General features: G+C 45.7%; 64 protein-coding genes (2 of these 64 cut by a window edge). 16 read left to right on the top strand and 48 right to left on the bottom strand.

The genetic code is table 11. The annotated features are described in order from the left end of the window. The 10 genes from arsB to cysK all read right to left on the bottom strand — a co-directional run. A protein-coding gene (arsB, locus tag SRRS_RS04415) for an ACR3 family arsenite efflux transporter (RefSeq protein WP_371369709.1) crosses the window boundary here: on the bottom strand, positions 1–511 show its 5' portion. It extends 551 nt beyond the left edge of the window; the window shows 511 of its 1,062 coding nt (coding positions 1–511); it begins with the start codon at positions 509–511; its stop codon lies off the left edge, out of view. A 383-nt stretch (positions 512–894) separates the two neighbouring features. Then, on the bottom strand, positions 895–1,551 hold the full coding sequence (locus SRRS_RS04410) for a corrinoid protein (protein ID WP_371366588.1): 657 nt from the start codon (positions 1,549–1,551) through the stop codon (positions 895–897). A gap of 1 nt (position 1,552) precedes the next feature. After that, entirely contained in the window at positions 1,553–2,239 is a 687-nt protein-coding gene (locus SRRS_RS04405; protein WP_371366586.1) for a DUF1638 domain-containing protein, read from the bottom strand. Between the two features lie 17 nt (positions 2,240–2,256). Then, the gene (locus SRRS_RS04400) at positions 2,257–3,303 is read right to left on the bottom strand and encodes a uroporphyrinogen decarboxylase family protein (RefSeq protein ID WP_371366584.1); all 1,047 of its coding nucleotides are present in this window, start codon (positions 3,301–3,303) and stop codon (positions 2,257–2,259) included. Between the two features lie 5 nt (positions 3,304–3,308). After that, positions 3,309–4,661: a nitrogenase component 1 gene (locus SRRS_RS04395; RefSeq protein ID WP_371366582.1), complete on the bottom strand. Its 1,353-nt coding sequence runs from the start codon at positions 4,659–4,661 to the stop codon at positions 3,309–3,311. Continuing rightward, positions 4,658–6,148, bottom strand: a complete 1,491-nt coding sequence (locus tag SRRS_RS04390; RefSeq protein WP_371366580.1) for a nitrogenase component 1 — start codon at positions 6,146–6,148, stop codon at positions 4,658–4,660. Before SRRS_RS04390 ends, SRRS_RS04395 begins: the two co-directional genes overlap by 4 nt. 12 nt (positions 6,149–6,160) lie before the next feature. Beyond that, positions 6,161–7,039, bottom strand: coding sequence for a nitrogenase iron protein (gene nifH, locus SRRS_RS04385; RefSeq protein WP_371366578.1), 879 nt, complete (start codon positions 7,037–7,039; stop codon positions 6,161–6,163). Positions 7,040–7,077: 38 nt separating this feature from the next. Next, positions 7,078–7,950 carry a radical SAM protein gene (locus tag SRRS_RS04380; RefSeq protein ID WP_371366577.1) on the bottom strand — a complete coding sequence of 291 codons (873 nt, stop codon included), beginning with the start codon at positions 7,948–7,950 and terminating at the stop codon, positions 7,078–7,080. A gap of 18 nt (positions 7,951–7,968) precedes the next feature. Further along, a complete protein-coding gene (locus SRRS_RS04375; RefSeq protein ID WP_371366575.1) occupies positions 7,969–8,259 on the bottom strand; it encodes a DUF2325 domain-containing protein in 291 nt (96 codons plus the stop codon). Positions 8,260–8,358: 99 nt separating this feature from the next. Continuing rightward, positions 8,359–9,294, bottom strand: coding sequence for a cysteine synthase A (gene cysK, locus SRRS_RS04370; protein ID WP_371366573.1), 936 nt, complete (start codon positions 9,292–9,294; stop codon positions 8,359–8,361). Positions 9,295–9,690: 396 nt separating this feature from the next. On the opposite strand from cysK, the gene SRRS_RS04365 reads away from it, so the two are divergent. Genes SRRS_RS04365 through SRRS_RS04335 form a run of 7 tightly spaced genes read left to right on the top strand, consistent with a single transcriptional unit; the run spans position 9,691 to position 16,872 of the window. Then, positions 9,691–10,773, top strand: a complete 1,083-nt coding sequence (locus SRRS_RS04365; protein WP_371366571.1) for a uroporphyrinogen decarboxylase family protein — start codon at positions 9,691–9,693, stop codon at positions 10,771–10,773. Next, entirely contained in the window at positions 10,770–11,819 is a 1,050-nt protein-coding gene (locus tag SRRS_RS04360; RefSeq protein WP_371366570.1) for a uroporphyrinogen decarboxylase family protein, read from the top strand. The genes SRRS_RS04365 and SRRS_RS04360 overlap by 4 nt, the downstream gene beginning before the upstream one ends. Before the next feature lie 2 nt (positions 11,820–11,821). Continuing rightward, complete coding sequence (locus tag SRRS_RS04355; RefSeq protein WP_371369707.1) at positions 11,822–13,528, top strand: ASKHA domain-containing protein; 1,707 nt, start codon at positions 11,822–11,824, stop codon at positions 13,526–13,528. A gap of 14 nt (positions 13,529–13,542) precedes the next feature. Further along, the gene (locus tag SRRS_RS04350) at positions 13,543–14,220 is read left to right on the top strand and encodes a DUF1847 domain-containing protein (protein WP_371366568.1); all 678 of its coding nucleotides are present in this window, start codon (positions 13,543–13,545) and stop codon (positions 14,218–14,220) included. Between the two features lie 5 nt (positions 14,221–14,225). Then, complete coding sequence (locus SRRS_RS04345; protein WP_371366566.1) at positions 14,226–15,311, top strand: ABC transporter substrate-binding protein; 1,086 nt, start codon at positions 14,226–14,228, stop codon at positions 15,309–15,311. Between the two features lie 17 nt (positions 15,312–15,328). Then, positions 15,329–16,132, top strand: a complete 804-nt coding sequence (locus SRRS_RS04340; protein ID WP_371366564.1) for an ABC transporter ATP-binding protein — start codon at positions 15,329–15,331, stop codon at positions 16,130–16,132. After that, complete coding sequence (locus SRRS_RS04335) at positions 16,129–16,872, top strand: ABC transporter permease (RefSeq protein WP_371366562.1); 744 nt, start codon at positions 16,129–16,131, stop codon at positions 16,870–16,872. Before SRRS_RS04340 ends, SRRS_RS04335 begins: the two co-directional genes overlap by 4 nt. A 6-nt stretch (positions 16,873–16,878) precedes the next feature. Here the strand turns inward: SRRS_RS04335 and SRRS_RS04330 are convergent, their stop codons facing one another. From SRRS_RS04330 to SRRS_RS04315, 4 genes are all read right to left on the bottom strand, one after another. Further along, complete coding sequence (locus tag SRRS_RS04330; RefSeq protein ID WP_371366560.1) at positions 16,879–17,415, bottom strand: CBO0543 family protein; 537 nt, start codon at positions 17,413–17,415, stop codon at positions 16,879–16,881. Between the two features lie 227 nt (positions 17,416–17,642). Then, entirely contained in the window at positions 17,643–18,014 is a 372-nt protein-coding gene (locus SRRS_RS04325) for an ATP-binding cassette domain-containing protein (protein ID WP_371366558.1), read from the bottom strand. Positions 18,015–18,042: 28 nt separating this feature from the next. Beyond that, on the bottom strand, positions 18,043–18,423 hold the full coding sequence (locus tag SRRS_RS04320; protein WP_371366556.1) for a pyridoxamine 5'-phosphate oxidase family protein: 381 nt from the start codon (positions 18,421–18,423) through the stop codon (positions 18,043–18,045). Between the two features lie 699 nt (positions 18,424–19,122). Beyond that, positions 19,123–19,284 (bottom strand): hypothetical protein, encoded by a 162-nt coding sequence (locus tag SRRS_RS04315; RefSeq protein ID WP_371366554.1) that lies wholly within the window; start codon positions 19,282–19,284, stop codon positions 19,123–19,125. 420 nt (positions 19,285–19,704) lie between these two features. Between SRRS_RS04315 and SRRS_RS04310 the strand changes: the two genes are divergently transcribed. From SRRS_RS04310 to SRRS_RS04300, 3 genes are all read left to right on the top strand, one after another. Then, positions 19,705–20,040: a hypothetical protein gene (locus SRRS_RS04310; RefSeq protein ID WP_371366552.1), complete on the top strand. Its 336-nt coding sequence runs from the start codon at positions 19,705–19,707 to the stop codon at positions 20,038–20,040. Positions 20,041–20,318: 278 nt separating this feature from the next. After that, positions 20,319–21,686 (top strand): hydroxylamine reductase, encoded by a 1,368-nt coding sequence (gene hcp, locus SRRS_RS04305; protein ID WP_371366550.1) that lies wholly within the window; start codon positions 20,319–20,321, stop codon positions 21,684–21,686. A gap of 165 nt (positions 21,687–21,851) precedes the next feature. Beyond that, positions 21,852–22,610, top strand: coding sequence for a SagB/ThcOx family dehydrogenase (locus SRRS_RS04300; RefSeq protein ID WP_371366548.1), 759 nt, complete (start codon positions 21,852–21,854; stop codon positions 22,608–22,610). 98 nt (positions 22,611–22,708) lie between these two features. Here the strand turns inward: SRRS_RS04300 and SRRS_RS04295 are convergent, their stop codons facing one another. The 12 genes from SRRS_RS04295 to SRRS_RS04240 form a co-directional block, all read right to left on the bottom strand. Beyond that, positions 22,709–23,998, bottom strand: a complete 1,290-nt coding sequence (locus tag SRRS_RS04295; protein WP_371366546.1) for an ammonia-forming cytochrome c nitrite reductase subunit c552 — start codon at positions 23,996–23,998, stop codon at positions 22,709–22,711. Next, positions 23,991–24,464, bottom strand: coding sequence for a cytochrome c3 family protein (locus tag SRRS_RS04290; RefSeq protein WP_371366544.1), 474 nt, complete (start codon positions 24,462–24,464; stop codon positions 23,991–23,993). The genes SRRS_RS04295 and SRRS_RS04290 overlap by 8 nt, the downstream gene beginning before the upstream one ends. A gap of 83 nt (positions 24,465–24,547) precedes the next feature. After that, positions 24,548–25,012, bottom strand: coding sequence for an AsnC family transcriptional regulator (locus SRRS_RS04285; RefSeq protein ID WP_371366542.1), 465 nt, complete (start codon positions 25,010–25,012; stop codon positions 24,548–24,550). Positions 25,013–25,017: 5 nt separating this feature from the next. Next, entirely contained in the window at positions 25,018–25,497 is a 480-nt protein-coding gene (locus tag SRRS_RS04280) for an AsnC family transcriptional regulator (RefSeq protein ID WP_371366541.1), read from the bottom strand. Next, entirely contained in the window at positions 25,487–26,470 is a 984-nt protein-coding gene (gene nirJ2 / locus SRRS_RS04275; protein ID WP_371366540.1) for a putative heme d1 biosynthesis radical SAM protein NirJ2, read from the bottom strand. The genes SRRS_RS04280 and nirJ2 overlap by 11 nt, the downstream gene beginning before the upstream one ends. Further along, complete coding sequence (locus tag SRRS_RS04270; RefSeq protein WP_371366538.1) at positions 26,467–27,648, bottom strand: radical SAM protein; 1,182 nt, start codon at positions 27,646–27,648, stop codon at positions 26,467–26,469. The genes nirJ2 and SRRS_RS04270 overlap by 4 nt, the downstream gene beginning before the upstream one ends. Continuing rightward, entirely contained in the window at positions 27,645–29,864 is a 2,220-nt protein-coding gene (ccsA, locus tag SRRS_RS04265) for a cytochrome c biogenesis protein CcsA (protein ID WP_371366536.1), read from the bottom strand. Before ccsA ends, SRRS_RS04270 begins: the two co-directional genes overlap by 4 nt. Next, a complete protein-coding gene (locus tag SRRS_RS04260) occupies positions 29,861–30,235 on the bottom strand; it encodes a cytochrome c maturation protein CcmE (protein ID WP_371366534.1) in 375 nt (124 codons plus the stop codon). The genes ccsA and SRRS_RS04260 overlap by 4 nt, the downstream gene beginning before the upstream one ends. Beyond that, on the bottom strand, positions 30,232–30,912 hold the full coding sequence (locus SRRS_RS04255; RefSeq protein WP_371366532.1) for a cytochrome c biogenesis protein: 681 nt from the start codon (positions 30,910–30,912) through the stop codon (positions 30,232–30,234). Before SRRS_RS04255 ends, SRRS_RS04260 begins: the two co-directional genes overlap by 4 nt. A gap of 16 nt (positions 30,913–30,928) precedes the next feature. Beyond that, positions 30,929–31,606 carry a heme exporter protein CcmB gene (locus SRRS_RS04250; RefSeq protein ID WP_371366530.1) on the bottom strand — a complete coding sequence of 226 codons (678 nt, stop codon included), beginning with the start codon at positions 31,604–31,606 and terminating at the stop codon, positions 30,929–30,931. After that, positions 31,578–32,201 carry an ATP-binding cassette domain-containing protein gene (locus SRRS_RS04245; RefSeq protein ID WP_371366528.1) on the bottom strand — a complete coding sequence of 208 codons (624 nt, stop codon included), beginning with the start codon at positions 32,199–32,201 and terminating at the stop codon, positions 31,578–31,580. Before SRRS_RS04245 ends, SRRS_RS04250 begins: the two co-directional genes overlap by 29 nt. 36 nt (positions 32,202–32,237) lie before the next feature. Beyond that, complete coding sequence (locus SRRS_RS04240) at positions 32,238–32,387, bottom strand: hypothetical protein (RefSeq protein ID WP_371366526.1); 150 nt, start codon at positions 32,385–32,387, stop codon at positions 32,238–32,240. 474 nt (positions 32,388–32,861) lie between these two features. Between SRRS_RS04240 and SRRS_RS04235 the strand changes: the two genes are divergently transcribed. Continuing rightward, positions 32,862–33,113 (top strand): chaperone NapD, encoded by a 252-nt coding sequence (locus SRRS_RS04235; RefSeq protein WP_371366524.1) that lies wholly within the window; start codon positions 32,862–32,864, stop codon positions 33,111–33,113. Here the strand turns inward: SRRS_RS04235 and SRRS_RS04230 are convergent. The 11 genes from SRRS_RS04230 to SRRS_RS04180 all read right to left on the bottom strand — a co-directional run bounded on the left by SRRS_RS04230 (position 33,110) and on the right by SRRS_RS04180 (position 43,671). After that, positions 33,110–35,371 (bottom strand): molybdopterin-dependent oxidoreductase, encoded by a 2,262-nt coding sequence (locus tag SRRS_RS04230; protein ID WP_371366522.1) that lies wholly within the window; start codon positions 35,369–35,371, stop codon positions 33,110–33,112. The two genes, SRRS_RS04235 and SRRS_RS04230, sit on opposite strands and share 4 nt — an antisense overlap. Positions 35,372–35,401: 30 nt before the next feature. Further along, a complete protein-coding gene (locus SRRS_RS04225; protein WP_371366520.1) occupies positions 35,402–35,935 on the bottom strand; it encodes a cytochrome c3 family protein in 534 nt (177 codons plus the stop codon). Beyond that, positions 35,907–36,704 carry a 4Fe-4S binding protein gene (locus SRRS_RS04220; RefSeq protein ID WP_371366518.1) on the bottom strand — a complete coding sequence of 266 codons (798 nt, stop codon included), beginning with the start codon at positions 36,702–36,704 and terminating at the stop codon, positions 35,907–35,909. Before SRRS_RS04220 ends, SRRS_RS04225 begins: the two co-directional genes overlap by 29 nt. Further along, positions 36,701–37,249 carry a 4Fe-4S dicluster domain-containing protein gene (locus SRRS_RS04215; protein ID WP_371366516.1) on the bottom strand — a complete coding sequence of 183 codons (549 nt, stop codon included), beginning with the start codon at positions 37,247–37,249 and terminating at the stop codon, positions 36,701–36,703. The genes SRRS_RS04220 and SRRS_RS04215 overlap by 4 nt, the downstream gene beginning before the upstream one ends. Positions 37,250–37,561: 312 nt before the next feature. Next, positions 37,562–38,257 (bottom strand): response regulator transcription factor, encoded by a 696-nt coding sequence (locus SRRS_RS04210; RefSeq protein ID WP_371366514.1) that lies wholly within the window; start codon positions 38,255–38,257, stop codon positions 37,562–37,564. Between the two features lie 2 nt (positions 38,258–38,259). Continuing rightward, a complete protein-coding gene (locus SRRS_RS04205; RefSeq protein ID WP_371366512.1) occupies positions 38,260–39,930 on the bottom strand; it encodes an ATP-binding protein in 1,671 nt (556 codons plus the stop codon). Positions 39,931–40,133: 203 nt separating this feature from the next. Then, on the bottom strand, positions 40,134–41,726 hold the full coding sequence (locus SRRS_RS04200; RefSeq protein ID WP_371366510.1) for an oleate hydratase: 1,593 nt from the start codon (positions 41,724–41,726) through the stop codon (positions 40,134–40,136). 145 nt (positions 41,727–41,871) lie between these two features. Continuing rightward, on the bottom strand, positions 41,872–42,387 hold the full coding sequence (locus SRRS_RS04195) for a spore coat protein (RefSeq protein WP_371366508.1): 516 nt from the start codon (positions 42,385–42,387) through the stop codon (positions 41,872–41,874). 99 nt (positions 42,388–42,486) lie between these two features. Beyond that, positions 42,487–43,080, bottom strand: a complete 594-nt coding sequence (locus tag SRRS_RS04190) for a DedA family protein (protein ID WP_371366506.1) — start codon at positions 43,078–43,080, stop codon at positions 42,487–42,489. Between the two features lie 127 nt (positions 43,081–43,207). Further along, positions 43,208–43,462, bottom strand: a complete 255-nt coding sequence (locus tag SRRS_RS04185; RefSeq protein WP_371366504.1) for a spore coat protein — start codon at positions 43,460–43,462, stop codon at positions 43,208–43,210. A gap of 14 nt (positions 43,463–43,476) precedes the next feature. Beyond that, entirely contained in the window at positions 43,477–43,671 is a 195-nt protein-coding gene (locus tag SRRS_RS04180; RefSeq protein WP_371366503.1) for a hypothetical protein, read from the bottom strand. A 371-nt stretch (positions 43,672–44,042) separates the two neighbouring features. On the opposite strand from SRRS_RS04180, the gene SRRS_RS04175 reads away from it, so the two are divergent. The 3 genes from SRRS_RS04175 to SRRS_RS04165 are packed head-to-tail and all read left to right on the top strand — an operon-like array spanning position 44,043 to position 46,490. Then, entirely contained in the window at positions 44,043–44,288 is a 246-nt protein-coding gene (locus SRRS_RS04175; protein WP_371366501.1) for a ferrous iron transport protein A, read from the top strand. 19 nt (positions 44,289–44,307) lie between these two features. Further along, entirely contained in the window at positions 44,308–45,087 is a 780-nt protein-coding gene (locus tag SRRS_RS04170; RefSeq protein ID WP_371366499.1) for a FeoB small GTPase domain-containing protein, read from the top strand. After that, the gene (locus SRRS_RS04165) at positions 45,084–46,490 is read left to right on the top strand and encodes a nucleoside recognition domain-containing protein (protein ID WP_371366497.1); all 1,407 of its coding nucleotides are present in this window, start codon (positions 45,084–45,086) and stop codon (positions 46,488–46,490) included. The genes SRRS_RS04170 and SRRS_RS04165 overlap by 4 nt, the downstream gene beginning before the upstream one ends. Positions 46,491–46,676: 186 nt before the next feature. Here SRRS_RS04165 and SRRS_RS04160 read toward each other — a convergent pair whose 3' ends face one another. After that, positions 46,677–47,108 (bottom strand): metal-dependent transcriptional regulator, encoded by a 432-nt coding sequence (locus SRRS_RS04160; protein ID WP_371366495.1) that lies wholly within the window; start codon positions 47,106–47,108, stop codon positions 46,677–46,679. Positions 47,109–47,213: 105 nt separating this feature from the next. Here SRRS_RS04160 and SRRS_RS04155 point away from each other — a divergent pair, with 105 nt between their 5' ends. Then, on the top strand, positions 47,214–48,089 hold the full coding sequence (locus tag SRRS_RS04155) for a cation diffusion facilitator family transporter (protein ID WP_371366493.1): 876 nt from the start codon (positions 47,214–47,216) through the stop codon (positions 48,087–48,089). Between the two features lie 246 nt (positions 48,090–48,335). On the opposite strand, the gene SRRS_RS04150 is transcribed toward SRRS_RS04155, so the two are convergent. The 10 genes from SRRS_RS04150 to SRRS_RS04105 all read right to left on the bottom strand — a co-directional run bounded on the left by SRRS_RS04150 (position 48,336) and on the right by SRRS_RS04105 (position 57,430). Further along, the gene (locus tag SRRS_RS04150) at positions 48,336–49,484 is read right to left on the bottom strand and encodes a phosphatase PAP2 family protein (RefSeq protein WP_371366492.1); all 1,149 of its coding nucleotides are present in this window, start codon (positions 49,482–49,484) and stop codon (positions 48,336–48,338) included. A gap of 107 nt (positions 49,485–49,591) precedes the next feature. Beyond that, positions 49,592–50,197 carry a DedA family protein gene (locus tag SRRS_RS04145; RefSeq protein WP_371366490.1) on the bottom strand — a complete coding sequence of 202 codons (606 nt, stop codon included), beginning with the start codon at positions 50,195–50,197 and terminating at the stop codon, positions 49,592–49,594. 399 nt (positions 50,198–50,596) lie between these two features. Beyond that, positions 50,597–51,436, bottom strand: a complete 840-nt coding sequence (locus tag SRRS_RS04140) for a GGDEF domain-containing protein (protein ID WP_371366489.1) — start codon at positions 51,434–51,436, stop codon at positions 50,597–50,599. Between the two features lie 20 nt (positions 51,437–51,456). Continuing rightward, complete coding sequence (locus SRRS_RS04135; RefSeq protein ID WP_371366487.1) at positions 51,457–51,807, bottom strand: hypothetical protein; 351 nt, start codon at positions 51,805–51,807, stop codon at positions 51,457–51,459. Between the two features lie 392 nt (positions 51,808–52,199). Continuing rightward, entirely contained in the window at positions 52,200–53,894 is a 1,695-nt protein-coding gene (locus SRRS_RS04130; protein WP_371366485.1) for a VWA domain-containing protein, read from the bottom strand. Position 53,895: 1 nt separating this feature from the next. Next, complete coding sequence (locus SRRS_RS04125) at positions 53,896–55,212, bottom strand: ATP-binding protein (RefSeq protein WP_371366483.1); 1,317 nt, start codon at positions 55,210–55,212, stop codon at positions 53,896–53,898. A 189-nt stretch (positions 55,213–55,401) separates the two neighbouring features. Then, positions 55,402–55,905 carry a GrpB family protein gene (locus SRRS_RS04120; RefSeq protein ID WP_371366481.1) on the bottom strand — a complete coding sequence of 168 codons (504 nt, stop codon included), beginning with the start codon at positions 55,903–55,905 and terminating at the stop codon, positions 55,402–55,404. Between the two features lie 43 nt (positions 55,906–55,948). Then, positions 55,949–56,485 carry a dihydrofolate reductase family protein gene (locus SRRS_RS04115; RefSeq protein ID WP_371366480.1) on the bottom strand — a complete coding sequence of 179 codons (537 nt, stop codon included), beginning with the start codon at positions 56,483–56,485 and terminating at the stop codon, positions 55,949–55,951. 45 nt (positions 56,486–56,530) lie between these two features. Beyond that, positions 56,531–56,905: a cytidine deaminase gene (locus SRRS_RS04110; protein WP_371366478.1), complete on the bottom strand. Its 375-nt coding sequence runs from the start codon at positions 56,903–56,905 to the stop codon at positions 56,531–56,533. 54 nt (positions 56,906–56,959) lie between these two features. Then, positions 56,960–57,430, bottom strand: coding sequence for a GNAT family N-acetyltransferase (locus SRRS_RS04105; protein WP_371366476.1), 471 nt, complete (start codon positions 57,428–57,430; stop codon positions 56,960–56,962). Positions 57,431–57,634: 204 nt separating this feature from the next. Between SRRS_RS04105 and SRRS_RS04100 the strand changes: the two genes are divergently transcribed. Continuing rightward, positions 57,635–57,671, top strand: the start of a protein-coding gene (locus SRRS_RS04100; RefSeq protein ID WP_371366474.1) for a hypothetical protein. It continues 470 nt past the right edge of the window; the window shows 37 of its 507 coding nt (coding positions 1–37); the start codon lies at positions 57,635–57,637; the stop codon falls past the right edge of the window.

The raw sequence follows: 57,671 nt of genomic DNA, 5'->3' as shown, positions 1-57,671 counted from the left end.
ACATTACGATAGGGGCAAATAACAGCAACATAATCAAGTCATTAATCGCAACCTGAACCAATGTGTACGCGGGGTCACCATCGGTTAGGTAGCTCCAAACAAACACCATAGCGGTACAAGGAGCAGCGGCTAAAATAATTGCTCCTGCAATGTATTCATTTGCTAACTCATCGCCAATATAACCAATAAAAATATGCTTAAAGAATAACCAGGCTAAAAATGCCATACTAAAAGGCTTTACTATCCAATTAACTAATAAAGTAATAAATAGTCCCCGGGGTTTTTCTCCCACTTTCAGAATGGCCGAAAAATCAATTTTAAGCATCATCGGATAGATCATTAACCATATTAGTATTGCAATAGGAAGATTAACGTGGCTGATTTCCATTTTACTAAGCGCATTGACCGCGTCAGGAAATAATTTTCCTAGAATAATCCCTACCACAATGCAGAGACCAACCCAAACTGTCAAATACCTTTCAAAAAAGTCCAACCGTTTTTCACTCACTATTACTCCACCTCCTAAAATGTTAAACCACTACAAGCAATATACAATATAGCAATAATTGTCCCATCTGCTTGGTTCTATTCCAAGCTCTTTGATAATTAATGTCAGAAAACATTGCTCGATGTAGTTACAATAGATACAGTATCATATTTATGATTATGAATATATTTATATGATAGTGTATTGATACTTCTAAGTCAATATAACCTACTAGTCTTGCCTAAAGGATCTTTAAACAGGGTGTCTTCCGCGGATATCTACTAGATATAGCTAAGTCTACTATCTCGTTAATAGCTCCGAATAAAATATTTAAAGCTGTATCCAAAGTAAACTAGGATACAGCCTCTCAGCCTCTGTTTTATTTATTTTGTATTAGTAGACTCTTCTCATCCGGATATTTCCAAAAGCCGGCGTGAAAGTCTTACCGCATCAGCAGCATTGGCTGCATACCCATCGGCTCCGATTTTATCGGCAAAACTTTGTGAAATAGGTCCGCCGCCGACAATCACCTTAAAACGGTCTTTTATACTCTGTTCGTTCAATATATCCACGACTGCCGCCATTCCTTCCATCGTGGTGGTCATAAGAGTTGCCAGGGCAATGATGTCAGCATCGACTTCCTGGGCCTTATCGACAAAGACTGACGGCGCAATATCTCGCCCCAGGTCATAGACTTCGAAACCAGATGTTTCCAGCATTATTTTTACTAAGTTCTTACCAATGTCATGGGTATCACCTTCTATAACGCCGATGACTACTTTGCGCTTTTCGCCGTGCCCCTCCGTTTTAATATGCCCTTTCAGCACCTCAAGCCCGGCGTACATAGCGTCAGAGCATAACAGCAATTCCGGAATAAAATACTCCTCTTCCTCAAACAACTTTCCTGCCCGGTCCATCCCCTCCGAGAGTCCCTTTTCCACAGCCTCATAGGCATTAATTTGCGCTGCTACAATTTCCTGAGACAGACGTATAGCCTCATCCTCGTTCATATCAACAACGGCATCTGATAATTTTTTAAACAATTCTTCCTTGTTAACCGGCATGTTAAGCCCTCCTATAATTATCTACTTTAACGCCAATCCCAAATTGTTCTTCCCGCACTTTTTCATAGGGGGGTATGTGGATAAACTCGTCTTGGTTCCAGGGACCATTAACCAGTTTATAGAGATAGGCACTGTCACCCTGTGTTGTCTCATGCCTCAATGCAAGCAGCTCTGCAATCTGGCACGATTTTCTGAGACTGTCTTCTTCCTGGCGGCAACCTGTATCAATAAAAAGTACTTTACGATAACCGTCATACATCTGACTAAGAATGCGCAGCGCCTTTTTCTCACCATGTTTTTCGACAATCCGCTGATGTTCGGAAATTATATTTTTCTCACTTATCATCCAGCCGCAGCTCAGATAAATCGTGCCTTTTTCCTCTTGGCTGAACTCTTTATGTTTTTCCTTGGAACCCAAAAGTAATGGGATGCAATCATGAACGCGTGGAACGATGAGCGGGCTATCTGACGCAGTTAGGTCTCTGGCAGCCCCACCGCAAAGACCAAAAGCCAAAATAATCTTGTCATATCCTGGCGACCGGTCAATAATCCGTTGCAGCTCGCAATTTAGTTTCTTGGGGTGCAAATGAAGTCCCATGGAAATAAACTCATAATTAACTGTTTCCTTTGGCTTGATGTCTAGCAATTCTTCTTTCATAACTTCACAAGCAATAATTTTAACTGTCATGAGACCTCCGCAGTATCTTACCGTCCGGCACTTAAAAATGCCTGAACATTAGTTAGAGGAACACTGGGTGGAATATCACAGCCAGGCATAAGAATGTAGTTTGCACCCCGCCCAGCCTGTTTAATACATTGTCTAGCAGCCTGACTTACCTCATCATATGCCAGATCCTTTAAGAGCACAGGGTTTAGGTTGCCAGCTATGGCTACTTTTCCATCCAGCACACGCTGCGCCAAATCCAGATCCACTTTATAATCCAGGGATAACAGATCAACGTTCATATATGGAACAAGCTGCAGACTATTTTTGATGTTTCCGCAAATATGCAATGTAATAAAAGCACCGCGTTGTTTTAGGCGTTCAGCCACCTTTGTAATATAGGGGGCGGCAAACTCCGTAAAATGCGTAAGCGAAATAAGATCACCGGAAGCCGTCGGTTCGGCAATGGATAAGATAATAGCTCCTTTATCAATAGCCGGTGACAAATACGCAACGCAAACCTCAGTCATGATTTCCAGCAGTGCATGTATGGCAGCCGGGTCTTTATATAAACCAGCCATTAGCCTTTCTACGCCGTAAAATTGCCCGGCCAGGGTGAACGGCCCCCAACTGGAAGTTCCCACCAGCACAGTATTGCCAATTTGAGCATCAACAGCTTCAATTATGGAACGAATGGCTCTAATCCATTCGTGATTGTCAATCCGGCTCAAATCAAGCAAATCGGCGGCCGCCACCTTGGTAAACACCGGTTCAAGTACATCAATATTTCCTTGCGGCCGAAATTTTATTTTTCCCCCAAAGAAATGTATCAGCAAATTATGATACCCCGACCCTGGCCACACAATATCTGAATGAATCAACTGGTTTACTTCAACAATTGCAGGAGCGCCCAGTTCCGGCTTTTCCAGCACATCCAGCAGGGTTAAGCCTTTCTGCCGGAAAGACCAAGTTCCGCCGGACAGGAGAGCTGCCGGAATCCGGGACTGGCAGGAAGGTATATTGCTTTTAGCCTGTAACGCATGGATAACCCTGTCCTTGGGCAGCATATGCCATCGATCTCCTTTCACAATCATTACCTGCCGGCAATAATTGTGCCGATTAAATCTTCAATTAGCGTTAGACTACCACGATATCCGGTGTACCCCCTGCCTAAAACCGCCCGGTTGGCTACCGGAAAGCTTACACTGAGATGGCCGGCGCCAAGTTCCTTAGCCAGTTCCCTGTCCAGAGAACTGCCAATAACAAAAGCCGGACTTAAAGGATTGGCGTATTTGCCGGCCTGAGATTGATGCTCGGCCCAATGTGCCTGTACGGCAGCAGCTATTATACTGCCGTCTGTATGAAAAATAAGTTCTGGAGTTAAACCGCTCTCCAGTTTAGCTAAACGGCTGGTTATAGCGTCTTGTTGATCTTCGTCCAAAATATCGGTAATACCCACGACCTCCGGCAACCACCCCAGGTCGTCGGCCAAAAACCGGGTAAGACCGATCGCATAATTGGTATCGGCGACAATAACAGCATATCGCTGCAAATCCATATCATTAAAGCAATCGGCAAGTGGTTCCAGCAAGCTGTAATACCGCTTGTTTTCCTGGGTAATCAAGTTTTCTACCAAGGAATCTTCCAGGTGTAATGCTGCCCCAACCTTTCGCAGAAATTCATCAGTTGCTGAAGGTCCTATGGGCAGTTGGGTTGCTATATAGGGAGTCCCATGAATTTCCTCGGCTAAACGTGCGGCGCCTAACCCAAACACTTCTGATACAACAATATTCAAGGCCGCACTGCCAGCCTGACGGATTGCAGCCACACTGTCATCGGCGGTAAAAAAGCTGTTTACTGTCAAACCCAGCTTCGCCAAGAGCTTACGCAAAGTGTACAAATTACCGCGCCAAAAGACATCAATAAACGGAGTAATGCCCCAGAGATTGACTGACTTGGTTTTTTTGTCATCAGTTTTTGCGACAAAGTTTTGGAACAAACTTTGCAGCACAAGTTCATACCCCTCATACGAATTTCCACGAAAACCGCCGGTTTCCGCAAAAATAATGGGTACACTTTGTTCCTGCAAAGGTCTCACAACTGACCCGATATCGTCGCCAATGACTTCCGTAACACAACTGGTCAATACAACATAAATATCGCCCTGCATAATCTCCAGTGTGGTCCTGACTTGTTCCTCCAGCCGTTCAACTCCGCCAAAAATAACTTCCCGTTCTTGAACATTGGAACCAGGCATACTTAGTCCGCCACAATAGCCGCCAACCTGCAACCCTGCACCTCCGGCCTGCGTCCAGGTAAAATTTCCGGCGCAGCCTGGAGGGGCATGCAAAATAGGTATGGCTTGGGGTAAGGCGCTCACAGTAGCGATAGCGCCGCCAAGCGCGCAGGTATACCGAGGTCTTTCAATAAAATTGTAGCTGCTCATTCCTCTTCACCACCTGCCGCGCCGATATATTTAAACGGATTTTGCTGATACCAGGACTCCTGGTAAGGCAGTTTGACAAAGCGGCTAAGATTGGCATTAAAACGGGGGTTTTTCAACTGACGGTATAACCGTCTGGCCAATTCATAGGCACCACGGTAACCAACATAATGCAGTCCGGTATTATAGATTACATGAGTGGGAATCCCCAGCTTAGCCGCCGTACTATTACCATTCATATGACCAAGAAAAACATCAGGCTGTATTTTTCTAAGCAGATTGGCTTCTTCAAAAGGCTGGCAGTTAGCAATGTTTAACGGATAGTCCTCTCCGGTCAGCTTTGCCAGCTTCGCGTACTCCACTTCGGCAAATTCGTCATGGTGGAAAGCGCGGATGCCTACCACTTCAAACCCTAATTCTGCCAGAAGTATGGCCGTGGAAAGCGCTCTGAACTCACCGGCGCTGCTAAATGCTTTTTTCCCCTTAAACAAAGGCTTTAGTGGTGCAAGTGCCTCGGCGAGCTCTGCTTCCTCCTGGGCAATAAGCTCCTGGGCTGCTTGCCTCAGTCCAAAAAAGTCAGCCACATCCTGCAGCCATTTACCGGTATTTTTAATACCAATCGGCATATGCCTGATAATGAACGGCACTTGATATTTCTCTTTTAGATGGTTTAGCATATAGTCGTCATGTGTCGGACAAGTACTGATGGATAGGTCGGCCTCAGCCATGCGCTGCATGGCGCTTGGGTCAGTAAAAACCGGGAAAATATTGACCTCAAATCCTAATGCTTTTAATAGCCTTTCTAGTTCAATTTCATCTACCCGTCCCATGGAAGACATGTTCATCAAGTTAACGGTCTTTCCCGGTTTCTTCTTATCAGATTTCTCCGCCACGGCATCAGGCAGCAATGTCCGGCCAATAGCATGGTATACGGCATCATAGGCAGTAGCCCATATCTTGGTCTTAAAGCCTTCACAATGCACTGCCAATAATTTGGCGGCCACTTCAGGCTGGGTTTGCTCAACTACCCCGTTTACGTCATCACCGATTATGCCTGGCACACAACTGGCTACGACAAAGATAACTTCCGGACGATAACGCCGGTCAGCCTCGATAATGGCTTCCGCCAGCTTAGGTTCACCACCACCGATAACCTCTGCTTCTGTTAGGCCGGTGGACAGCCATCTGCCGTCTTTGACTACACCCCAGCGTTGGGTATTGCCGCCGCGTACCGCGGCATTCCCGCCATGGCAGGAAGAACCGCAGCCAAGACCGCCATGCATAAGTACTAAACTATTAGGTATGGTGTTCATTGTCCCCAGCGCCGGTAATAGCAGGCAAATGGAGTTTTGTGTAAAACTGCGTTCCTTATCAGGCATGCAGCAGCGCATTCTCCGGTGCGAAACAGCCCCCAGTGTCGAACCGTGGGCAATGCACGCTTTTAACCTGTCTTCCCGGCGGGGCGGCTCTTTTAGCTCGAAATAACTCATAATTTCACTCTCCTATATGCCTTGGGCAGCGCTGCGAATCTCGCCTGTTTCCAAAGCCACAAGATTATCCGCCCAACCGGCTGCCCAATCCCTAAGATCCTGCACCTCAAGCGGCGAAGGAACCTTGGATTGGGTATGATTGGCGATAGTTTCAGCTAATGACATGTACACCTGGGCTTGTGCCGAATCGGGAAAGGCTTCAATAGTGGTCTTGCCTTGCAATTCACTTTGGGTAACAGTAACTGAGCGCGGCACATAACCAACTACCTGCGTACTGGTCTTTTCCACAAAATCATCAATAATGACTTTGGCATAAGGTGCATTAATGGAGTTGGCAATTACACCTCCCAGCAGCGCTCCACCTGAATTTGAGTATTTCTTTATACCTTTGAACAAATTATTGGCTGCATAAATGGCCATAAAATCGGCAGAAGAGACAGTGAATACATGCTCAGCGATGCCTTCCCGGATGGGTACGGCAAAACCGCCGCATACCACATCTCCCAAAACATCATAAATAACATAATCCAGTTCTAAATCTTCAAAAACCTTAAGCTGTTTAAGCAATTGCACAGCAGTAATAATGCCGCGCCCGGCACAACCAACCCCGGGTGCAGGCCCGCCTGCCTCAACGCAATATACGCCGCTAAAACCCTGATAGACAATATCACCGGGCTTCACTGTTTTCTTTTCCCGCATGGTATCCAGCACAGTAGGTATATAAGTTCCGCCCCGCAATGTATTGGTAGAATCACTTTTGGGATCGCAGCCCACCTGCATGACCCGATAACCGGCTTTGACCAAAGCGGCGCTGATATTGGAAGTAGTTGTAGACTTACCAATACCACCCTTACCGTAAATAGCAATTTGCCTGATTTTATCTCCAGACATTAAATCCCCTCCCCTGCATAAACTAAATACCTCTCACATTAACCATGTGAAAAGGAAATAAAACGTTTATCATATAACTTTTCGGCAAAATCCATTTTACCGCCGGGTATGCCACACGCATCGGCCCGGCATTGCTGGCAATGTCTAAAGACCGGCAAATAATCCTCAGCAATCATGCGCGCCGCATTGATTTCCATGCAATCCGGCGAACGGTGATTACGGAATTCGTGCTCGGGAATTAGCGGAATGATGTTAATGAAGGCTGCTCCGGCATTGGCCGCTGCCCTGGCAATATCACCGACATGCTTATCGTTTACACCAGGAATAAGTACAGTGTTAACCTTAACTGTCACACCTAAGCTTACCGCTTTCTCGATGCCTGCTAACTGCGCCAGGATAAGCCAGCGGCCCGCCGCTTCACCGGTAATATACTGGCCGTTACACACTATGTGTGAGCAGATTTGGGCCAGTATTTTCACATCTACGGCATTCATAGTCACGGTAATGGCTTTTACACCGGCTTCGACTAGGCTGGCAATCTTCTCTTTCAGCAGCAGACCGTTAGTACTAAGGCATTTAATTAAGTCCGGATAGCGTTCATGAACCAACCGGAAAGTCTCCAAGGCATAATCACCTGCTAAAGTGTCACCAGGCCCGGCAATCCCAACAACGGTTAATTCGGGACATAATTTAACGGCTCTGTCCAGTACCTCGACGGCCGCTACCGGCGTTAATAAAGCCCGGCTGACCCCAGGACGCCACTCGCTTTTGTTAAAGCCCCGTTTGCAAAACCGGCACTGAATATTGCAGACCGGACTGACAGGCAAGTGAATGCGACCGAATTTTCCGTGTGCATCCGCACTAAAGCAAGGGTGCTTCTTAATATCATAATTACCTTGGCATTGGCTCACAGAAATCTCCTCCTCCCTTCAACTGCTTAAACCTAACTTTGTCAACTCGGTTTCGACAAAACACCAGGATCGTTTTGCATACACCAAGGGGATTGACTGCGCTTTGGCATGACTTTTTACAGCTTTGGCAATATTGTGGTTCACATAGTCGGTAAAAACCAAGACAAAAGCAGCACTCTTTGGTATATTCATTTTTTTTACTTCACCAGGGTGCCGACCGGACACATGAGAGATTTCGGTAACACCCATATTGCGCATTTTTCTTTCAATTGCGCCTAAATAATCGGCACCTATAACCAAGGCTGTCATATCTATATCCTCCTTGTTGCAGCTTTTAAATAAAAAGAGACAACCGAAATTCTCCACAAAAGCAGAATTTGGTTGCCTCTGGTCTATTCCAGTCAGCAATTAGTCTTCATCATAAAGAACGGTAGATAAATACCGTTCACCGGTATCAGGTAAAATAACTACTATTGTCTTCCCTTTGTTTTCAGGTCTTAATGCCAGTTGAGTAGCGGCAAATAATGCCGCCCCGCTTGATATACCAAGCAGCAACCCTTCCGCTTTGGCAACGCTTCTTGCTGTTACCACAGCGTCAAGGTTTTCAACGGCGATAATTTCATCGACAATTTCCCTGTTGAAAACATCGGGCACAAAACCAGCCCCAATTCCTTGAATTACATGCGCACCCGGACTGCCGCCGCTGAGTACAGGGGATCTGGCTGGCTCCACTGCAACTACTTTCAGAGATTTATTTCTCTGTTTGAGTACCTCGCCAATTCCGGTTATCGTGCCGCCGGTGCCAACACCGCCAACAACAATATCTACCTTGCCGTCAGTATCACGCCATATCTCCTCTGCGGTAGTCTTGCGGTGAATTTCAGGGTTAGCCGGATTCTTAAACTGTTGCGGGATATAGGAATTCGGTATTTCTTTGGCGAGTTCCTCTGCCCGCCTGATAGCTCCCGCCATACCTTCCGAACCAGGAGTAAGTTCTAGTCCTGCCCCCAAAGCCTTAAGCAATTTGCGGCGTTCGATACTAAAGCTTTCGGACATGGTAAGAATTAACCGGTAACCACGGGCAGCTGCTACAAAAGCCAAGGCAATTCCTGTATTGCCACTAGTTGGTTCAATAATAACAGTATCTTTATTGATAACTCCCCGGTCTTCTGCATCTTTTATCAATGCATACCCCAACCGGTCTTTAACACTTCCCAAGGGGTTAAAGTGTTCTAGTTTGCCAATTAATTTTGCCTCTATACCTTTTAATGACGAATACTGCCTTAATCTCAACAGGGGCGTATTACCTATAAGGTCTGTTAAATTGTCAGCAATTTTTCCCATATCATCATTCCCTTTCAATATAATAATTTTATACACCCAAGTAAAATAAAAAAAGGCAATCAAGGCTGCTACACAGCCACTGATTGCCTCCGGTGTTCCGGTCAGCATATTATGCTTTATGATTAAAAATATGGTAGCATAAGGATAAGCTGGGTGTCAATCCCCAAAGATGAAATTATTAATTTTACTCCCACTTGCAGAAGAGGGAGTCTTAGAGCGGGTTAGTCATCGGATAAATTTAATCTGTCAATAAAATTACTCTTGACATTTTTTTGCTCCTTATCATATAATTGCCACATATCTCAATATTGTAGGCTGATCAGACATACTGAAGGCCAAAAGAAACCGAACGTTTCTTTTGGCCTTCTTTTTATTTGCAAAAGGAGGTACTTCTATATGAGTAAAGACCAAATGACGCCGCTGGAACGGCTACAAGCCTACGGCCAAGGAAATGCGATTGATCGCCTGCCTTGCGTCCCGATTGTAGGTAACACGGCTGCCCGGGTAATCGGTGTCAAGGTGAGCCAACTGCCAACAAACGGCAAACTACTGGCAGAAGCTCAGATTGCCGCTTACCGCCGCTTTGGTTATGACATTATCCGCATATTTACCGACCTTTACGGTCAAGCCGAAGCCATGGGAGCTGTCATTCGCTATCCAGAGGATGAAACTGCCTATCTTGAGCTGCCTGCTATCACTGATGTCAGCCAGATTGACAGCCTAAAACCAGTTGACCCCTACCGGGACGGTAATCTGCCCCACCATCTGGAAGCAATGAAAATTGCCGTGGCTGAGGTAGGTAAAGAAGTTGTCGTTACCGGTGCCCTCACTTGCCCCTTTACCAACGCTTCCTTTCTGATTGGGGCTGAAAACCTAACCCGGCTTGTCGCTAAAAAACCGGAGGCCGTACACCGCTTATGCCAATTATCACTGGAAACTTGTTTAAATTATGCCAAAGCTATCATTGATACCGGCTGCACTCCCAGCCTGACTGATCCCATGTCCTCCTCAACCATCATCAGTCCCAAACAATTTAAAGAGTTTTCCTTCCCCTACTTAAAGCAGCTCATCGACTATATTCATTCCCGCGGCAAAGCAGTGACCCTCCATATCTGCGGCAAAACTGCCAAGGTTTGGGAGCTGATGGCCGAAGCCGGTGCCGACTGTATCAGCATCGATAACGCTGCCAGCCTATCTGAAGCCAAAACGAAGGTTGGGCATAAACTGCGCCTAATGGGGAATGTCAAACCATCCGAAATCATGCTGCAAGGCTCCCCGGCGGATGTTCGCCTGGGTGTGCTCAGCGGTGTTAAAGAAGCCTATGATAATCCCAAGGGATATATTGTGGCCTCCGGCTGCAGTCTGCCTACCGAAACTCCTTTCGCCAACATTGATGCCATGCTGGATGCCGTCCGCGAAATCGGCTACCCCATTACCCAAGAAAAATTAAATCATCTGGAACAGAGGTGGTTAAAATGACAGCTTTTACGGAGAAAGAACGTCTGCTGGCAGTATTAAATAAACAACCGGTCGATCGTCCGCCGGTTATATGTCCTGGCGGGATGATGAATGCCGCCATTGTCAGCGTCATGAAAAACAGCGGATACGTTCTGCCTGCCGCCCATGCCGATGCTGCCCTCATGGCCGCGCTGGCCTATAATGTCCATAAACTTACGGGATTTGAAAACTTTGGTCTCCCCTTTTGCATGACCGTAGAAGCAGAAGTGCTGGGAAGTGAGATTGACTTAGGCACCTTAGAATGTGAACCCAAAATCAGCCGCGAAATATATGCCTCTTGCTCTCAGGTAGAATATCGGGAAATTAATGCTATGCTTACCACCGGCAGAATACCCGTCGTTTGCCAGGCCGCCTCTCTCTTATCCACCAAGTATCCGGATATTCCGGTCATCGGCAGTCTGACCGGACCGGTAAGCACTGCAGCCTCACTGGTGGACCCTATTCCCTTCCTGAAAGATTTGCGCAAAGATCCGGCTGCAGCTCACAAGGTTTTCTCCTATGTAACAGATCTGTTAATTGCTTTTGCACATAAGCTTATCGCTAACGGAGCGGCCGTTATCGCCATCGGTGATCCTACCGCTACCGGGGAAATCCTCGGTCCCAAGCTGTTTGCGGAATACGCCGTAACCTATATTAACAAACTCATCGCCGCCATCCAGCAAAAAGGAGTTCCGGTTATTGTCCATATTTGCGGCAACTTAAACAGTGTCAAACAGCTCATCCCGGCGATAAAAGCCAATGCCATCAGTACCGACGCCCTCGTCAACTTAAAACAGTTAAAGGACGAATTCCCGCAGCTTACTACCATGGGGAATATCAGCACTTACCTGTTAGAATTTGGCCCGGCCGAAAAGGCTGCTTTGCAAACAAGCAACCTGGTGGCCCAAGGTATTGACATTATTGCACCTGCCTGCGGTCTAAGCACTTCCAGCCCTTTGGATAATATCCGGGCTATGACTGCTACAGTAAAGGGTGCTTATCAAAAAGAAAGGATGGAAACGCTGTGACTATGCTCCGCTTTTGGCAGGCCAATCAGCCGGTAGATACTACCCCGGTTTCTTTTGAAGTAATAGATAATATTACCGTGCTTGCTGCCGCCCGGGCAGCCGGTGTTCTGGTTGAATCCCCCTGCAACGGTGCCGGTACTTGCGGCAAATGCAAAGTGCGTATATCCGGCCAATCTCCTGCCTCTATCCGCGTTCTCTCAGGCTGTCACCACAGTCTGACTCCGGAAGAACTAAGTCAAGGCATCTTTCTCGGATGCATGACTGAGATTCAGAGTCAAGCAACCCCATCTGATATAATCGACATTTTTGTCCTTGAACGTCAAGACAAACACGATGTACAGATTATCAGCCAGGGTCATTATCTCGACGTAACACTTGATCCCGTTATAAAAAAACAGTATGTGCCAACTGCGGACGAAACGTTAATACTGTCCGGGCAATCACTACTGGGGGTGGAAACCGGAAACTCTACCCAAATGTCCTATGGCCTGGTTGTTGATATTGGCACAACTACTTTAGTCGCGGCGTTATTTGACCTGACAACCAGCCAGGAACTTAGCACAGCATCGGCGCTTAATCCCCAGAGCTTCCACGCCCAGGACGTATTATCCCGGATAAAGTTTGGAGCAACACCCGAGGGGTTAACCACTCTATATACCGGTCTTATTCAGGCCATTAATACCCTAATCGACGAGCTGACGCAGAATGCCGGCATTACTTATAACACTATTTATGAGATTGTATTTAGTGGCAACACCTGTATGCTGCATCTGGCGCTGGGGACTGATCCTGCTTCTTTGGGTAAATATCCATATGTACCGGTGCTGTGGGGCGATAGCTATCATTCGGCAGCAGCTATCGGACTACATGCTGCCCCTTTTGCCCAAATCTATCTGCCGCCGGTTATGTCAGCCTATGTCGGCGCAGATATTACGGCGGGAATTCTGGCAGCCGACTTAGCAAATCATCAAGGCACCGCTTTATTCGTCGATATTGGTACCAACGGGGAAATGGCACTGGCTGTTAACGGACGCCTGTCTGTAACCTCAACGGCTGCCGGGCCGGCGTTTGAAGGCATGAATATTACCTGCGGCATGAGAGCTGCTCCTGGCGCTATTGAAAAATTCAAAATTGAGCAAAGCGGAACCGTAACGGTAAAGACCATCGCCGACAAACCGGCGAAGGGCATCTGCGGCAGCGGTCTGTTAGACATCGTAGGTGAGCTTGTGCAGACAAAGCTAATCAATAAAACAGGTAAATTTGCCGGACCGGACACCAGCCTACACCCGCTTGCGCGCCGACTAAAAAACGAAAATGGCAAAACAGTGTTTGCCATCCATCAATCCGTTTATCTATCGCAAAAAGATATTCGCCAGGTACAACTCGCCAAAGGTGCCATCCGGGCCGGGATTGAATGCCTTTTGACCGCCGGCAGTCTAAGCACTGTCGACGTAGATCACGTATATATTGCCGGTTCCTTTGGCTTTCACCTTAATGCCGACAGTCTTATAAATATCGGTATGCTGCCGGAAGTGTTCCGGGGAAAAATCAGTTTTCTCGGTAATACCGCCAAAACAGGCGGTCAGACGCTGCTCCTGAATCAAGAAGCCAGACACAAGGTTACCAGCTTGGTCAAACAGGTTGAAGTGCTGGAATTGGCCACCTACAGTGACTTTGACAAAACTTTTGTCAATTGTCTAAATTTTTAAGGAGGTAGTTTCCTATGGGTAATCCTAAAAACCCGGAACGTCTTAGCTGCGCTGACTGCCATCAGCTCAACTGCTACCGCCGCGACAAACAGTTTCCCAGCTTTTGCCTGAGCATTACCTCACGCGGCGATACTGACATAAACACAGAAATTGCCAAGGCCAAAGCCAGCTATACTGAGGAAGGGCCCGATCGCCGAATGGCGCTGGCGGCTGCCGAAATCGAAGGAATTTATTACGGCAAACTCACACGGGCAGAAGAAATTATTGCCTTTGCCAAACGGATTGGTGCCAGGAAAATTGGTATTGCAACATGTATCGGTCTGATGGAAGAAACCCGGATCTTTACCCAAATACTTAAAACAAAAGGCCTGGAGAGCTACAGCGTCATTTGTAAGGTAGGTTCGCTTGATAAAACGGAAATCGGCGTACTCCCCGAACATAAGGTGCAACAGGGCTGCCACGAAGCTTTATGTAATCCCATTCTCCAGGCGCGCCTCTTAAATCAAGCCGGTACCGATCTTAATGTAATCGTTGGTCTGTGTGTCGGCCATGATTCTTTATTTATCAAATACTCCGATGCCCCAGTAACCACCCTGATAACCAAAGACCGGGTATTGGGCCATAATCCGGCAGCCGCACTCTATACCAGCGGTTTTTACTATAAACGGCTCTTACTAGAAGATAAGGAGTGATGTCCATGTTTAAGAAGCGATTGTTTATTCCAGGTCTTGCCATTATCCTAATCCTAAGTTTAGTTTTAGCCGGCTGCAGTCAAGAAAAGCAGCAGGCATCGCCCGCGTCTTCAGCACAATCATCTACTCCGGCTGACAAAATTAAATTCAAAATCGGTTATTTACCAGCCGTTGGCCACGCACTCTATTTTATCGCCAAAGAAAAAGGCTTTTATGAGCAAGAGGGCCTGGATGTCGAAATGTTCCAATTCACTAACTCCGGCGAAGGGCTAAACGCCATTAAAGCCGGGAAACTGGATGCTGGCTCCTTTGGCACGGCAGCACCTCAGGTTTTCATCTCTAAAGGGACGCCTTTTGTCGACATCGGCGGTACGCAAAGCGAGGGCCATGCTATTGTAACTAAGCCGGAAAACGCCGGACAGTATTCCTCCCTACAAGGCTTTGTCGGCAAAAAAGTAGCTACGGTTCGCCTGGCAACCGGCGACGCTGTCTGGCGAGCGGCCATGGCTAAAGCCGGTATAGACTGGAAAAATCAGGTGACTATCCAAGAGCTCGACTCGCCCGCCGCGGTGTTGGAAGCAGTTAAGAAAGGCGCAGCCGACGCCGGACTTGTGTGGGTTCCTTTTTCCGAGATGGCGGAACAACAAGGGTTAAAAATCGTTTCCTGGTCGGCAGAGCATATGGACGGCCATGTCTGCTGCCGGGTAGTAGCGCTTGCCGATGCTCTCAAAAATAACCAGGAAGCCTATATCCGCTTCAGTCGTGCCAACATCCGCGCTTATGACTTCTATCTCAACAACCAGGAAGAAACACTGGAACTTGTCGGTAAGTATGTCAAGCTTGACAAGGAACTACTAAAAAAAGCCACCTACAGCGGCCATATTCACAGTATTCCTGATCCTGATAAAAAACGTTTTATTGCTTTTTGGGAAGCCATGAAAGCAGCCGGTTATATCCAAAGCGATGTCAATATTGCCAAACATGTAAATACTGATATTTATAAAACAGCGCTTGACCAGTTGAAACAACGCGAACCACAAAATACAACTTATCAGAAGCTTGACAAGGATTTTTCCATAAATAATCTGTAAGTAAAGGAGGATGGCTTGTGGCCTTTTTGAATCTGGAAGCAGTATCTCTTATCTATCCGGGCGACGAGCGTCCAGCGGTAACCAATCTATCACTAACGATCCATCAAGGTGAGTTTTTGGCAGTCGTCGGCCCCAGCGGGTGCGGCAAAAGTTCAACCATAGGGCTCTTGGCAGGACTAACCCCGGCCACCAGCGGTCTCATTACGTTAAAGGAGCAACCCATCGTTGCTCCCGGACCTGACAGGGCAGTAGTCTTTCAGGACTACTCCCTGTTCCCCTGGATGACAGCCCTCGATAATATTATTTTCGCTATAAAAGAATCAGGGCGCGCCAAAGGAAAGGCAGCTCGTCAGGAATCTGAACAACTGCTGCGCATGGTCGGGCTCAGCAGTTACAGTCACAAATATCCGGGGGAAATGTCAGGCGGCATGCGTCAGCGGGTCGCGATAGCCCGAGCCTTTGCGATTGATGCTCCCATCTACCTAATGGATGAACCATTTGGAGCCGTTGACGCCAAGAACCGGGTACACCTTCAAGATTTACTTCTCAAGCTGTGGGCAGAAAGCAACAGCAAGAAAACCATCTTTTTAGTTACCCATGATATTGATGAAGCCCTCTATCTTGCCGACCGTATTGCCGTATTCACCCCTGGTCCGGGCAGAGTACTAAAAATTATTGACGTTCCCTTCCCCCGTCCCCGGCGGCGCTTTTTTCTCGTACAAGATCCGCATTACACCAAGCTGCGCAATGAAATTCTTTCCTTATTACAGAAAGAAATCCTGGAAGAATTGAAGCTAGTAGAAGGAGGAGCGGGCATATGAGTCAAGTTACCCGTGACCGGTTTGTCCTGGCCATTGTTATCCTCTTTCTATGGCAACTAAGTACAGCTTGGCTAAAGCTCTTAAATCCGGAGCTTTTCCCAACGCCACTGCAGGTAGTAAGCCTACTGCTGGAAGACCGCCTAGTATTTGCTAAAAGTCTGATCAGTTCCTTTAATCTGCTATTCTGGGGTTGTACCCTGGCTGCACTTTTCGCTATTCCACTCGGCCTTATTATTGGCTGGAACCGGCGTCTGCGGCTCGCCATTGAGCCGGTCACCAATATATTGGGTCCCATCCCGCCGATTGTTTACATTCCCTATGCCATTGCCATATTACCGACTTTTACGCTCTCTTCCATCTTCGTCATATTTATCGGTGCCTTTTGGCCGTTGTTCATAAATACCATAGCAGGCGTCGAAGCTCTGGAAAAAGGTATCGTAGACTCTGCCAGGACAATCGGCGTCAGCAAAAAGTCCATGCTCACCAATATCCTCTTACCGGGAGCCATGCCCCACATCATCAGCGGCGGCTCTATCAGCCTGGTACTGGCTTTTATTCTATTAACTGCCGCCGAAATGATCGGCGCTACCAGCGGTCTGGGCTGGTATGTAAAATACTTTTCTGATTTCGCCGATTACCCACGGGTAGTTACCGGGATTATTGTCATCGGCGCAGTGGTGTTGTCACTGATGTCAATCTATAACAAAATTGCCGGCTATCTGCTGCGCTGGCGGAAATAAACGCAGTTAAACAATTTTTTCTATTAGCCATTTGCCAAATACAGCTTTCGCTATATAAATAGGAAATGACCAGTGGTGATACCAGTGCAAAGCATAGTAAACACCAATCCATTCAGCAAACGGTTCTCCGATAAACGCCAACAAGGTCGCAGTGATTGTTTCAGCAAACAGAAATGACTTCCACTGAGGAAAGTATTGAAATATCAGCATATGTAAAACCGTTAGGAATCCCCAGTCAATCCCTATTGAATCGGGAATTACAGGTAGAAGCTGCACAGGATAAATCCATAACTGTAAGGCGTGACCAATGGCATCCATTGCAGTTACCACGAACATCATATAAATACCATACGCAAGGATTATTCCTGTTTTTGTTTTATCGACAACCCGCCACCAAATAATCCAGGGGATAATTAGGGCCCCAACCAGCATCCACCATTTATCGGTTAAAAACTGATATTGTAACCAATGCGCATATTGAAGCTCATGATACTGTTTCTGCACTTTTAGTATCTCGGCATATTGAGCTAGATTCCCCGTCATAAATCCTCCTTAAAGATTTGTTCAGTATTATCCACCATCAAAAAGTAGATCCAGTAGATGAAAAATTGTCTTTTAAGTTTTAATAATATCCGATACTATTTGTCTAATTACATTATTTCTGTGCAAAAAAAAATCCATTATTAATATGTGCTTTTTAAGCACATATTAATAATGGATGCTTAAGTCATAGGCTAATCCTAGTCCAATTTATGTTGGCTGCGACCACTTTACTGCGACGAAATCGTAATGATTCGGTTAGCCATATCTTCTATATCTGTCTTATCATGTGTAACGAAAATACAGGTTACCGCTTCGACCTTTAAAATCGACCGGATTTCCTGACGCATCTTCTGCTTTAGTTCAAAATCAATATTACTAAATGGCTCATCCATCAAAAGCAAGTCCGGCTTTGGAGCTAAGGCCCTGGCAACTGCTACCCTCTGCTGCTGGCCACCACTTAGTTGATAAGGGTACCTATCCTTGTATTCATGCATGTTAATTAAAGTTAACAATTTGCCAACCGGCTCGTCTCGCTCTTTGTTAGGCTTGCCCGATATACCAAAAGCTATATTTTCATAGACAGTAAAATGCGGAAACAATGCATAGTCTTGACCGATGAAAGAAACGTTAGAATTCGTATGTTTTTCCGTCTAAGTCTGCTTTCCCATGCTCAAGACAGAATATCTCAAAAACTGGATTTTCCGAACTCTTATAGATTGATTTGACCCCCGGGTTATTTTCGAGGATCTTGTTTTTCATCTCTACATCTTGGCTAAAATTCACTTTGCCACTCAGTCTCAGGATGCTAAAGCCTTGCCAGGAAGTAAACTCCATGTTGGGATTTGCCTGCAGCTCCCTATATACATCCTTGTCGTTAGAGGTGCAGAACCAGAGCTTCCCGTTCCCCTCCATCATGAAGGCCCAAGGCCGAACTCGAGGTACCCCATTATCTACTGTTGCAAACGCACCTGTGGGGTTAGCAGTTAAAAATGCAATGATTTGTTCCAATATTTATCCCTCCGTTTCCTAGTTGCTTTTTTAGTTTATATTGAAAACAAGTTATATATTCATATCCTCCAAAATATAACATGCTCGAGCAGCAGAGACACCATGACGCCCATAACGAAACCATTCGCCAGTATGGGACGCAGGTTGATCGGGAAGGAAGCTGCGACTGCTGCAGGCAGGAAAGCTACCATGATTCCAGGATTAGTATCGTTAATCCGATTAAGAGCGCATAATCAAAATAGGGTGTTCCATTGCTATGAAGGCAGTCGTCAGACCGGTAGCTATCTAGGTACACATAATCAATAATAAAATACAACCAATAACGACCCCAGGTATAAAGGATAGGTAGAATAAAACTCTAGGTAAAAAGGCCAAGGCCTGCCCCTTTTTCAATTCCAACTTTCTCTGAAATTTTTACACTTTAGGCTTGACTTTAATTAGCAGGTCTTGTGTTAACAACCAATACCCCCACAGCACTATTTTGTCTGTAGGGGTATTGGTGTTCTTTTTATAGGCATGGTCAGCACGAGCTCTATTCTCGAAAATATCTAGGGCCATGAATTGTATGCCCGTAAACCCCGAAGATCCGATATGCTACGTAGGGCAATCGGATCTTCAGGATAGACCTTCCAGCTTCGGTTTTGGAGGATAACACTCAATAAATTGACTTGGCTGTCAAGCATCTAGGTTATCAAAAAGCTACTTTTGCGTGAAACAAAGTGGTGGCGCACCCAGTTTCCGATGGTTAGCTACACATTCACAGCAATATCCATGTCTGGGACACTCTTTTTTAGGGCAGGTGCAATCTCTTTCATTAATCTTTAAGTTGGGGCATTGGCTTTTTTCTACTCTATCACTCATTTTTATTTTCTCCTTTATGAAAAATATGATTATATTATAAGAAAGAAAAAAAATAACACAATGATATAAATCACAGGCTAATAACAAAAAGCACAATTTTAAATTACAAACTTTAAATGAGTAAAATTACTAACAAATATTTACAGATAGAAAGATAGTTAGTTCCAATAAGAACAATTTAAACACTCCTCTCTAAACGTAAAGATACCCCTAGCATGAATCTTCAAATCCAGTAAAGTAGGTTTATATTGAAAACAAGTTATATATTCATATCCTTTTGGATTCTGAACTTAGCTCCATGTACCAAAACCTCTTGCGGTCTCTAAATTACCTTTTTAAATTTACATATCACATTTACATTGACGTATGAATACTATACTAATATAAAACCCATATCTTCAAAAAAAGGAGCGAATGACCTTGAGTAATCACGATGAGAAAGTCGGCATCATTCTGGGATTGGCTACTGTTCTGGTAAATGTGGGTAGCGCTTCACCATTAGCTTTAACGGGAACTGTTGAAAGAATTACAGCGCTTGAACTCTGTGAGCGTAAACAGGACGAAACAATAGTTTGTATCCCTGGAACGGTTCATGTAGAAGCAGAGGTTGATGAGAAAAAACAATTCCTTATTATGGACGTTACGTCTGCAATACTTCCGCTAGGCTTCCCATTGACTATTGCACAACTTACAGCAAAGGATGTAGCCATCAACCTTGACTTTGTTATAATGATTCTCCCCGTAGATGTTGTGTAATCTAAAATCTCTACCACAAGAACAATAGACTTCTTGAGTCTATTGTTCTTACATAAAACGGGATAGGGCAGAGCCGCCGCCACCTAAACCGGAAGCATTCGGTCCATTACTCCTGGCAAAAGGATGCGCCCGCTAAACACGGCTCACGCCGAGCCTATGGCAATAGCGAAAGCCGTGTTTTACTTATCCTGTTCTTAAGAAAGGTGATTTACATCACATACTGAGTAGACTTTAATCTTTATACTAAGAGCTAACATATAAAGATTAGGAGGCTTACTATGAGTATGTTTTGTCATCAATGTGAACAAACCGCTCAAGGCACCGGTTGCACCAAAATGGGTGTATGCGGAAAAAATGAGGACCTGCAAAGCTTACAGGATATTTTGCTCTTTGGACTCAAAGGTATAGCAGCTTACGCCCACCACGCCCGGGAACTTGGGGCCCGCGATGAAGAAGTTGATACCTTTGTACACGACGCCATGTTCTTCACCCTTACCAACGTCGACTTCAATCTTGAGCGTCATATCGATATGGTAATGAAATGCGGCCAAATGAATTACCGGGTTATGGAACTTTTAGACAGAGCCCATACCCAGCGTTTCGGTAATCCTACGCCTACTGCAGTGCCCACCGGAACAATGGCCGGTCCCGGAATACTCATTACAGGGCATGACCTCTTAGATCTATACGAACTCTTAAAACAAACGGAAGGTACCGGCATTAATATCTACACGCACGGCGAAATGCTGCCGGCTCATGCCTATCCTGAATTAAAGAAATTCCCGCATCTGGTGGCTAATTACGGGACAGCCTGGCAAAACCAGCAAAAAGAATTTTCTGACTTCCCAGGCGCTATCCTTGTAACAACTAACTGCATTATGCCTGTTAAAGATTCCTATAAAGACCGTCTATTTACCTCAGGCGTTGCCGGCATGAGTGGATGTACTCATATAGAAAATCGCGATTTTAGTGCTCTCATTGCTAAAGCTCAATCACTACCCGCTTTGCCTGAAAAATTGGGAGATAACTTAACAACAGGTTTTCACCACACCGCAATCTTAGGTTTAGCGGATAAAATTGTTGCTGCCGTTAAAGCCGGCAAAATAAAACGATTTTTCCTCGTTGGCGGTTGTGACGGTGCTAAACCGGGCCGGAATTACTATACTGAACTTGTAGAAAAAATCCCCCAAGATTGTGTAGTATTAACTGTTGCCTGCGGTAAATACCGGTTCAATCATCTTGATCTTGGCGATATTGACGGTATCCCGCGTTTGCTCGACCTTGGACAATGTAATAACTCTTACTCAGGCATTCAAGTGGCACTAGCTTTATCTAAAGCATTTCAATGTGAAGTCAACGAATTACCACTTACGTTGATCCTATCCTGGTACGAACAAAAGGCTGTTGCTATTCTACTCACGCTTCTGAGCTTAGGTATCAATAATATCCGGATCGGCCCTACTCCTCCGGCTTTTATCTCCTCCAATGTGCTTAACGTTCTCCAGAATAATTTCAATCTGCAGCTCATCACCACTGCAGACGATGACCTAAAAGCAATTATGGGATATCAGCCGGATGTGCGCGAAACTACTCATGAACCCGTTTCCTTGTTAAGCCGCATAGCGCAGTGGCTTGGATTAAAATAGATCAATAACACTCCATTAACAATATCAGAGTCAACTAAAAGGATATGTTAAAGTGGGGGTCTCAAAATAGGTTTGGTTAACCTATATGAGGCTCCCTCTTCTCCTATAAGTGAATAAAAGTCCAGCACCTATTATTCAATGATATTAAAGGGAGCTGAAGCCAAAATGGGAAGATATAATCAACAGCGAAATTTTTTGAAGTCGAATTTTGCTGAATTCAAAACAATAGCAACAGATGCAAAGAAAGGGTTTCCCCAACCGCCTAAGGTAAAACCTTGCGACAGTAATTCAAAATTAATTGATCTACCAATGGTAAATGAAAATACCCTAACAAATAAAAATATTTATACTTGTATAAAGGAAAGAAGAAGTACCAGATTTTACAGCAATCGACCGATAAGTCTCGAAGAATTATCTTATCTCCTTTGGGCGACCCAGGGCATTACCGGTATGAATAAGGCAGGGCTTACGTTTAGAACGGTTCCTTGCAGCGGCGCGACCCATTCTTTTGAAAGCTACCTACTAATTCGGAATGTGGAAAATATCCCACAAGGAGTATATCGGTACCTTCCAATGGAACACAGACTTCTATTTATGTTTGAACTGGATGAACTAGAGCATAAGATAGACGAGATCACTCTGGATCAGCCTTTTGTACCTAATTTTGCGAATAAAGCGGCAGTGTTATTTCTTTGGAGTACCACTCCTTACCGGTCGGAGTGGAAATATGACATTACTGCCCATAAAAAAATTTTAATAGACATCGGGCATGTATGCCAAAACTTGTATTTAGCCAGTGAATCTATCGATGCGGGGACTTGTGCAATAGGAATATATGATCAAGCGCTTGTCGATCAAATGTTAGGCCTGGACGGTGAAGAAGAGTTTGTTATATATCTCGCAGCAGTAGGAAAGAAACCGTAACCAGTCCCCAGATACCATTAAAAAAATAAATCTTCTCTTCATACGTAATAAAGTAAAAACGCCGGTCCCAAAAGGAACCCGGCGTTTTTCGTTGATAACTATAAGAGGTTTATTCCGGCAGCCCGGTTAGCAGACTCAACTGCCTGACGTGCCATTTCGCTAGCCATAGCGGCTGTATTCAGACTTTGATCAGGATTATGGAAGCCCATACTGCTTTCAGCAGCAACAAAATCCCAGTACCATTGGGCTTTACGCACCAGTTCCCTGGCGCTCTCCAATTCAGCCTGATTCACATTGGATACCTCGGAGGCTTTTTTGATAGCCTCATGCGCACGGGCAACATTCTGGCCCGCTGTGTGCAATGCTTCAAAAGTATAATCCTGAGTCGTCTTAACCCGACTCATCAACCAGGCACTACCCTGGGTATGGCAAGTGCCACACGAGGCATCAAGGTTTTTAAGCGGACTGGTCATCGTATGTGAACTGTATTTTTGCCCGTCCTTGCGCACATATGGCATATGACAATCGGCACAAGCTACCCCCGCCTTGCCATGAGTTCCTGTAGACCAAGTTTCAAAATCGGGATGTTGCGCTTTCAGCATCGAAGCTTTTGAATCCGGGTGCTGCCAGTCGTGTGCAAAGCCAAGTGGCTTATCAGCATAGTATGCGTACATATCACCGGGTTTCATGCCTTTATCCCAAGGAAATACAACGCGGAAAGTGTTAGGCTCGAAAAAGTATTCGGCATGACATTGGCCGCATACATAACTCCTCATGTCCTCACGGCTCGCTTTAGTTACATCAACGCCCTTACGATCCATGGCTTCGATAAACGCCGGATTAATGACCCGCAAATTCATATTTTCAGGATCATGGCAATTGCCGCAACTGATATAGCCGTGAGACGGAATCTTCTCCATCACTTGGGTAAACGGAAGTTTAGCAAAACCCCAGCCTGTCTCCTGAACAAACTTCTCCAGATAAGGGGTCTTGCAGGTTATGCAAGCTCCCGGCGATTTGGGGCCAATCCGCTTCGTTTCTTTAAGATCCTCAAGTGCGTAAACATGACCACGATCTTCGGTATAGTCTACACTAAAAGGATTGCCTTTAAAATTAGTCTTGATTTCAGGCATCATATCGGATTTCTGGACTTTCAAACTACCGCCATACCCGGTTGGCGAAGGCTCCATAACCGAGTTTTTCATATAACTTTCGTATTGCAATGGATAAAACTTCCCCCATACCGCCGGATCATATTCCCCTGCCGGAATTTTTGCTATTTTGACGGTAGATGCGGGCTTGGCAATGCCAATCCTGGTGATAACAAAACCAAAGAAAATTAGCAGCACACCCAGCAAAGCAATCATAGATTTCTGTGATTTACTCAAGCTTCATCCCTCCTTTGCTCTTGTTCATGCCATGAACTAAGCCGCGATGGCATTGGGTGCAATCCTGCCCACCGGCCCCCATGCCGGTTTTCTCAACCGTAGACTGGTGACAGCGCAGGCAGTTATCTGCTATATAGCCTTTTCCCTTTGTTGATACCTGGATTGTTGCCGGATAATCTCTCAGTACTTCATGATACACATCATTCATGCCGGTCTGGGCTTTAGCGACCAATTTTACCGCTATATTGCGATTCGGCAGATGACACTCAACGCATTCAATCTGTTTGTGGTTTGACGCCTGCCAGGATGTATACGCCTGGTCCATGGAGTGGCAGCTTCCACAAAATTGGGGTGTTTCCGCATGGGCATAGCCAAAGACTCCAAATAAAATACCGACTACTGTGACAGCGCAGCCAATAGCCATCAGCTTTAACGCGTTACGGTTCAAGTACTGACTTATATCCAACAATATCCCTCCTCTCCTCTTTTTTGGGCATAATGTTGAGTCCCGGCAGAAGGACAATGACCCCGCAGCAGTGTCGTAAACGCCTATTCAAAATAGCGCATACTAATCTTTTTCAATTCCTGGGTACTGTAAAATATCTGATAATCATCAATCCTGCTCATGCGATGCATGGAGGCAATATGATGCTGGCATTCATCTCTGGTTGTGGCGTGAACCATGGTATACAAATTATAAGGCCAGGCCGCATGGGTTACCCGTTCATAACAATGGGTAACTACCGGCAAAGCGGCAAACATCTCGCCGGTCGTGACAACTCTGTCTTCCGGCACTTGCCAAACGCACAACGCGTTGGCGCTGTAGCCGACCAGTCGGTGCCTGAGTACGGCGCCAATTTTGCGGATAACCCCGGATTCCTGCATGTTTTTAATGCGTGCCAGCAGGTCGCTTTCGCTAATTGCAAGCTGCGCGGCTATCCTGGCATAAGGTGTAGCAGTAATCGCCAATTCTTTTTGCAGCTCGCGGATAATTTTACGTTCGAGTTCGGTCAAAGAGTTCACCCCGCTACCAATGGAAATTTAACACTCACTTTGAAGACCCGTTTAGCAGGCAGCGACAATAGGGCTTCCACTCCTGGACTAGCAGCAACACTATGTAAAATTGCATTTAGGTTTTCTTCATTGGACGCAATGGCAGTAAACCACATATTATACTCGCCCTCCCGCAAGTAGTTATGGGTAACGCCGGTAAAAGCATTGACTACTTTCGCAACAGGTAAGATAGAATTTTCAGTTACCTTTAAAGCCACCAACGTACTTACATAACCCATCTGCCGGCTGTTCAAACTCGCGCCAAGCCGCCTGATCAAACCTTTCGCGTACAGTCGCTCGGCTCTATCCAATACAGCTTCCTCTGTTGTGCCAATTTTAGCGGCAATCTCCCGGTAGGGACGCTCGGTTACCGCAAAATCATATTGAAGGGCATGCAAAACCTGGCGGTCAAATTCATCAAGTTCCGGTAAAGCGTTAGCGCCCACAGCTGCACCACGGCTCCTCTGCTAAATAATTGCCATCCGAGTAATAATACGCTCTGGCCCGGCAGCCGCCGCAGACGTCATCATAGCCGCACCGGCTGCAGCCGCCTGTTAATGGCTCATGCCGAAACTCATGAAAGAGCGGACTTTCTTGCCATAGCCTGTCAAATGCTTTTTCCCGGACGCTTCCTGCTTTAAGCGGCAAGTATGGACAAGGCTGCACGTCGCCGTTGGGCAAAATAACACAATAGGACGTTCCGGCCAAACAGCCTTTGGTAAAACGCGTTTGGATATTTTTTTGCTTGGCAATACGCATAAATTGCGGCGCACACGTCGGTTTAATCTCGATAGGCACCTCGGCCTGCTTAGCAAGAATCCGCTCTAATAAAGCCTCATAATCAGCCGTCTTGAGCGTAGTCGCTTCGATGTCCTTGCCGCGTCCGGTAGGCACCAGAAAAAATATGTGATGGGCCACCGCCCCTAGTTCGGCAGCAAAGTCGGTAATGGAAGTAATTTCGTCCCGGTTATGGTTGGTAACGGTAGTATGGATTTGAAAAGGCAGCCCGGCAGAGCGGCAGGCCGCCATGCCGAGTAAGGTTTTATCCCAGGCGCCGTCTGTGCCGCGAAACTTGTCATGCTGAGCCTTGTCTTTACTGTCCAGGCTGATCCCGGCACAGGCCAGACCGGCTTCTTTTAGCTTACCGGCCACTTCGGGCGTTATCAGAATGCCGTTCGTTCCTAGTACCGGTCTCATTCCTACACTACGGGCGAAACTGATTAATTCATAAATATCTGACCGCAGTAAGGGCTCACCACCGCTAAGAATCATAATCTTAAACCCGGCCTGTGCGATTTCCGCGAGTAGTTTCTTGCCTTCCGCAGTATCCAGTTCATCGCTCTGTTTCAGACCTGCATCCCGGTAGCAGTGAATACAGCTAATATTGCAAGCCTGCGTTGTATTCCAGGAGATAATCATGGCTTTTCTCCCCTCCAGTCTGCTAAATAGCAGGCAGGATCCTCACCCCACAAGTTGCCTGAAGTTGCCTCTGCCCGGATGCGGCAACCGCCACATAATTGCTTATAGCTGCATTCGCCGCAGCGGCCTTCCACGTGGCTGGCCTTATCGCGCAGTTTCAGCAAAAACTCATCCTGCGATGTTTGCCAGATGTCACTAAACCGTTTTTTCCGTACATTGCCCAGAGTCTTATGACCCCAAAATTGACAGGCATGAACATTGCCCAGGGGGTCAACATTAGCCATCTTCTGCCCTGCCGAACAGCCGCCGTGCATTTCCAGCAACTGTTTAACCTCGGGAACCCGTTCCGGCTGCGTACGTTCGAAGTACTGGAGAATATAAATACCGTCAGCATGGTTATCGGTAGTCAGAATCTCTACTTCAATGCCGCGCCGGTGGAAATCCAGAGTTCGTTCCATGAGCAGCTCGATGGTCTGTCGTTTTTGTTCGGCAGTCGTATCAAGCTCAGCCATTTCTTTGCCCCGTCCGGCATACACCAGATGGTACATACAGAATCGCGGAATACGTTCGCGCTCCACAATATCTAAGATGTCAGGTAAAGTATGATAATTAAGCTTATTGATGGTAAACCGGATACCGGTCTTATTACCGGCGGCTATGGAATTACGGATACCGGCCAGCGCCGCGGCAAAAGCCCCCTGGCACCCCCGGAACTGGTCATGTACCGCCTCATTACCATCCAGGCTAACGCCAACATACTGAAAGCCGGTATCGTAGATTCTTTGGGCGAGTTCCGGAGTAATAAGTGTCCCATTCGTAGAAATAACCGGGCGAATCCCCTTTTCTTTAGCATAAGCACCAAGTTCAAAAAGGTCGTGCCGCATAAGCGGCTCACCACCGGAAAACAAGAGCACCGGCACATTCATGCTTGCCAGATCGTCAATAAACGCCCTAGCCTCACCGGTAGTAAATTCCCCCTGATAGGCGCGGTCTTCGGCATTGATATAACAATGCCTGCACTTTAAGTTACAGCGGTTAGTCGAGTTCCAGACAACTAACGGTGTAGTGTCTGATGAAAACTGCAGCATATGCGGAGGAAGATCCCGTGAACCTCGCCCATATTTAACAATATCGGAAATGGTGGCAGTACCACAAAGTAGTTTCGTGCAGCCAATCATGTTAATAGCCTCCTTGTTTCTGCGTCCGGTCGTAAAGATGCCGTTTCTTTTTCGGTCCTATAGAGCTTTCTACGAGCAACACCTGACCATATCGTGCCGATCGTGATAAAAATAGTTCCCAGCCAAACAAGGTTTATCAGCGGTTTGCGGCTGATTTCCACATCGACCCGCGGCAGCGCCGGCGGCGCGGTTAAATCCCTTATCCCAAGCGTTACCGTTCCGTCTTTCATGCTTACCGCGGTAAGGCTGAGTTCATAATGACCGAATACTTGTAAAGGGGCCGCTATCATTTGCCCATTTCGTGATAGTAATTCAGGTCTGGCTTCTTCTGTATTGCCGTCCTGCGTAACCTCCAGCAGCGCATAGACGCGAACGTCACCACTAACCCCACTGCCGCCCATGCCGTAGCGGATAAACTTGATTGTCAACGCTTCCTCCTGCTTTTGTTCTCCTTTATGCAAGGTCACTTCTTTGGCTGGATTCTCCTCCTGGTGCATGGCTGGCGCCAGGTAGATATCAGCAGCCGGCATGCGGTAAATTCCGGGTTCATGGGCGGCCGGACGACCTTCTTTGTTGAGCTTGGTATATGGCTCCAAAACCGTATTGGCCTGCCCTGTTAAAGTAAAGCTCTGATAAAATCCCTGCCCCTCAGGATCTAACCGTGTTCCCGTGTAAGTGAAGGTGCTTCCAAAAGCCTCCTGGCTTTCTCCCTGCTGCAAACTCACATAGACCGATTGACTGGCCAGTGAGGAAAAGAGAATACCGATCAGCGTAATCGCCAGACCAATATGTGTAAATCCGGCACCATAGCCTATTTTCTTATTCTTTACTGCTGCCAGACTGGCGGCCACAATGGCCGTGGCCAGGCCGGCCGTCACCAAAGCAACCGGCTGACGGATTCCTCCCGCAGCCGCGAGCCCCATGGCGATGGCGCCAATTCCCGCGATCCACCAGTACCGGGCAAATAACCGGGTCCGATCCTCGCCCCAGCTAACTAACGAACCCACCGCTAACAGTAAGGCCAAACCGGCTGCCAGTGGCAAAGTCGTTGTATTGTAGAAGGCAGTACTGACATTTTGTGGATTGCCCAACAGCATAGTGACAAGCGGTGTTGACATACCGACAAGCACGATAACTCCTACTGCCGTAAAGAGAATGGCCGTGGCTGCCAGAAAAAACTCCCGGCTTTTAACTGCCGGATACAACTCACCCTCCGGCAGGCGAGGCCAGCGAATAATCAGAATACCCAGAACGCTGGCCGCTGTAATCAGCACAAAACTGGCTAAAATTCCCCCTACCCCTTCATCACTGAAGGAATGGGTGGAAAAATCGCTTAGCATACCGCTGCGCGTGAGGAAGGTTCCATACATCACCAGCACAAACGTAAATAATGCGGCAAAACTGGCCGGCCTGACAGCGGCTAAGCGGACGCGTGCCAATAATAAAAGATGAACCAGTGCCCCGGCAGCCAGCCAGGGAACCAGGGAAGAATTCTCAACCGGATCCCAGCCCCAGTAACCGCCCCAGCCTAGCACCTTGTAAGCCCAGAAGCCCCCTAAAAATATCCCGGCACCTAACGCTGCCCAGGCAAACAATGCCCAGGGCAGGGCCTGACTAACCCAGTCTTTATGACGGCCTGTCAGGATACCATCCATGGCATAAGCAAAAGGCACAGCCAGCCCCGCATAGCCAAGAAACAGTACCGGCGGGTGAACCACCATCCAGGGGTCTTTCAATAATGGATTGAGACCAAATCCGTCCATCTGAGGCTCTAGCAGCATCATAAACGGACTCTTGGCAAGCAAAATGGCGAGCAGCATCATTTGTATTCCTGCGTAAACCGCCATGGCACAGGGTTGTTTTTTTCTGGCTAACAGCAACCCGAAACCGGCATGAAACAGTGCCCACAACAGGAATGAGCCTTCCTGGCCGGCCCAAAAAGCCGATAGCTTATAGACCAGGCTAAGGTCCCGCGAAGAGTAGCCAAATACGTAGGCAAACTGAAATTGATTGTTTAAAATAATATAAAACAGATACAAGGCAGTAAAGACGATAAACAGGGCCGACAACCGATAGTAGAATAAGCCCTTGTCCCTGCCGGCCGATAACCGCGGTGCTAAGCGGCGGGTTGAGGAGGCCATATGGGCATTCAGATAACAGAACATGGCAATCCCTGTTGTTACTAAAGCCAAAAATATTGCGGCATAGCCTATCATGATGGTTTCACGCTCCCCTGATATTTCGATGGACACTTAATCAGCAGCTTCTCGGCGGTAAACCGGCCATTCTGATATTTACCAACCGCCACAATGCTCGTGGCTTGTTCCAGTCCGTCCGGCTTTGCTCCCTGATAGATGACTGGCACTTCTTCGCCGGCTTCATCTCTTAGCAGGAACATCACTGTCTTGCCGTTTTCGGTCACCGTAATTTTTTCATTGGCAAGTACGCCCCTCACCTGAACCGTTCCGGTCGAAGCCTTAGCCTGGGCGAAACTGACATAAGGCGTCAGCGAAGTCTGAAAGGCGGTAAAGCAATAGACGATGAAAGCCACGATAATTATCAAACCAACGGTATGTCGCCTCTTCATAGTTTTACGCTTTCCTCCTCGCCATGAAGCGCGGTTTCACGCTGACTTCTGGAATTAACCTGGCAGCTTAACAACTGCCAAAAAATAGCCGTGCAGGCAACCATGGCAGCCACCAGTACCATCAGCATAACCTGATCCATATCGATCTTAGCTGCACTATTGATGACCGGTGCCGGATGCAGGGAAAAATAATAACGAGGAATAATAAACATCAAAAAAGGGACGGTGATAAAAGAACAAAGGGAATATACCGCGGCAATGCGGGCCCTTTGTTCTTCCTCTTCAATTGCAGACCGCAGGGCCAAATACGCCCCATAGATTAAAAGTAAAATAAAAATCGTAGTCTGTCGCGGGTCCCAGTTCCAATACGCACCCCAGGTCAGTTTAGCAAAAACTGCGCCGCTCACCGTTGCCAGAATGCAAAACATAAACCCCAGGGATACGGCTGCCGCACTCTTCCAGTCGTGCTCTATCTTGCGAGTGCGCAAATACTGAACTGCCCAAACAGCGGACAACAAAAAGGCCAACACGGAAACCCACGCCACCGGGATATGAAAAAAAGCAATACGAACCAAATTACCCAGTCCCTCGGCGGGTGGCACAATCGTAAATACGGCGTAAATGACACCAATCGTCCAGATACCAATACCCCAAATACTTAGATAACTGCGTTTCACCGGATAGTCCCCCCCTTCAGTCGTACCAAAGATAGTCAAAAAGAATGGATGTTGCACACAAAACCGTAATATCATAGCCTGCCATAAACACGAAATCCTGTATTCCGGGCAGAGCACCGTCAAATATCCGGGTAGTAGCTGCAATCACCATCAGAAATTGCGGCAATAACAGTGGAAACGTAATAACCGTATACAGCGATCCCTTACCCCCTGCCCGGCAGATCATGAGCGCAGTGAGCGTAGACACGGTGGCAATTCCTATGTCCCCCAAAACCAACACAACACCAAGCTCCGAACACAAAGGTACGGAAACATCAAGCAATAGGATAAATAGCGGTAGGATAAGTACGGTTAGCACAAGTAACAGTAAGCTATTGAAGCATGTTTTTCCCCAATATACAGCTTGCGCATTGGCGTACAGCCGCAGGGTTAACAGGGTTCCCGCTTCCTGCTCCTGAACAAATATCCGGGATAAACCAGCCATCGCACAAAAAAACAGGATAATCCACAAGAGGGCAGCGGCCAGGGCGGAACTAACGGCCGCCCCTGCCAAACTCATGCTGATACTGGCCAGCGTGATCAGGGCAAACATCGTCAGCGCGCTGAATGCGTACTTAGAACGCAGTTCACACAGCGCATCCTTGCGGACGATCGCCCACACCATGCTATGCCAAGGCAATTTTTTGTCCTGCATCGCGAACCTCCTCAAGGTCGTTGGTGGCAATAACAACTGCCGCCTGCTGTGCCAAAGCGTTATCCACCAGCCGTTTAACCAGCTTTTTGCCCTCCTCATCCAGGTTGGACGTAGGCTCATCCAGCAGCCAAACGGGAGGTCTTAGTGCTTCTAGTACGGCAAATTTTAACCGTTGGCGCATTCCGGTTGAATAGGTACCGACGCATTCCTGCTGACGCCCACTTAATCCCACAGCTTCAAGACAAGTCAACAATTGTTCATCAGATAACGCCAACCCGCGGGCTCGGACCAAAAACTGCAGATTTTCATAGCCGGTCATAGCCTGATAAAAGAGCAATTCCGGTGATATCAGGCCAAAACAGGCCATTCGTTTCTCTGCGTCTACTGCCTTGCCATCCATCCGTACCTGTACTATACCGGCACTTGGTCTAAGCAAACCGGCGATTATTTTAACCAGAGTGGATTTGCCGGAACCGTTAGGGCCTGTTACCCCCACACACTCTCCCGGACCAATGCGCTGATTAATATCAGCGAATAATTGTCGACGGCCATATTTTTTGGAAACACGAATGAGTTCTACAACTACTTTCTGCATTGCCATTCCCCCAGTAAGCCACTCTTACATTAGCTCCTATGTAGAAAAACCGCGAGCGCGGTCCTTTGCTATTGAACACATCCGAAATTCGGTAATAAATCCATGTAACTCCCGTAACCCCTGGCCTTTGCCGGAAAAAGCGTTCCGCAGGAGAAAAGCCAAGCGGTATTCCGTTAAGAAATCCATAAAGTAAGACCTCTTTCTCCCAGTTTTATACTAGCGATAAGCCGATTTTTCCCTTATCCAGGCGAAAGTCTCCTACTATGTCCGTATAATGCCAGCGCTGTTTCCAACCAACCGCACTGATGATTCATTTCTTTTGAATCCATTATACCGAAAGGTAATTACATCGATATTAAGCAAATATTACAAATTTATTACATTTTTCATTTTTTTCACACCACCTCGTCGGTGTCTTTGGTGTTAGCGCCCATTAATTTGCCGATCCTGGATATCGCCATAACCGCCAATCAAACCCATAGTCCGGTTATTTGCTTTCCCTTGCACTAAGGATTAAAAGGGATTCCATGACAAAGGTCACGAAATCCCTTTTGAACTCATTTGTAATACTTTCGTAAGATCTTACCCATTGCGTTTCCCGAGAAGACCATTCTATACTTAACTGAAGAAATCCTGCAATTTAAGGAGGTATACCATTCCATGGCCATTTCCAGCATGATTATTCAACCCAAGCCAGACTCCATCAATGCAGTATCGCAAGCATTATCCGGTATGAGCGGGGTTACCGTTCACTCGGTTACACCAAAACAAGAAATTATTGTTGTCGTGGAAGCGGCCTCGTTACAACTGGTCAACGAGGTCGCCCGCACCCTGGAAGTTATCCCCGGTGTACTTGGAGTCTTTCCTACCTACATAACGACCGCAGACGAGAAAGAAAACGAAATCAATTAAGCTTTTGCCAACTGCACGGCACATATTTTATATTCCGGCTGTTTGGAGACATCATCAAAGGCGTCAATTGTTACAAAATTAATCATTCTGGATAGTTCCGTGTCATGGAATGGCACGTACACCATCCCCGGCCGTGGTTGACCACGGCCATTTATTTTGGCCTTAAGGCGGCATTCCCCGCGGCGGGATGTTATTTTCACCAATTCACCATCGGTTACGCCAATTTTTTCAGCATCCGCCTGATTTAGTTCCACATACATTTCCGGCATAGCCCGCTTGAGTTCCGGTACATTCATTGTCATCGTAGTGGTATGCCAATGTTCCAGAACACGCCCGGTAGACAAATAGAAGGGATATTCCGCATCCGGCATTTCCTGCGGATTAGCATGAGGTCTGGCAAAAATGACGGCCCGGCCATCAGGCTTACCGTAAAAATGGATTCCTTCTTTAACAAAAGGATCATGAGGAGCGGCATAACGTATCGAAGTTTCCGGACCATTGGGATCCGGCACAGGCCAAGTCAAGCCATGTGCTTTTTTTAGTCTCTCATACGGGGGCAAGTCCATCTTAGTGCCTGTCGTGCATTTACGGTATTCTTCCCAGATTTCCTCATTTGTTTTATAGGGGAATATTTCAGCAAAACCCAGCCGTTTCGCTACTTCTATGAGAGCCCAAACGTCCGGTTTGGCTTCCCCAGGCGCTTCCACGGCTTTGGCAATGTGCTGGGTACGTCGTTCTCCATTGCCATAGATGCCTTCCTTTTCCATCCACAGCGCAGCCGGCAGAATCACATCAGCCAGTTCACTGGTTCGCGTCGGATGGTAGGTTTCGGATACAATCATAAATGTCTTTTCCATCCCCTCACGATAAAGCTTGAGGTTTGGAATAGACTGGCCGGGGTTAGTGCAGACCACCCACAATACTTTAAGTGCACCGCTGGCTGCCGCCCGGAACATTTCAATGGTATGATAGCCTGGTTTGGCACTCATTTTCGCAGGATCAACGCCCCAGATTTTAGCGATTTCTTCCCGGTGCTTGGCATTAGCCACCACGCGATGCGCCGGCAGCAGATGGGACAGCGCCCCCACTTCACGGATACTGCCGCAGGCGCTCGGCTGGCCGGTAAGCGAAAATGGCGTATTGCCCGGACGACAGATTTTGCCGGTAAGAAGATGCAGGTTGTGCACCAGATTATTGGCCCAAGTACCGCGAATCCGCTGGTTAAGCCCCATCGTCCACATCGACATCGTGTTCCGGTCCTTGGCGGAAAACAGGCGAGCCACTTCACGAATTTGTTCTGCAGGCAGATCAATGAGTCCGCTTACTTTTTCCGGCGCATAATCGGCAAGGAAGGTCTTAAACTCGTCAAACGACAGTTTTTTCTCACCTTGCATAAAGGTGGTGTGTTGATCTACGAAGTCTTTGTCAACCAAATTTTCGTCAATAATAACATAGGCCATGCTATTTAACAGGGCTAAGTCGGTCCCTGGTACAAACTGCAGGGAAATATCGGCTATATCGGCCGTACGAGTCCGCCGGGGATCAGCAACAATAATTTTTACATGAGGATTACTATTTTTGCGATCCACCAGTCTTGAATACAAAACTGGATGCGCTTCCGCCATATTAGCGCCGATAAGGAAAAAAACATCGGCCTGCTCAATATCGGCATAGGTTCCCATCGGTTCGTCCTTACCAAAGGTGCTTACATACCCCGCTACCGCACTGGCCATACAGGTACGGGGATTCCCGTCAATATTATTGGTACCCATGGCGCCCTTAAAAAGTTTATTGGCAATATAGGCTTCTTCCGCGATATTCTGACCGGAACCGTAATACCCCACGGAGTCCGGCCCAAACTGGGCAATAGCCTCCTTAAATTTGGTGGCAATGAGATCCAATGCTTCATCCCACGAAAATTTGACGAACTGACCATCTTTTTTGACCATGGGATGGAGCAAACGATCTTTGGTATCCATGATTTTGGGCAGCAATATCCCTTTAACACATAACCGGCCTCTATTAACAGCATTATCCGGATCACCTTTTACGGCAACTATTTTCCCCTTACTGACTCCTGCCAGTACGCCGCAGCCTACACCACAGTACCGGCAGACACCCTTAACCCATTTTTCCGCGTCGTGCTGCGAGGTGGTCCCTTGTGCACCACGGCCGCCGGAGTCAAACGAACAGCCAGAACTTACTAATGCCGTACTGGCGGCAATAGCTTTTAAAAAATCCCGGCGAGAAAACTTCATGAAAAATTACCTCCCGGCCAAAATTTAATCTTATTTCCGCATAGCATCCAAATGGCAGCTGGCGCAAGTATCGCGGCTGGGTACCATGGTATTGAGCTGGGTATTATGTACCAGGCCGCTATGACAGGTTATACAGGTCATGCCATTATCAAAGTGCTTCACTGTGTGCGGATCCTTCGCGGCTAGCGCCTTATCGGCATTGGTTTTCACCTTATCCTGATGACAGTTGTAGCAATTGATATCGCGCTCATTGGCTTTGGGCTCAATCTTGGAACTGGTAACATGCACATAGACTTCCCGCATTCCTTTGCCCTTGGCCTTCATGACCCCGATAGCGCCCGGTTCTGCATGACAATCTTCGCAGGCCACATTTTTATGGGCGGACACTTGCCAGGATTGATACATGGAATCCATTTCATGACAAGTACGGCAAAACTCCGAACGGGATGTGTAAGCCGCCGACCAGCCGGCAGAAAGCAATAAAAAAACAATAATAGCGCCAATGAATACGATATGCCGTCCCGTCAACTTTTCTTTACCTCGTACTACCATCCACAAATTCATGCTGTACGGCACCTCCTTTCTGCTTGTTTCTCCAAGTAAAATAGACGGCTTTCGCTGCGCAGGCATTCACGCAGTCGCCACAATTGGTACAGGTCAGGCGGTCAAGAGGTCTAGTACTGCCAACCTGTACCTGCATGGTACATGCATTTTGGCATGTATGGCAGTTCCGGCAGTGAGAGCGGTCAATACCAATCGTTACTAACCGCCATTTTCCCAGTAGGCCGTATAACGCCCCCACCGGACAGAGGTTGCGGCACCAGGCTTTACGGTCATAAAACCACTCTAAAGCAATAAGCGCCACTACAAACAGTAATTCAAATCCGACGCCGAAAGCAATTGCTCTGGACAAAATACCGATGGGTGACAGTATGGTAAAAAGCGGTAACCCGGTTAGTAACGCAAGTAATAAAAACAAGGCCAGTACTTGATAAGGCAGCCAGCCATTACCCGTTCCGCGTGTCCTGGGAGCTTTGATCATGGCTGCGAGTTCAAAAACGGTATGTACCGGACATATCCAACTGCAAAAAGCCCGTCCTAACAGTAACGTTGCCAGTAAAAGCGGTAGTACCGACCCAATGAGCGGCCACCAAATCATCTTGCCGGCTAGCATAACCTCAGCTGCTGCCAGCGGATCAGTAAGGGCAATTCCGGCAGCCAGAGAGGATAAATAGGTTCCGAACCACACCGGATTTATTGGCCAAACCAGTGGCAGCGCCAACAGGGCCAATGCCAAAAACTGAACCGTTCGCCGCACACGCTTAACCTTCATTGTCGTTTTCCTGCCTGTACCTTGATTGCCGCGGGATCGGCAACACATACATGTTCGCAGATACCACAGCCAACACAAACGGTCTTGTCAACCACCGGGCGTTTATGATTCTCCAGTTTGATGGCTTGGTCATAAAATGGGCAACTGGTATAGCAGATCTTGCACTCATCGCCCATCCAGGCCAGACAGGCGTCGTGGTTGATCTCCGCCAGCCCCATCCGTACCTTTGCCTTTTCGACGGGCCGCAGAGCCCCGCTGGAGCAGACACCAATACAATGAAGACATAAATCGCAGGCTGCCTCCCGCGGTACGAGATAGGGAGTACCAATGGAGAGCCCGTTATGGCCCTGACCGATTTTAATGGCCCGCTGCGGACAAACCTGTGCACACTTGCCACAGCGGAGACAAGTGGCCAAAAACTCCGGTTCATTCAATGCCCCCGGCGGCCGGAGTAAGGCATTCTTCTGTTTATTATCAGTAAAACCGGAGAGGATAAGCGACAGAATACCACCGACAAACACGGCTGCCTTGACACCCCTTTCCATACCATACGCCTCCTCGCTTACTCTCTTTTCATCATACCGAAAGATGATAACAGAATTATTAAGCAATTCTTACAAAAGTATTACATTTTACTAAAAAGAGTAAAAGGAAAAAGCCGCCGATATAAAAATCGGCAGCTGCAAATTTATCCGATGACTAACCCGCTCTAAGACTCCCTCTTCTGCAAGTGGGAGTAAGAGCGGCTAAGCCCCTGGATAAGGTCGACTAACCTTCAGGTGGGGTTAAAACCCCATCTGAAGGTTAGTCTACTTTATCTTTCTTATATTTCATTAAAAGGGGCACCCTTAGTTAAACTACTCCTCACCCACAAACTTATAACCCACTCCCCACACGGTTTTAATATACGTGGGGGCGGAGGGCGCAGGTTCAATCTTCTCCCGCAAACGCCGGATATGAACAGTCACAGTATTTTCATCGCCTTCGTAATCACTGTGCCATATTTTATTTAAAAGCTGCATTCTGGTAAAAACCTGCTGGGGATTACTTACCAATAGCCACAGCAATTCAAATTCCTTGCTGGTAAGAGTAGCCGCTGTACCATTAATCGTAACCTCTCTGGTCCCAGGATCAATGGAAAGGGAACCATACGCCAGCGCCTGGCTTACCTGATTCTTGCGCCAGCCCTGCACCCGGCGAATGACTGCCTGTACCCTGAGCACCAGTTCAATGGGGCTAAATGGTTTCGTTAAATAATCATCTACCCCTAGCCTGAGACCGACAATGCGGTCCAGTTCATCGCCTTTGGCAGATAGAATGATAATAGGAACACCATATTCCGCGGTTAATATTTTACAAACGTCAAGGCCATTAAGTTTTGGCAGCATTAAGTCCAGGATGACTAAATCAGGCTGCTCTTTTTTGGCAACAGCCAGAGCACTTTCTCCGTCAACAGCAGAGACCACCGCAAAATTTTCCCTTTCCAGGCAATGCTTCACGATCTTTATTATTTTCGCATCATCATCGACAACCAAAATTTTCTCTCCAGACAATCCTAACACCCCTTCGCAATGACCGGTAACACGAAGGTAAACGTACTGCCGCGACCGACTTCGCTTTCTACCCAAATCCGGCCACCGTGCATTTCTACCAAATTGCGCGCCAGTGCTAATCCTAAGCCGCTGCCCGGATACTCCCTGGATTCAGCGCTATCAGCCTGACGAAACTTGTCAAAAATGAATTTCTGATCTTCCTCGTTAATGCCAATACCGGAATCTTGTATTTTGACAACAACCTCCGGCGACTTTTCTTCCTCATTTACCAGTACTGCCGAAATATTTATTTTGCCACCATCGGGCGTAAATTTAATTGCATTACTGATTAAGTTGCGGAAAATATGGGTGACTTTTTCGCGATCCGCTATAATACTGGGTATGTCTGCGGCAATGTCAACAGTAAGCGTAAACCTTTTCTTGCTTAACAGCGGAGAAATACTACGGGTGAGGGGAGCCAGCACTTCTTTAATATCGACCGGGTTGCAGTTAATTTTTACAAGTCCGGCTTCTATTTTAGACATATTTAAAATATCGTTGATCTGACTGAGTAACTGGTGTCCGCTTTCAAAGATGTCTTGCAAATATTCCCGCTGCAAGCTGCTAAGCGTCTCTCCCTCGGCTAACAGAATTTCAGTAAACGCTATGATCGCAGTTAGAGGAGTCCGAAGTTCATGACTCATAACCGCCAAAAATTCAGATTTGAGGCGGTCAGTCTCCGTCAGTTTTGCATTCATGGCTTTAAGCTTATTGCCTTGCTCCAGCAAACGCTGATTCGCTTCTGATAAGAGCGCCGTCCGCTCGGTTACTTTTTCCTCAAGATCATTGTACAGCCCATGAAGCTTACCAGCCATCGTGTTGAACTCGTCCGCCAAACTGCGCATTTCGTCATAGGTTTGAATCTCCGTAATTTGCGCGGATAAATTTCCCCGCCCTAATTCGACCACTTTGCCTGTCAACTCGCGGATCGGCATGATAATGATATGCTCCATCATTAAATACGTCAGTCCGATACTCACAAAAACCATAAACAGGATAAAAACAACCTGGCTGCTAATATTGGTGTGTTGGGCGGCCTCAAAACGCGCCATGGGAAGTACAACACTAATGCTGCCGGCAAACTCGCCTGCAGAAAAACCTTCCTTCGCGTATCCGGAGATATCCTTGGCGCCTGCCGGCCTGCCATGACAGGGCAAACAGGATTCATCATAGTATACGGGTACTAAGTAGCGAAACACCCGCTTGCCGTCAATCTCATCATAGCCCCAGAGCTCTTTGAGATTTTTATCGGCCGCTAACTGTTTCATGGCTTCGAGTTCAAAATTATCCGGGGCATTATAAAGATCGCGTACAAGTGGCCGGGTCTGTTTGAACGTATAGCCCGAGTAACCGTTAAATATTTCACCGATTCCCTTGCCCACGGCAGCAGGGTTCAAATGTTTGAATTCATAGCCACCAGCAGAGTTCCTATTAATCGTATCCTGTTTAAGAGCAATAAATGACCTGGTAGCAATAAGCTGCTGAGCAATAACCCCCGCTTTTTCCTTCATTTCCAATTCAGCCTGGAAATTATATTGTCGAATATTCCAAAGGAGGTTTATTGTCATCAGAACGATGGTTATAGCGGCAATTCCTACCATAAATTTTATCGTAAGGCTATTTTTAAAACTCATAAAAGCATTCTCTCCCAAAAAGGAATCGCTCTTATGCAAAACATTCTGTATATAAATGACAAATCCTTCATTAATTTTACATTATAACTCGTCCTTCCTGTTATTTCGTGTTTTTGTTCAAGTTCGTGTAAAGGCTACCGGCCCCTCTAACAAAAAAAATACCTAGACCAAAGTCTAGGCGAAGGGTTGCCCGCTGCTCCCATCTATCTATAGGAAGCATTTAATGCTTTTAATAGAACACGAATATCATATTGATACGGAGTAACCGGAAGAACCTTTTTCTTAAGCCCCAGCAGAGAATAAACGGCCATTCTTGCCGTACGAACAGAATATTCTTCGGTGAATACCATATCTTCCGGAATTTCAACAAACTGACCAATAAAAGCAAGATTTGTTGATCCTTCAGGCACTACCGCCGGCCTATCCCCTTGAGCACGCGGTTGGAACATGGAGACAATATAGGGCAGCATACAGGGTATGACATTCACTACGGTTTCCAGGATTTCATTCATTTCTTCTTCAAACTGAAGATGATGAAGGAGTTCTATGAGGATTTCTTTGCCAGTGCAGTCCCGCATAGGCTTCTTTACATAGTTGCCTTCCTTGTCGGTATAAAGACCATAACCCCAGAAAATTGTAATATCTTCCGGCTGATCCTTAAAGTGAGGCTGTGCAGCAACCACAAGCGACATAAGCCAGTTAGAATCCCGAAATGTCATCAAAGCCCCGCTGCCTGGCTTATTGCGTGAAAATCTCTCAATCATTTTAAGCAGTTTGTTACCCCGCAAAGTAACCGTAAAGGATTCCCAGTTACTCTCTTCAGGATTGCCAAAGAATTTTTTGGGGTTGCCAAACCCTTTCTTTTTTGCAGCAATGGTTGCCCAAAGCGATCCCGAAATAGGATTTTCCACATCCATTTTAGCGGAAGTATCCAGATTGCCCAACCTTGAATTATCCGTCATGCAGCCATTGGTTACAATGCATAAATCCCCGTTATTAAGTGGAAGAACACCCTTTTTTCCCTCATGCTCATAGCGTATTGCAGTAACGGTAATGCCTTCTCCTTCTGCAAAATCCAGATCGGTTACAGTGAACGTAAGACTAAAATCGACACCCGCTTTGTCCAAGTATGCCTTTATCGGCAATATAATGGAGTCATACTGGTTATATCGCGATCTTGTTACTCCCTCAAGCGTATGTATCCGGGAATATTCAAAAATCATCCGTTGCATATAGCGTTTAAACTCAATCAGACTGGACCACTTTTGGAAAGCAAAGGTGGTTTGCCACATATACCAAAAGTTTGTCTGGAAAAAATGTGGGGTCATTACAAACCAATCGGAGATACGAAGGTCGTCCAGTTTTTCTTCCGGAGCAACCAGCAGCTTAAACAGCGCAATCCGGTCAGCATCGTTAAACCCCATGGACAAAACATCCACTACTTCATGCTCTTTATTAATAAGTCTGGCATTCGCATGCGTTGGATGAACACGATCAAAGGCAAGAATCTCGTCGGTTACACTCATGCCTTCCTGCTCTAAGGACGGTATGGAAGAAAGCAGCTCCCAAAAATTTTCGTAAGTTTCCTCATTAAGCATTCTTCCGCCCCGGGCAACAAATCCATCCTTTGCACTCCCCGCTCCATCATTACTTCCGCCCAAAATGTGCATTCCTTCTAAGATATGGATATTCTTGCCGGGAAAATCGCAATCCTGAATAAGGTATACAGCGCCTGCCAGAGAACCTAAACCGCCGCCGACAAAATACACTTGCATATTTTCATAGCCTTGCTTCATACCGCAATACCTCCATAGCTTACTTTATTTTCATGGAATAGGCTTTCCGAATGCCAAAAAAAATACATTAGCGGCAAAATACCATAAATTTAATTATGCACTTAGAAAAACAGAACCATCGGGCTCCTCCGATGGTTCTGTTTCGTTATTTCACATTATACATCCCTTTACTGCTTAAATAGTTGTAAATTCCTTCACCATGCTGCTGCTCTTCTTTCTGGATATGGTTTAAGGCTTGGCGAACATTAGCATCTGTAAACTCGAAGATGGCAGTGTCATATGCGCCTGACACAAATTTTTCGGTCATCAGCATATCATTACAAAGCATAGCATCGGCCTGGCTACCAGTTGCGGAAGCCGTTGATGAAGCTGATGCAGAAGCGGTTGCCGACTGGCCGGTCTGAGCATTGCTTTGCATGCTTGTCTGAGACTGCTGTGATTGCTGGCTCTGTTGTCCCTGACCCATACTCGGGACTTGACCATTCATGATAGATTCAATGGTACTTAAGTGTTGCTGCTCTTGTTGAGCATAAGACTGGAATAACTGCTGCAGTTGAGGATCACTGGCTTGCTGGGCATTGCTCTCATACTTTTGGATACATACTTGCTCGTGTTTCTTTTGATCTTGGAGCAATTGTTTTTCTTTTTGGCTCAATTGCATTTTTAATCTCCCCCTTTGGTTTTTACTATTTTTCCCGCAAAAAAAAATTCCATCCCCATCCATTAAATATTAATTATGTATTTGGAGGTTTCTAAACACTTATCTTTTGCTACGTTCAGGAAGTAAGTCTCTAAATACATAAACCAATAGTAGTATACTGGCTCCGACTGCCAGCCATGTAAACCATGGATTATTTATTATGTTATGCCAATGGCTTCCCAGTGCGGCTCCAGCACCCAAAAAGATGGTTAACCAGATAATTGCATGTATCATGTCGTAGATAAGGAACTTAACAAGAGAAATACCGCTGATACCGGCTACGTAAGGAGTTATATTCCCTATTGTCGGTACGAAACGGCCGCCAATTATGTAAGCGGGAGCCGACCGTTGCAAAAGTTCTAATGCCTTATCCATGCGTTCCGGAGTCAGTCTAATATACTTTCTCCACCGCTGTAAAAAAGCTTCTCCAAAATTATGGCCGATCATAAATGCGGAAAACGAACCAAAGAGGTAGCCTAATAGAGATACTACCCAAGCCATAAAAACAGTAAACTCCCCTTGTTTCGCCAAAAATCCTGCCAAAGCCACTAATACGCTGCCGGGAAAGGGCAGTCCTATTGCTTCTAAAAAAACTCCTGCAAACACTCCTGGCAATCCCAGGCTGCTTAACATTTCAACAATCCTGTCAAACATAATATCCCCTCCCTAGCCTATTATGTCTGAGAAGGGGTTTAAATATTTGTTTGGCTGACCTTATTTGTCAGCTAAAAAGTAATTAACCCGCACTTCATAATGCGGGTTAATTACTTTTTAATGATTCTTACATTGTCGGACTCATTAACTCAGATTTTACTTGCTGAATATCGTTTGGCGTAGCAGGGGCAGCCGGCTTGTAATACCCCTTTTGCTGTGCAGCTTGGGCAATCTGATACTGCCGCTGCTCATCCTGGTTTCTCATTTGCTGAAAGGTTGAGCGCAACTGAGAGTTGCCTGTTTCGGCAATTACATTAGCATAGGTCGCTAAACTGCCTTTTATCATTGCTAAATAATCATTCAGCATATCTTTATCATTCATGACTGGCTTTCCTCCTATTGTAAAAATAACATAAGTTTCTGCTTCGAGCTTCTGGCTGCCGCTGCGTCCTGTTGAAACATTTGCTTGAGCTGTGCATCATTGCACTGCTGAGCGTACGTTTCCAATTTATTGGCCACCGTTTCATGACCGCCAATCATGTGTCGTAAATGTTGAAGCTCCATTTGATTTAATTGTGCCAAAATTAACACTCCTTTCCATGTATTACATAATTAGTATTGATTAAAATATTCTGCATTATTCAGGAAAAATGAGGTAATTTTATCAGGGCTGGTTGAAACGTAAGAGTTTCAGCACGGCTCTTTTCGTATGTTAGATAAAAGGGCGTCGCCTCCTATATGAATTAAAAGAACTTAATTTTTTTCTTTTCCAGTAACACTTTTCTCTTTTTCCCATATCCTATAGCAGACGGTTGAAAAATTGGTGTTAGCTTACGCTAACCGTTTTTACCGGGCCGTGTGTTAGCGATAGCTAACCTTTCTTTATCCACTGGTGTTAGCTATCGCTAACCTTTTTTTAAGAGAAAAAACTTAGCTAAGGCAAATACAAGGAGGTTAACAGTATGTATAACCCTGCAAAAGCATCAAGTTTGGCGGACCTTACGGTAGGCACAACCGGCAAGATCTCCTCATTGGAGCTTAACGGCTTACTCAGAAGGCGGGTTCTGGACTTAGGCATGGTTCCAGGAACGCAAGTACAGTGCATTCGCCGAAGTCCAGCCGGAGATCCTATTGCGTTCCGGGTACGCAATACTACGATAGCGCTGCGCAGCAATGATGCCAGCTTGATTAAAGTATACCCTATGTAATATATGGAGGGGATTAATCTTGAGTACACAAGTGGAAAATCACAGCCGGGTATTGCGCGAGCATTTCGGCATAACTCCTGAACCGGGACAATACATTATCGCTCTGGCCGGCAACCCCAACGTCGGCAAAAGTACCGTTTTTAACGCTTTAACGGGCTTACGCCAGCACACAGGAAACTGGCCTGGTAAAACGGTGGATAACGCCCAGGGAACTTTTACTTATCGGCAGAAACCGTTCCTGCTTGTTGACCTGCCTGGAACCTATTCGATTCTGGCGCATACGGTAGAAGAACAGGTTGCCCGGGATTTTATCTGCTTTGGTGAACCGAATGCTACCCTTGTAGTTTTAGATGCTACCTGCCTGGAACGCAATTTAAACCTGGCTCTGCAGGTTATGGAGATTACCCCAAATGTTGTTGTATGTGTCAATCTCATAGACGAAGCCAGGAAGAAAAACATCACGATTGATTTCCCTGCATTAGAAAATGAACTTGGCGTACCTGTTGTGGCTACTGCTGCCCGTAAGGGAGAAGGATTGAATATCCTCCGCGAAACGCTGTACCAGGTTAGCACCGGTGAACGCAAAAGTCACCCCCGCCAACTTGTCTACTCCCCGGAAGTGGAAGATGCAGTTCAGCAACTGTTGCCAAACGTACAGCGTCTTGTTGACCACAAGTTAAACCCCCGCTGGGTTGCACTCCGGTTATTGGATGGAGATAAGTCGTTTATTGAGAGCATCAGCCGCCACTTAGACCTTCAAAATAAAGTGGATTTCCTAAAGGAGGTAACCGCTTTATGAATGGAATCGTAAAGCCGATGACGACATTAGCCGATGTCTGTACTGAGGCGGATAAAATCCGCTTCAGGTCCGGCAATGCGCTTGGTGACACCATCGTGTCCGATATTTACGCAAATGCGGAACAGATTGCCCGTAAAGTAGTTTCTCATACAACGGAAAGCAAATCTTCCTGGGACACCAAGCTTGATGACCTGCTCACCTCCCGCCTATTCGGCTATCCAATAATGCTGGCACTTCTAAGCGTCGTGTTCTGGATCACGATCGAAGGAGCAAATATCCCCTCTGAAATGATTGGCAACATATTATTTGCCTTCCAAGATCAGCTTACCGAATGGTTTACGCTTGCCGGAGCTCCCGGCTGGCTTCACGGGATCTTGGTGCTTGGCCTGTACAGGGCATTAGCCTGGGTTGTGTCGGTTATGCTGCCGCCGATGGCCATTTTCTTTCCCCTGTTTACTTTATTAGAGGATTTAGGTTATTTACCCCGGGTTGCCTTTAATATGGATAACATGTTTAAGAAGTGTAAAGCATGCGGTAAGCAAATCTTAACGATGTGCATGGGCTTTGGTTGCAATGCGGCCGGAGTTGTCGCCTGCCGCATTATCGACTCCCCGCGCGAACGGCTGATTGCCATGTTAACTAACAATTTTGTTCCCTGTAACGGACGCTTCCCCACGCTCATCGCCATCGCTACTATTTTTATGGGTAACACAGTAGCGCCCGAGTTTTCAACGCTCACCGTTTCGCTGGTAATCACCACTACCGTACTCATAGGCATTGCAGTAACTTTTGCGGTATCCTGGTGTCTTTCCCATACAATACTCAAAGGCGAGCCATCTTCGCTTGTCCTGGAACTTCCACCCTACCGCCTGCCCCAGATTGGCGGAGTTATCTACCGCTCTATCATCGACCGCACGTTATTTGTATTAAAACGCGCCGTAATAATGGCAGCTCCCGCCGGAGCTATCACTTGGATACTCGCTAATGTTTACATAGGCGACCTGAGTATCATCGGCCACCTGGCAAACTGGCTTCAGCCCCTCGGCTTTGCAATAGGCCTGGATGGATTCATTCTCTTAGCCTTTATTCTTGGGCTTCCGGCTAATGAGATTGTCGTACCTATTTTATTAATGAGCTATCTGTCTTCCGGACATATGCTCGAATTTGAAAGCCTGGATGAGCTGCGAAATATTCTACTAACCAACGGCTGGACCTGGCTGACAGGAGTAAATACGATTTTGTTCTGCCTGCTTCACTGGCCGTGTACGACTGCACTGCTCTCTGCCTATAAAGAATCAGGCAGTGCCAAATGGACTTTCCTGGCTTTTATTATCCCTACCGTCATTGCATTTACTGTTTGTTTTGCCGTGGCTCAATCAGCCAGATTCTTCGGTCTGGCCTAGGAAACCTACTACTCACCCAAAATATCCGGTAAATGTCTGTAGCCATGGCTGTAGCCATGGCTACAGACTAATAAAGAAAACGACCTGCGCCGAGCCGCTGGCGAAAGTGCAAGTCGATGCTGCCTTTTCCAGGCAAAAGTTAGCCTTCTGTTAAGGTAATAAAAACCAGGGCTGTAACACCCCAGTCTATTTTCCCTTATTACCTTTCTTAGCGTCCCGTATGTGTTCAACAAATTTCTCATATATCTCCGGATTATCATGCATGAACCCCATCAACTGCTGAATCGAAGCTATCGTTGTTGGCGAGAGGTAATGTTCCATCGCTTCCGCTTCTGCAGCAACATCACAGTCGACACAGATTGTCTTTAGGAATCTCTGCAGAAGCGCATTTCTTTCGACGAGATAATTACCTATCTGTCTGCCTTTGTCTGTCAACCCAATCATGCCATACTTTTGATAGGTGATGTATCCGCCCGCACGCAGCCGCCCGAGCGCCTTCGTTACCGAAGGAAGCTTTACGTTTAATTTCTGGCTGATATCTGTAACTCGTACTATATCATTGCTGGCAGAGAACCTGTAAATTTCCTCTAAGTAATCTTCCAGGCTGGGTGACAACATAGGCGCACCTCCTGCCCCTAGCAGAGTGAATATCATTCTCACTATTGATAACCTACTATAGTTTATGCGGCACATTTCCATATGTGCCTATTGGAGGAGAAAAAAATGCATTCTTCGGGCAAAGCCCTTGGATGGGCCACATTACTTACAGCAGCCCACTTCGCCGCAAAGCTGGTTGGCGGCTATATGACAAATAGCCTGGCGCTTATCAGTGACGCCTGGCATCTTTTGACCGACTTGCTGTCCCTCATATTCAGTTGGCTCGCCTTGAGAGCCTCTTCCCGCCCTCCTACCAAATGGGCTACTTTCGGATTTCACCGGGTTGGGATTTTGGCTGCGCTTGGAAATAATCTAACCCTCATCGGTATATCTTTCTATATTCTTTACGAAGCATACCGGCGCTTCCTTAACCCCGAAGCACTAGAGACCACCGGAATGGTTTGGCTGTCGCTTGTAGGTATCGCAGCCAGCGTGATCATTGTATTGCTTGTCCAGGATGGCGCCAAAAACAACCTGAACATGCGCAGCGTCTGGCTTCATTTTGCGGGTGAGGCACTTGCCTCTGTCGGTGTTCTCATTGGCGGCATTATCATCCAGTATACCCATTGGTATTGGATCGATACAATATTAAGTGCGATATTGGGTCTGGCGATTCTACGCGGGTCAGTCATGATGCTCTGGGAGAGTACTGTAATATTGCTGGAAGGAACGCCTAAGCATATATCTATCGATAAAATAGCTGAAGCTATAACAGAACTGCCGTATGTAAAGACGGCAGAGGACATCCACGTTTGGTGCCTGGCAGAAGAAAAAGTCGCACTCTCCGCGCATGTGCGACTTAACCAAGATCTCAGCCTCTCGCAGACTGAACCTATCCTGCTGGAAATAAAACATGTTTTGAACCAACAATTTAATATCGGTCACATTAATATCCAATTCGAACTCAAAGAATGCAGTGATTGTCATCATGCTGCCAATTGAAGGAGAGAGTAAAATGATCGCCGACTACAGGATAAGAACAATCAAATATTTCTCAATCGGATTATTTCTCTTCGGCCTTTCGGTTTATGGATTTTTTATTGGCATTGCCAGCTTACAAATCCCGTTTATAATCAGTGGATTCCTCGGTTTAACGAATGCCATTTATGCGGTATATCTAGCGATACGAAATTCAGACAGGTCCTCATAGTTAATTAAAAGGGTAGTCTGGGTTGGCATTGTGATGAATTATTTAACCCGCTCTCGTTCCCACCATATTAAAAGCGATATACAAAAGGCCAGCCACATGAAACCAGCCGCATATCCTGCTACTACATCGGTGGGATAGTGAACGCCTAAATAAATGCGGCTGATACCAACGGCCACACTCATGACAACCGCAAGTGTCATGATCGTCAGCCGCCAGCGCCAGGAAGCCATAGTACGCATAATTAAAAAAGCCACCATCCCATAAAAACACATAGTTGCCAGTGCATGACCACTAGGGAAACTAAAACCGGTCTCCTGCACAATCCAAAACATGTCCGGCCTGGCGCGGTGAAATAAGTTTTTCAGCAGAAAACTAAGCACCGCGCCGCCGGCGAGACAAATGGCCAAGGCTCCCATTTCCCGCCAGCGTTTCCAGTAAACAAGCAGCAAAAAAGCTGCTCCCACTATTACGAGGTAACTAGTGCCAAAGCCTATATCGGAAATGGCAATCATGACCTTATCTAACACCGGATTGGCAAAATAACGGAAAAGCCAAATAAAGCTATTATCAAACAGACTCATGGAGTTGCGAAATAAAGTTTCCCACGCAAGAGTACAAAACGCAGTTAAGAGTAAAGCACTCAGCAGCAAACTACCGGCAACATAAAGTAGAGGCCACCTCTCTTCTATCAACAGGAACTTTTCTTTCGCAAATGGATACCACGGAGTCTTTTTAAAGAAATGTCCAAGCAGCCAAAATAAAACAGGCAAGACAATAAGACTAACTGCCCCGGCAAGGAGAAGCGCACCCACCAAAACCGGAACCAGCGGATGCCCCTGCGGCGCAATAATCCAAGGCTTGTGCTCAATGCTGGTACCCTGTTCAACAGTGGCACTTCCGCCTAAAATAATGATTCTTCCGGCTACCGCGGCTCCAGATTCCACTGTCAAATTGCCATCCACAAGAATAATTCCATCGGTCACGTTACCGGCGATGTTAGCATCACCGCCCGCCACCATCAGTTTTCCAACGGTTTGCCCCGGCGCCAGGGAAGTACTGTTGTGCACAAAAACATCCGGTGTTTCTTTGAAACGTTCTTTCCCGGCAGCCAAACCAATACAGAGCGTGAAAACCAAGACTGCAATTCCTATCATTGCCATTTTTCTAAAATTCCTATTGTTAAACATTTATTTCCTCCTGACTGTCGTCTTACCTACTATTTTTTCACACCCTCGGTCCATTCATGTGAAAGTTGGCAGACATCATTGCCCTAGATTTACTAACTTTATATATCTTAGCTATTCCTTTCGGAGACATGATATTTACGATAATAATAGACAGCGGCTACAATCAAACCTGCCGCAACAACCAAACTTGCCTGATGACCAATAGCATTTATTACCTGCCAGTTCTCACCTAATAACATGCCCGCATAAATTAGAGTAATGGTCCACGGAATAGAACCTAGCAAGGTATAAATAACAAACTTGCCAAAATTCACCTTTGCAAAACCTGCCGGCAACGAAATAAATGTCCGTACAACCGGAAGCAAGCGACTAAAGAAAGTAGCTTTTAGTCCATAGCGATCAAACCACCGCTGCGCCATATCGACATTACGCCGAGACAATAAGAAATAACGACCATACTTGGCTACTAACGGTTGTCCACCGTAATAACCAACCAGATAGGCGACGATTGAGCCGATAAGACCGCCGATTACCCCGGCAATAACGGATGTAGTAAAATCAAGTTGTCCCAGATAAACAAGGTAGCCTGCAAAACCAAAGATAAGTTCACTCGGCACCGGAATACAGGCGCTTTCAAGCGCCATACCGATAACAATCGCAAAATATCCCCATACGGCGATATACTCTATTACTACATGAATTAGTTGTTCCAAGAGGTTCACTCCTAATTAAATATTTTCATTCGTGTAAGTAATACAAAATTTTGCTGCCGGCTAAATTAGCTTATTCTACACTGGCATGCTTGTATCGCAATTCTCTTTCTTATATACTGTGGCTGTTCCCACCGATTCATTATACAAAAGAAAAATGAAATAATCCTGAGAAGAACATTAAAATTTCATGAGATTCCGTAATAAAAGTTTAACTAAATAAAAAAATATAAAACCCCGGACTACAAATTACATTGCCGGAATTTTATACCCTAATAATCCACAGACAATAAAATTATACTTAAAAGGCCTAGTGTAATGTAAAAAACCGTCTAAAGCATCTAATTATCAGGGATGCTTTAGACGGTTAGTTTTATAGTGTAACCTCGCCGGTATATCCTTTTAACCGGCAACCGTACCAGTAGTATAATTGGTTACGATACTTAACTCGCATTTATCCTTTTTAGCCCTTGTGGAGGCTAAGCTGGCGAGATTAATAAGATTAGAAACTATCCGGAATATATTCTTTGAGTTCACTTGACTCTCTTTTCTTTCTACGATGCCTGCCGATACGGTAATAGGGATATTGTTGTGAAACGTATGCTGAGAAATTGCCTGTAACAAAGTTTGGGCAAACCTATGACACTGATCCGCATCATATGGCGTAAGCACTAGAAATTCATCACCGCCAAACCTGGCTACATAGGTTTCGTCTGTCATGTTATCTGTTAGGACAGTCCCCAACTCTTTCAATACAATATCGCCTGCAATATGACCGTATTCCTTATCGATAATGCCAAAGTTATTAACATCAAAAAATGCGAGAGACATTTCCTGATTGCTTTCGATCAATCGGATAGCGCGATAATAGATAAAATCACTTTTGGGAAGGCCGGTTAATAGGTCAAAGTGCTTCCCTAGCTCACCCTCTAAGAGGGCTTTGGTAACGATACCTACCAGTTGCTTGTTGTCCTGAACCAAGAGCAGTTCAGTATTGCTGGAATCAAAAATTTCTTTTGCTTTCCATACCGAAGAATAAGCATCGATATAGGCAAACTGATCTGTCATGGCATCCGCAGCAATTCTGTTGGGATGGGATTGCAATAAATTTCTATAAGTTAACACCCCGACGACTTGGTTTTCCTCCATTACCGGGAAACCATCGAACCGGTCTTCAGAAACAAGACTTTGGATATAGCGCAGACCATCAAGAACATCAACTATAATAAACTTTCTTATCATTATGTCACATATATATCGCATCATACTTCAATTGATTTGCTAACAATGATCGTAATATTCAGCTGCACTTTTACGATCATCGTTTCGTTAGCAATTTTTTCTCCTTCTTCTAAAACTAGCGAGATTAATTTATCTTGCGGCAACATATTAAGCAGGGACTTTCTTATCACAATGGCTTCAATACTCGGGTGCTCTAATTTTTTTATTTCATATTGGTCAGGCGACAAAATATTAACCATTCTTTTTGCGGCCTCTGAACCAATTGGTGCTTTCTTTCCGATAATTAGGACATCCTGCATAGGCGGTATTTCAAATTCGGATAAACGCATACTTAGTTCTACTTTTTTACTGCTTTCTGTAAAATTTCTCATGACTTTTGTCCCCTTCCACTGAAGACACCAGTTAGCCTTCGCGTTAAAATCAATTAGATCTAATTATTACTTTAGTAATAGTCGGTATAACCTCCGCCCTCGAAGGGGATAAGCCAGTTAAATTTAAACTTATGTATAAAAAAATCAGGCTAACGCCTGATTATATAATCTTTAACTTACGTAAACGGTAGCCCAGCAATCCATATTCAAATGTTTGATATACCTATGCATGCTTATATTTGAGTACTTTTCGCAATTAAAATGCATATCAGCCGTTAAGCAAACATATATTATATATTTAAACATAAATTTCAATTATATGTCAAGAATTAGCAGTATAATTTTTAACAGGATTTATGCACTTTGTGATATAAATTCCAGATGAGAGAGCCCTACTCTTGCGGCGTTCTAGATTTAATAACTATATTCTCTATATCCGCTAAACAGTATTTATCAAAATCTCTAAAAACGTGCACTTTTCCACCGGCAGCCTGGCTTAATTCAGCGAGGAACTTTTGGTGGAGCTTGAGCCCTATCGCAAGGAATTTATAACCGGCCTTCTTAATATCTTTCGCAACGGCCATGGCATCCTTTAAGCTTTGCTGTGTTTCGTAGGAAATATTGTGTGGAATGCCATCTGTTATTAAAACCATAAGAGGATTGTGAACTTGTGCCTTCTTCATATAATCTAGCGCGGCCTTGAGTCCTAGCGCCAGCGGGGTCATACCAAGAGAGACAATATCACTTAGCCCTTGTTCCAGGTGTTGACGATTGCGCGTGAATGGCACCATTACATCTGCCCTGTTTTCTTGGAACTTTATTACGCAGATACGATCAGATGTCTTATGTAGTAATTGATAAGCCAAATACTTCGCGGCCTCAATATTAGAGCCCTTCATACTTGCGCTGGCGTCAATTATTAGGCATATTTCTTTTTCCCTCGACTTACTCCGACAACATATCCGTAAATCACGACCTGTTACACGGAAATGTTTTTCTCCTTCCTCCGCCATACGCACTGCAGCCGCGTATAGAGTTTCCGGAACGGCTAGTTCACCAATCCGCTTTTGCTCCGGTCGTTCGATATGCCGCATTCCTGTTTTGCCATTAGAGCGCTTGGTAGAAGACTGGGGCGTGTTAGTAAAACGTAATCTTTTGAGTTCCAGCCTTTTTATTACGTCTAGATAATCCTCTGCTTCTTTAACTCGAATAGGAGGATGCCGTTTATACTCTTTAAGAATATCGTATTCGCCCTTTTCACCTACTGTCGCAGTACCATCAAGTCCAACAAACCTTTGATTATCAATATTACTTTGACAGGGATCGCATTCTTTGCCTTCCGGCAGTTTTGTAGAGGGTTTTGCCTCGGCCTTGGTGCTATATTCTCCTTCTTCCGAACTTAGTTTATAATGGTTTTCCTGTTGATTGCCCTTTAGCAGCGAATCACTCTCAGTGCTATAATCGCTGCAATCGAGCTGATCACCTGTATCATTGTCGACAGAGACAATTCGCTCATTACGGCGTAGCTCAAGTCCACTATCAATAATGGCGTACTCTACCGCCTGAATGATGTAAAATACACTTGCCAATTGTTCGCCTGCTAATAATATGGCTAGATGCACATGGTTTGCGTGAGTATGGCGGAGAGATTCCCGTTGCCCATAGTTTAGACTACCAGTAATACGTCCGCCACCGCCCTCCGTCTGAATATCTATATAGTCACAGTTAATTCCCGCCGTATACGGTTTCTCCAAACCAAGCTGAAGATGATATTCTTCCATTGCCTCTTTGATTGCCTGGGCAACTAGCCCGGGCGATACCAGACCGCACTGATGAAAGATATCTATATGTAAGACCTTGTTGGTATCACCCCGATGGTAGAAAACTTGCCCGGCGTCACTGTTACGAAGTATATGCATGATTTCGGGTTCATCGGGACTATATTGATGCACCCGGCAGCTGGCTACTGCACTTTCGCCGATACGCACTCCTGTTCCATCTGCCAGTACTGCAGCCAACGTACTTACTGCAGCTTCCAGCCTAGCCAGTGAAAGAGCTGAATAATCATAACTTAGACATTCGTTCATACTATTTTTTTTCTTCCACAGTTATTAGTTGATCATCCGGCAACTGATATATAGACCTTGCTCTCTTAGCGGGAGCCTTAACAGTAGTTTGTGATGAGAGTACTGAGTTTCCTGATCCACCCCTTTGATTATTGGCATCGGATAAGCGTGCTGAATTATGACAGTTTGTAGCCTGGAGGCAGTCGCGTATTGCATCCAACCACCGCTTCCACCACGGAGTATTACTTACTAAGTACCCCGATTTATTTACGAGAGACAAATCTCCTTCTTCCGCTTGATTTACATTTGTGCCAGCGCCAGAGTCAATTGCTTCAAGGTATTTTAGAATATTTGTTATAGTAGATTGATCTACACGGTGAGCAAGTACAAGAGGCACAACACGCATAAGATCTGTAATAGATATGTTCTGCTTTCCAGTTAGCAGCGCAGATAGCGCCGCCGCCAACTGCAGTGAGTTGATGGCCCGCAGACTTTCCAGTTCAAAATCCACATATATGCTAGCCAATAACCGCTTAACAAGAGGTTGAACCTCAAGCCGGTTTAGATTACCGGTAGTAAAGATATTCGGCACCTCTATGTGCTGCACTAATTGATTTCGCGTGTCGATCGCTTGGTCAAGTATCTCATAAACGGCCTCATAGTCACGGGGACACTCCATTGCCACCGTAGCATCGAACCGGTCAGATAACTGCTTACGAATATGAGCGAGAGAACCAGGATCTTCATCGGGGTTTGAAGCTGCCCAGACACTGACAGATACCGGCATCTTTATCATAGGGAGACCGGTCTCCTCAATCTGAATGCGTCCTGGTTTGGAGCCCATTACATCAAGCAGCACGTCGGCTAGCTCGGGCGACGTGTCTGCTAGCCTATTTATTTCATCAATAAATATTATTCCGCGGTGAGCCTGAGGAATAGTTCCCGGCAAGATGGCAGCTACCGGGGTATTTTTATCAGTCAGCTTTCCAATATCTATGCTGCCAACAACTGTTCCTATTTTGGCGGAGTGCGATATTTCAAGAAAAGGCCGTGGTACATACTCAACGCCCACAGCCTCAACTTCCCCGGCCGATAACTGACTATGCTCGGGACAGTGAGGTGCATCAGGATGGCAGTTATAAATGCAGCCTTTAATACGTAGTATTGGTGGCAGCAAACTCCGCGCCGCCCGCATAATGCTCGTCTTTCCGGTACCCCGCACACCTTCTGCGTGTATATGAAAGGGAAGATCGTTACTCTGGGACAAAATTGACATTTCTACCGCATGGAACAATTGCGTGTTTCCATCATGCCTTATTAAACTATGATATGAATTCATATCAGCTATCATCTCCTGCCCGAGTATACATTCGATATCAATAGTATAAATAAATTGCTTATATTTATAACAGATCGACTAGAAAAGAAGTTGGGGCGGTCCGCAGAATGTAAAAAGCCACTTATATTGCAGCATTCTGCAAACAAGTGGTTTTTTAAGTTTAAGGGCAATGTTTAGGGAATATTACACTTAATTGTTCAACGCTTTTCTTTCCAGCTCTTTAACGAAATTATCTTTACCATCACAATACGCCTCAATATCGAAAGGGAACATAGTGGCTAAGCGGCTCTTTAGTTCTCCATACTCAAATGCATCCGCCGGGTGTGTTCTTAAATAATCACGAACCGCTAAATGCCTTTCAATATCATTTGAATTACTTATTTCAAAAATATGAATTTGATGGGTTCGGTTTTCCAAACCTTTTCTAAAATATCTTCTGCCAACCATACCAAATTCGCCTTTTGGCTCGTAGCCCAAAGCTTCAAAATCTTTATTATAATCATCAACTTTTGTAATATCCCTTACCACAGGCATAATATCTATGATTGGCTTAGCCTTTAAATTCTCTACTGAGGTGCTTCCGATATGGTAAATAGCAACCAATTCATTTCCGAGTATATTTTCAATTTTTTTAGCTTCCTCTAGATATAAATTGGGCCATTCACTGTTATATTCTACGACTTCAACTTTCATCTAAACGATGTCCTTTCCAAAAATCGAATATTTCAAATTATACTCAATCCGTTCGGCGAGTATAAACTATATCAACAACTCCATTTATTTCTTTTACCTGTTCTATTTTTAGCAGCGTAGCAGGGTTATCATTTGAAAACAGTTGTATCCCATTTCCTAAAATTACAGGCATAATTGTTACATGATATTCGTCAATTAAATCTGCTTTCATAAGCTGATTTGCTATATCGGCACCGCCGCATATCCAAATCTTCTTTCCTTTTTCAACTTTCAGTGTGCTGATGAATTTGCTAATATCACTTGAGATAAATTCAACATTTTCATTGTTTGCTACTTCCTGCCGTGTAAAAACATAGCTTTTCAGATTTGGGTAAGGCCATTCATTGGGTGACAACTCGGTCATTATTTGCCTGTATGTAGTCATTCCCATGATTACAGTGTCCACACTTTCAATAAAATCACCATAACCATAATCACCTTGAAAGTTATCACTTTGACCACCAATCCAGGCAATACCACCGTTGTTATCAGCAATATTTCCATCAAGGCTCATGGAAATATATAAAATAACTTTTCTCATCAGTGTAGTCCTCCAAATACATACATATACTACATATTTGACCTCTTAATTCCATCTCTCCGGCAGCAAGCCGGCAATGGTTACAATCTTATCCTTTAGCTGTACTTCACATTGAACATTTTCATCATGTATTTGGCTGATGAATTCTCTGCATCTCCCACATGGAGGTACAATTTCCCCAGTTTCGCATACAGCAACCAGCTTTACAATTTTGCTTTCCCCAGCAGTAATCATTGCGGCAATAGCTGCATGTTCAGCGCAAAATCCCATGGAACAAGGGCTATCAATACATACACCTTTATAAACATTTCCCTTATCAGTAAGTATTACGGCAGCGACCGACCCCGCATAAGTACTTCTTGATAATTCCCGGGGGTTTAACGTTGCTTTCGCGATATCGATTAATTTATTGAATTCCATTTCTGCTTCCTTTACTGTTTAGGTTGCATCGATCATTTAAACAGTATTCTCTTCTTATTTTATGCTTGTACTCTGAGTAAGCTTCATATGCAGGATAGGAAAAGGTCGGCCTTGTTCATCGATTTCTGATCTGTCATATACTTCAAATCCCGAATGTTTGTAAAAGCCCAGAGCTTTTGGATTTTGTTCATTTACATCAACAAGATTTGCATCAAGTACGCTTATTGCATAGTTGATAAGCAATGTTCCAATGCCTCTGCCAAAATATTCGGGACTTATAAACAACATTTCTATTTTCCTGTTTGCTACCCCCATAAAGCCAAGGGGTTCACCTAACTGATCCTTAGCTACTATAAGTTTATCAATTGCTTCAAGACCCAATTTTACATCTGGGATCAGCATAGCAATATCAGTTTCTGTTAAAAACAGGTGGGTTGCCTTGACGGACTGTTCCCAGATGTGTACTAGTTTTTCTGTTTCCATTGAATTTCGCGATACAGCCGGTTGTATTAAAATATCTCTCATAATGCAGTAAATCCTCCAATAATCAATAAATCCTCTCTAATTATACAAAATTTTCCTATCATTTTGCAACCGCAGTCTCCTTTTTCGCTAGGCTCATAGGCGAGGGGTAAAGGGTAGCAGGAACCGGTTCCGCAATAACTTAAGAAATATTAGGACTATTACGATAAATTATTAGATATTTGTTTCTTCTAATGAGGTGATAAAATGATACATGGCATCAACGATAATATATTGCTAAACA

The sequence above is a fragment of the Sporomusa rhizae genome (assembly GCF_041428845.1).
Lineage (GTDB): Bacteria > Bacillota > Negativicutes > Sporomusales > Sporomusaceae > Sporomusa > Sporomusa rhizae.
The sequence above is the reverse complement of the archived record's forward strand: the minus strand, read 5'-3'. Positions and strand labels throughout refer to the sequence as shown.

Excerpts from the sequence above, each read along its gene's own strand:
- SRRS_RS04410 (WP_371366588.1), bottom strand. The coding sequence starts at position 1,551 with ATGCCGGTTAACAAGGAAGAATTGTTTAAAAAATTATCAGATGCCGTT.
- SRRS_RS04165 (WP_371366497.1), top strand. The coding sequence starts at position 45,084 with ATGAATGGAATCGTAAAGCCGATGACGACATTAGCCGATGTCTGTACT.
- SRRS_RS04185 (WP_371366504.1), bottom strand. The coding sequence starts at position 43,462 with ATGAATGATAAAGATATGCTGAATGATTATTTAGCAATGATAAAAGGC.
- SRRS_RS04315 (WP_371366554.1), bottom strand. The coding sequence starts at position 19,284 with ATGAGTGATAGAGTAGAAAAAAGCCAATGCCCCAACTTAAAGATTAAT.
- SRRS_RS04245 (WP_371366528.1), bottom strand. The coding sequence starts at position 32,201 with ATGCAGAAAGTAGTTGTAGAACTCATTCGTGTTTCCAAAAAATATGGC.
- SRRS_RS04350 (WP_371366568.1), top strand. The coding sequence starts at position 13,543 with ATGGGTAATCCTAAAAACCCGGAACGTCTTAGCTGCGCTGACTGCCAT.
- SRRS_RS04140 (WP_371366489.1), bottom strand. The coding sequence starts at position 51,436 with ATGATAAGAAAGTTTATTATAGTTGATGTTCTTGATGGTCTGCGCTAT.
- SRRS_RS04390 (WP_371366580.1), bottom strand. The coding sequence starts at position 6,148 with ATGAGTTATTTCGAGCTAAAAGAGCCGCCCCGCCGGGAAGACAGGTTA.
- SRRS_RS04330 (WP_371366560.1), bottom strand. The coding sequence starts at position 17,415 with ATGACGGGGAATCTAGCTCAATATGCCGAGATACTAAAAGTGCAGAAA.
- SRRS_RS04235 (WP_371366524.1), top strand. The coding sequence starts at position 32,862 with ATGGCCATTTCCAGCATGATTATTCAACCCAAGCCAGACTCCATCAAT.
- cysK (WP_371366573.1), bottom strand. The coding sequence starts at position 9,294 with ATGGGAAAAATTGCTGACAATTTAACAGACCTTATAGGTAATACGCCC.
- SRRS_RS04345 (WP_371366566.1), top strand. The coding sequence starts at position 14,226 with ATGTTTAAGAAGCGATTGTTTATTCCAGGTCTTGCCATTATCCTAATC.
- SRRS_RS04120 (WP_371366481.1), bottom strand. The coding sequence starts at position 55,905 with ATGAAAGTTGAAGTCGTAGAATATAACAGTGAATGGCCCAATTTATAT.
- SRRS_RS04130 (WP_371366485.1), bottom strand. The coding sequence starts at position 53,894 with ATGAACGAATGTCTAAGTTATGATTATTCAGCTCTTTCACTGGCTAGG.
- SRRS_RS04160 (WP_371366495.1), bottom strand. The coding sequence starts at position 47,108 with ATGTTGTCACCCAGCCTGGAAGATTACTTAGAGGAAATTTACAGGTTC.
- SRRS_RS04300 (WP_371366548.1), top strand. The coding sequence starts at position 21,852 with ATGGGAAGATATAATCAACAGCGAAATTTTTTGAAGTCGAATTTTGCT.
- SRRS_RS04365 (WP_371366571.1), top strand. The coding sequence starts at position 9,691 with ATGAGTAAAGACCAAATGACGCCGCTGGAACGGCTACAAGCCTACGGC.
- SRRS_RS04190 (WP_371366506.1), bottom strand. The coding sequence starts at position 43,080 with ATGTTTGACAGGATTGTTGAAATGTTAAGCAGCCTGGGATTGCCAGGA.
- SRRS_RS04405 (WP_371366586.1), bottom strand. The coding sequence starts at position 2,239 with ATGACAGTTAAAATTATTGCTTGTGAAGTTATGAAAGAAGAATTGCTA.
- SRRS_RS04260 (WP_371366534.1), bottom strand. The coding sequence starts at position 30,235 with ATGAAGAGGCGACATACCGTTGGTTTGATAATTATCGTGGCTTTCATC.
- SRRS_RS04335 (WP_371366562.1), top strand. The coding sequence starts at position 16,129 with ATGAGTCAAGTTACCCGTGACCGGTTTGTCCTGGCCATTGTTATCCTC.
- SRRS_RS04225 (WP_371366520.1), bottom strand. The coding sequence starts at position 35,935 with ATGAATTTGTGGATGGTAGTACGAGGTAAAGAAAAGTTGACGGGACGG.
- SRRS_RS04220 (WP_371366518.1), bottom strand. The coding sequence starts at position 36,704 with ATGAAGGTTAAGCGTGTGCGGCGAACGGTTCAGTTTTTGGCATTGGCC.
- SRRS_RS04135 (WP_371366487.1), bottom strand. The coding sequence starts at position 51,807 with ATGAGAAATTTTACAGAAAGCAGTAAAAAAGTAGAACTAAGTATGCGT.
- SRRS_RS04240 (WP_371366526.1), bottom strand. The coding sequence starts at position 32,387 with ATGGATTTCTTAACGGAATACCGCTTGGCTTTTCTCCTGCGGAACGCT.
- SRRS_RS04105 (WP_371366476.1), bottom strand. The coding sequence starts at position 57,430 with ATGAGAGATATTTTAATACAACCGGCTGTATCGCGAAATTCAATGGAA.
- SRRS_RS04395 (WP_371366582.1), bottom strand. The coding sequence starts at position 4,661 with ATGAGCAGCTACAATTTTATTGAAAGACCTCGGTATACCTGCGCGCTT.
- SRRS_RS04270 (WP_371366538.1), bottom strand. The coding sequence starts at position 27,648 with ATGATTGGCTGCACGAAACTACTTTGTGGTACTGCCACCATTTCCGAT.
- SRRS_RS04375 (WP_371366575.1), bottom strand. The coding sequence starts at position 8,259 with ATGACAGCCTTGGTTATAGGTGCCGATTATTTAGGCGCAATTGAAAGA.
- SRRS_RS04215 (WP_371366516.1), bottom strand. The coding sequence starts at position 37,249 with ATGGAAAGGGGTGTCAAGGCAGCCGTGTTTGTCGGTGGTATTCTGTCG.
- SRRS_RS04110 (WP_371366478.1), bottom strand. The coding sequence starts at position 56,905 with ATGGAATTCAATAAATTAATCGATATCGCGAAAGCAACGTTAAACCCC.
- ccsA (WP_371366536.1), bottom strand. The coding sequence starts at position 29,864 with ATGATAGGCTATGCCGCAATATTTTTGGCTTTAGTAACAACAGGGATT.
- nifH (WP_371366578.1), bottom strand. The coding sequence starts at position 7,039 with ATGTCTGGAGATAAAATCAGGCAAATTGCTATTTACGGTAAGGGTGGT.
- SRRS_RS04230 (WP_371366522.1), bottom strand. The coding sequence starts at position 35,371 with ATGAAGTTTTCTCGCCGGGATTTTTTAAAAGCTATTGCCGCCAGTACG.
- SRRS_RS04155 (WP_371366493.1), top strand. The coding sequence starts at position 47,214 with ATGCATTCTTCGGGCAAAGCCCTTGGATGGGCCACATTACTTACAGCA.
- SRRS_RS04200 (WP_371366510.1), bottom strand. The coding sequence starts at position 41,726 with ATGAAGCAAGGCTATGAAAATATGCAAGTGTATTTTGTCGGCGGCGGT.
- SRRS_RS04175 (WP_371366501.1), top strand. The coding sequence starts at position 44,043 with ATGTATAACCCTGCAAAAGCATCAAGTTTGGCGGACCTTACGGTAGGC.
- SRRS_RS04195 (WP_371366508.1), bottom strand. The coding sequence starts at position 42,387 with ATGCAATTGAGCCAAAAAGAAAAACAATTGCTCCAAGATCAAAAGAAA.
- SRRS_RS04355 (WP_371369707.1), top strand. The coding sequence starts at position 11,822 with ATGCTCCGCTTTTGGCAGGCCAATCAGCCGGTAGATACTACCCCGGTT.
- SRRS_RS04205 (WP_371366512.1), bottom strand. The coding sequence starts at position 39,930 with ATGAGTTTTAAAAATAGCCTTACGATAAAATTTATGGTAGGAATTGCC.
- SRRS_RS04150 (WP_371366492.1), bottom strand. The coding sequence starts at position 49,484 with ATGTTTAACAATAGGAATTTTAGAAAAATGGCAATGATAGGAATTGCA.
- SRRS_RS04125 (WP_371366483.1), bottom strand. The coding sequence starts at position 55,212 with ATGAATTCATATCATAGTTTAATAAGGCATGATGGAAACACGCAATTG.
- SRRS_RS04360 (WP_371366570.1), top strand. The coding sequence starts at position 10,770 with ATGACAGCTTTTACGGAGAAAGAACGTCTGCTGGCAGTATTAAATAAA.
- hcp (WP_371366550.1), top strand. The coding sequence starts at position 20,319 with ATGAGTATGTTTTGTCATCAATGTGAACAAACCGCTCAAGGCACCGGT.
- nirJ2 (WP_371366540.1), bottom strand. The coding sequence starts at position 26,470 with ATGATTATCTCCTGGAATACAACGCAGGCTTGCAATATTAGCTGTATT.
- SRRS_RS04250 (WP_371366530.1), bottom strand. The coding sequence starts at position 31,606 with ATGCAGGACAAAAAATTGCCTTGGCATAGCATGGTGTGGGCGATCGTC.
- SRRS_RS04115 (WP_371366480.1), bottom strand. The coding sequence starts at position 56,485 with ATGAGAAAAGTTATTTTATATATTTCCATGAGCCTTGATGGAAATATT.